30 protein-coding genes and 1 pseudogene are annotated in these 43,268 nt (G+C 68.3%); 17 read left to right on the top strand and 14 right to left on the bottom strand.

What is annotated here, in order from left to right:
• The 5 genes from ACWCQK_RS36735 to ACWCQK_RS36715 form a co-directional block, all read left to right on the top strand.
• Positions 1-553: Mu transposase C-terminal domain-containing protein (locus ACWCQK_RS36735; protein ID WP_451162713.1), on the top strand; the 553-nt coding region annotated here is incomplete at its 5' end.
• Positions 550-1,662 (top strand): AAA family ATPase, encoded by a 1,113-nt coding sequence (locus ACWCQK_RS36730; RefSeq protein ID WP_451162711.1) that lies wholly within the window; start codon positions 550-552, stop codon positions 1,660-1,662. The genes ACWCQK_RS36735 and ACWCQK_RS36730, both read left to right, overlap by 4 nt.
• Entirely contained in the window at positions 1,659-2,465 is an 807-nt protein-coding gene (locus ACWCQK_RS36725) for an AAA family ATPase (RefSeq protein ID WP_451162709.1), read from the top strand. Before ACWCQK_RS36730 ends, ACWCQK_RS36725 begins: the two co-directional genes overlap by 4 nt.
• Complete coding sequence (locus ACWCQK_RS36720) at positions 2,419-3,570, top strand: hypothetical protein (RefSeq protein WP_451162707.1); 1,152 nt, start codon at positions 2,419-2,421, stop codon at positions 3,568-3,570. The genes ACWCQK_RS36725 and ACWCQK_RS36720 overlap by 47 nt, the downstream gene beginning before the upstream one ends.
• Before the next feature lie 459 nt (positions 3,571-4,029).
• Positions 4,030-4,785, top strand: coding sequence for a DUF5131 family protein (locus tag ACWCQK_RS36715; RefSeq protein ID WP_451162705.1), 756 nt, complete (start codon positions 4,030-4,032; stop codon positions 4,783-4,785).
• On the opposite strand, the gene ACWCQK_RS36710 is transcribed toward ACWCQK_RS36715, so the two are convergent.
• From ACWCQK_RS36710 to ACWCQK_RS36700, 3 genes and pseudogenes are all read right to left on the bottom strand, one after another.
• Positions 4,757-5,920: a three-Cys-motif partner protein TcmP gene (locus ACWCQK_RS36710; RefSeq protein WP_451162703.1), complete on the bottom strand. Its 1,164-nt coding sequence runs from the start codon at positions 5,918-5,920 to the stop codon at positions 4,757-4,759. The two genes, ACWCQK_RS36715 and ACWCQK_RS36710, sit on opposite strands and share 29 nt — an antisense overlap.
• A 172-nt stretch (positions 5,921-6,092) precedes the next feature.
• Positions 6,093-6,206: pseudogene (locus tag ACWCQK_RS36705) on the bottom strand (nucleotidyl transferase AbiEii/AbiGii toxin family protein); the annotation flags it as partial.
• Positions 6,203-6,568, bottom strand: a complete 366-nt coding sequence (locus tag ACWCQK_RS36700) for a hypothetical protein (RefSeq protein ID WP_451162701.1) — start codon at positions 6,566-6,568, stop codon at positions 6,203-6,205. The gene ACWCQK_RS36700 and the pseudogene ACWCQK_RS36705, both read right to left, overlap by 4 nt.
• A gap of 382 nt (positions 6,569-6,950) precedes the next feature.
• Between ACWCQK_RS36700 and ACWCQK_RS36695 the strand changes: the two genes are divergently transcribed.
• The 3 genes from ACWCQK_RS36695 to ACWCQK_RS36685 are packed head-to-tail and all read left to right on the top strand — an operon-like array spanning position 6,951 to position 10,413.
• Positions 6,951-7,547 carry a DNA-binding protein gene (locus ACWCQK_RS36695; protein WP_451162699.1) on the top strand — a complete coding sequence of 199 codons (597 nt, stop codon included), beginning with the start codon at positions 6,951-6,953 and terminating at the stop codon, positions 7,545-7,547.
• A gap of 23 nt (positions 7,548-7,570) precedes the next feature.
• Positions 7,571-9,691 (top strand): hypothetical protein, encoded by a 2,121-nt coding sequence (locus tag ACWCQK_RS36690; protein WP_451162697.1) that lies wholly within the window; start codon positions 7,571-7,573, stop codon positions 9,689-9,691.
• Positions 9,691-10,413 carry a helix-turn-helix domain containing protein gene (locus tag ACWCQK_RS36685; RefSeq protein ID WP_451162695.1) on the top strand — a complete coding sequence of 241 codons (723 nt, stop codon included), beginning with the start codon at positions 9,691-9,693 and terminating at the stop codon, positions 10,411-10,413. Before ACWCQK_RS36690 ends, ACWCQK_RS36685 begins: the two co-directional genes overlap by 1 nt.
• A gap of 626 nt (positions 10,414-11,039) precedes the next feature.
• Here ACWCQK_RS36685 and ACWCQK_RS36680 read toward each other — a convergent pair.
• The 6 genes from ACWCQK_RS36680 to ACWCQK_RS36655 all read right to left on the bottom strand — a co-directional run bounded on the left by ACWCQK_RS36680 (position 11,040) and on the right by ACWCQK_RS36655 (position 21,412).
• Positions 11,040-11,216, bottom strand: a complete 177-nt coding sequence (locus tag ACWCQK_RS36680; RefSeq protein WP_451162693.1) for a hypothetical protein — start codon at positions 11,214-11,216, stop codon at positions 11,040-11,042.
• Between the two features lie 1,061 nt (positions 11,217-12,277).
• Positions 12,278-15,208 carry a helix-turn-helix domain-containing protein gene (locus ACWCQK_RS36675; RefSeq protein WP_451162691.1) on the bottom strand — a complete coding sequence of 977 codons (2,931 nt, stop codon included), beginning with the start codon at positions 15,206-15,208 and terminating at the stop codon, positions 12,278-12,280.
• 17 nt (positions 15,209-15,225) lie between these two features.
• Positions 15,226-15,444 carry a hypothetical protein gene (locus ACWCQK_RS36670; protein ID WP_451162689.1) on the bottom strand — a complete coding sequence of 73 codons (219 nt, stop codon included), beginning with the start codon at positions 15,442-15,444 and terminating at the stop codon, positions 15,226-15,228.
• A gap of 841 nt (positions 15,445-16,285) precedes the next feature.
• Complete coding sequence (locus tag ACWCQK_RS36665; protein ID WP_451162687.1) at positions 16,286-16,900, bottom strand: aminoglycoside phosphotransferase family protein; 615 nt, start codon at positions 16,898-16,900, stop codon at positions 16,286-16,288.
• A 40-nt stretch (positions 16,901-16,940) separates the two neighbouring features.
• Positions 16,941-20,123: an AAA family ATPase gene (locus tag ACWCQK_RS36660; RefSeq protein ID WP_451162685.1), complete on the bottom strand. Its 3,183-nt coding sequence runs from the start codon at positions 20,121-20,123 to the stop codon at positions 16,941-16,943.
• The gene (locus tag ACWCQK_RS36655) at positions 20,120-21,412 is read right to left on the bottom strand and encodes a metallophosphoesterase family protein (protein ID WP_451162683.1); all 1,293 of its coding nucleotides are present in this window, start codon (positions 21,410-21,412) and stop codon (positions 20,120-20,122) included. The genes ACWCQK_RS36660 and ACWCQK_RS36655 overlap by 4 nt, the downstream gene beginning before the upstream one ends.
• 133 nt (positions 21,413-21,545) lie before the next feature.
• Between ACWCQK_RS36655 and ACWCQK_RS36650 the strand changes: the two genes are divergently transcribed.
• The 9 genes from ACWCQK_RS36650 (at position 21,546) to ACWCQK_RS36610 (ending at position 38,385) form a co-directional block, all read left to right on the top strand.
• Complete coding sequence (locus ACWCQK_RS36650) at positions 21,546-22,406, top strand: hypothetical protein (protein ID WP_451162681.1); 861 nt, start codon at positions 21,546-21,548, stop codon at positions 22,404-22,406.
• 32 nt (positions 22,407-22,438) lie between these two features.
• Entirely contained in the window at positions 22,439-23,572 is a 1,134-nt protein-coding gene (locus ACWCQK_RS36645; RefSeq protein ID WP_451162679.1) for a hypothetical protein, read from the top strand.
• Positions 23,569-25,083, top strand: a complete 1,515-nt coding sequence (locus ACWCQK_RS36640; protein ID WP_451162677.1) for a hypothetical protein — start codon at positions 23,569-23,571, stop codon at positions 25,081-25,083. The genes ACWCQK_RS36645 and ACWCQK_RS36640 overlap by 4 nt, the downstream gene beginning before the upstream one ends.
• Positions 25,080-26,411, top strand: coding sequence for an AAA domain-containing protein (locus tag ACWCQK_RS36635; protein WP_451162675.1), 1,332 nt, complete (start codon positions 25,080-25,082; stop codon positions 26,409-26,411). Before ACWCQK_RS36640 ends, ACWCQK_RS36635 begins: the two co-directional genes overlap by 4 nt.
• A 32-nt stretch (positions 26,412-26,443) precedes the next feature.
• On the top strand, positions 26,444-28,687 hold the full coding sequence (locus ACWCQK_RS36630; protein WP_451162673.1) for a Helicase associated domain protein: 2,244 nt from the start codon (positions 26,444-26,446) through the stop codon (positions 28,685-28,687).
• A gap of 572 nt (positions 28,688-29,259) precedes the next feature.
• Complete coding sequence (locus tag ACWCQK_RS36625; protein ID WP_451162671.1) at positions 29,260-30,810, top strand: DUF2397 family protein; 1,551 nt, start codon at positions 29,260-29,262, stop codon at positions 30,808-30,810.
• Entirely contained in the window at positions 30,807-32,141 is a 1,335-nt protein-coding gene (locus tag ACWCQK_RS36620; RefSeq protein WP_451162669.1) for a DUF2398 family protein, read from the top strand. Before ACWCQK_RS36625 ends, ACWCQK_RS36620 begins: the two co-directional genes overlap by 4 nt.
• A complete protein-coding gene (locus ACWCQK_RS36615) occupies positions 32,138-37,138 on the top strand; it encodes an SbcC/MukB-like Walker B domain-containing protein (RefSeq protein ID WP_451162667.1) in 5,001 nt (1,666 codons plus the stop codon). Before ACWCQK_RS36620 ends, ACWCQK_RS36615 begins: the two co-directional genes overlap by 4 nt.
• Positions 37,135-38,385, top strand: coding sequence for a DUF2399 domain-containing protein (locus ACWCQK_RS36610; protein WP_451162665.1), 1,251 nt, complete (start codon positions 37,135-37,137; stop codon positions 38,383-38,385). Before ACWCQK_RS36615 ends, ACWCQK_RS36610 begins: the two co-directional genes overlap by 4 nt.
• 557 nt (positions 38,386-38,942) lie before the next feature.
• On the opposite strand, the gene ACWCQK_RS36605 is transcribed toward ACWCQK_RS36610, so the two are convergent.
• From ACWCQK_RS36605 to ACWCQK_RS36585, 5 genes are all read right to left on the bottom strand, one after another.
• Complete coding sequence (locus tag ACWCQK_RS36605; RefSeq protein ID WP_451162663.1) at positions 38,943-39,602, bottom strand: DUF2290 domain-containing protein; 660 nt, start codon at positions 39,600-39,602, stop codon at positions 38,943-38,945.
• Positions 39,589-41,739, bottom strand: a complete 2,151-nt coding sequence (locus ACWCQK_RS36600) for a DEAD/DEAH box helicase (protein WP_451162661.1) — start codon at positions 41,737-41,739, stop codon at positions 39,589-39,591. Before ACWCQK_RS36600 ends, ACWCQK_RS36605 begins: the two co-directional genes overlap by 14 nt.
• Before the next feature lie 111 nt (positions 41,740-41,850).
• Positions 41,851-42,063, bottom strand: coding sequence for a hypothetical protein (locus tag ACWCQK_RS36595; RefSeq protein WP_451162659.1), 213 nt, complete (start codon positions 42,061-42,063; stop codon positions 41,851-41,853).
• A gap of 19 nt (positions 42,064-42,082) precedes the next feature.
• Positions 42,083-42,349 carry a hypothetical protein gene (locus tag ACWCQK_RS36590; RefSeq protein ID WP_451162657.1) on the bottom strand — a complete coding sequence of 89 codons (267 nt, stop codon included), beginning with the start codon at positions 42,347-42,349 and terminating at the stop codon, positions 42,083-42,085.
• A gap of 133 nt (positions 42,350-42,482) precedes the next feature.
• Positions 42,483-42,692 (bottom strand): hypothetical protein, encoded by a 210-nt coding sequence (locus ACWCQK_RS36585; RefSeq protein WP_451162655.1) that lies wholly within the window; start codon positions 42,690-42,692, stop codon positions 42,483-42,485.
• Positions 42,693-43,268 lie beyond the last annotated feature (576 nt).

Genomic DNA, 43,268 nt, shown 5'->3' with positions numbered 1-43,268 from the left:
AAGACCCGATAAGTCCGACGCGCTCGAAGCCACCCCAACCACCCCCGGGACCCACTGCCAACCAGCCTACGCCCACTACAAAAGCAACGGCATTGGCTTTAAGGGACGTGACTACATGGCCGGCTGGATGACCGGCCGCTCCGGCACCCGCGTCCACGTTCGCTTCCAGCCCCACCACCTCGAGCAGATCGAGGTCTTCGACGCCGACAACCGCCATCACCTGGGCACGGCCTACCTCGCCGACCAGGCCACCGACGAGCAGATCGAGCAGGTCTACCAGGCCCGCACCGAACGCGCCCGCCGCCTGCGCCGCGACCTGCGTCGGGCCGAGGCCCTGCGCCGCCGACGCTTCAAGCCGCACACCACCGCGGGCCCGGCCCGCACAGACGCAGCCATGACCCGCCAGCAGGTCGTGAAAGAACTGCGCACCCTGCGCTCCAACCGGCCCGCCGATGACCTGCCCGCCGACTACATGCCCCGCCGGATCACCCCCTCCAGCCGCTGGGCCGTCCCCAGCACCCCCGAACCCACCGAACCCGAGGAACGCACGTGACCACCCCGCTCACTGCCCCCGACCCGCCCTCCCACCGGGCCACCCGGATCATCCGCGGCCAGCAGGTGCGCTGGCGAGGCCGCCCCTACACAGCCACCTGGATGACCGCCCACGCCCAGTGCACCGTCCGTATCCGACCCCGCGGTCCCGACACCGTCGACGTGTACGACGCCGCCACCGGCCAGCCGCTCGGCACCGCTCACGCCCAGCCCACCCACCCCGCACCTGACGACACCCACACCGCCCCGATGACCACGAAGGACACAGACGTGACCGACACCGACACCACGCAGACGACACCCCGCCCCGACCAGGACGAGGTCGTCGGCGAACCCGACTTCTACCTCAACCTCGCCGACGCCCGCATCGTCGCCACCGAAGCCCTCCTCGAAGCCAGTGAGAACATCGCCGATACCATCGAAGCCCGGGCGATGTCCTGCATCTACGGAGACGCCGGCCTCGGCAAAACCTTCTCCGTCCTGGCCGCCCTGAAGGAAGTCTCCGCCGAACGCGTCCTGCTCCTGCAGTTCCGCTCCCGCCCCACCCCCCGCGACATCCGCCAGGAACTGTTCACCGAACTCCGCCTCGAAGGCGAACCCCCCTCCCACCCCAGCGAGTTCGACCGTCTGCTCAAGCGAACCCTCGCCCGCAAGCCCTACGTTCTCGTCTGCGACGAAGCCCAGCAGTTCAGCCGCGAATGCTTCGAGTTCGTCCGCCACCTGTGGGACACCGGCAAGAACAAGAACCGCCCCGCTGTCCTCTTCGTCGGCGGCGAAGAGGCCTACAAAACCCTCTACAGCGAACCCGCCCTCGCCTCCCGCATCTACATCTGGCAGGAATTCGCCCCCATGGAAGCCGACGAGGTCCAGCGCAACATCCCCCTCTTCCACCCCGTCTGGGCCGACGCCTCACCCGAACTCATCGACTACGTCTACGAAGAAGGCGCCGGCGGAACCTTCCGCGTCTGGTCCAAGATCACCTACCACGTCCTCGAAGGCATGAAGCGCCGCGGCCTCGAAAAGGTCGACGAAACCATCGCCCGCTGGGCCATCCGCCGCGCCCTGCCCCACCGCCGCCGCTCCCGCCGCCCCCAGCAGGACGCCGGATGACCAGCCCCGACAGCGCCCCACCACCCCACTACCTGAGCCTGCCCGGCGCCCGCACCGTCACCACCCAAGCCGTGCGGGCCGCCGGCCACGCCCTCGACGACGCACTGCATCAACAGAGCATGATCTGCCTGACCGCCGACCCCGGCGTTGGCAAGACCTTTGCCCTGCACGTCCTATGCGAGCAGCGCCCCACCCTGCCCACGCTACGGCTGCTGCAGCGCCCCCAGGCACGCCCCGACGACCTGCGCCACAACCTCCACCACGCCCTCAACCTGCCCGGCGACGCACCCCACGACGCCGGCATCTGCGACGACTACCTGCGCCACGCCCTGGCACACACACCCCGCCTCCTCGCCGTCGACGAAGCCCACCAGTTGTCCGCCTCCTGCATCGAATACCTGCGCTACCTCCACGACGACCCCGCCCCGCAGGTCACCATCCTGCTGCTTGCCAGCCGACCCCGCCTCAGAGCCCTGCGCTCACAGCCCACCCTGCTCAGCCGCGTCACCACCTGGCACCACATGGAACCCCTCGACGCGGACGAGGTCCTCACCGTTCTGCCCGCCTTCCACCCGCTGTGGCACAACATCCCCAGCCACGTCCTCGCCCGCTTGGACGACATGTGGGCGCACGGCAACATGCGGCGCTGGGCCGCCCTGACCCACCAGCTCCAAGCCCACCAGCGCCGCCACCCCGACCACCCGCCCGAGCCGGCCACCCTCCTGCGCCGCCTGGACCCCCGTCTGGCCCTCACACATGATCTCAACGCATTCCAGTACCGCACCGGACGAGACCTTCCATAAATGGACCCCCGCATGGTCCCCAGACCACACCGATCCCAGCCTGCCGCCCATCACCCTAATCACCGACGCCCACGACCAGCCCGCCTACACCGCCACCGCACTCGCAGCCCACCAGCCCGAGCACGGCCGCATCGCCGTCCACCCCACACCCCTGGCCACCGCACCCGCCTACCTCGCCCACGACCTCATCCGCGCGCTCGGCAAGCACCTTCCAGCCCCCCACATCGACCCGCCCTGGTGGACCAGCAACGCCGACGAGTCCTGGCGTGTAGCAGTGGCTTGGACCCAAGCTCTCAACATCAGCCACTACGTCATCTGCCGCGCCCACCGCATCACCGGCCGCCACCTCGAGCACCTCATGGCCCTGCGTGAACGCACCCGCATCCGTCTCACGCTCGTCGTCAGTGGCCCAGCACCCGCCGCCCTGTCCACCATCCTCAACACTGTCGCCCACCACCAGATCGACAGCATCGAAGACAGCCGCCAGCACCTGAACGCAGACCAAGCCCCCACACCGCGCACTCTCGCCAGTTACGCCTGGTGGCAGGGCGCCCCGTTTCCCGGTCCGCACGACGAGTCCCGGTACGAGCTGCCCCCACGCCCCCGGCGCCCCGCCGGGAAACCCGACGAAGTCACCTCCAGCAGCCGCGGTACTCCCACCCGGCTTTCTTCCACCGACAGTCAGCCGCCCGCCATCGCTCTGCCAACGTTCACGCGCGCCGACACCTCCAGCGCGCACCTCGAAACCGTGGCTCAGCGCATCCACACCCGCGTCGCCCACCCCGTACTACATGCCGCAGCCGTCGCTCTCCGGGCCCTGACCGGCTACGGAACCGACCAACTGGCCCAACTCACCATTCCCACCCCCCACCGCCCACGAGCCGACCTCCCCACTGATCTACCTGACTGGGCTCGCCTACTTCGGGACGCCGCCCGCATTCACACCGACCTGCAGGGATACATTCGCCACGATCTGACGGACCGTTTGTCGGGCGAGGACATGCCGTTCCGGCTGTCCGCCTGGGACAAAAGCGATGTCGCTCACGCCACCGAGACCTGCCACCTTGTCGCGGCCCGCGTTCGCCGTGCACGCCAACGGCCCTGAAAGAGAGGCGCGATGAGTACCCCCCGGTCATCGGCGCTTTACCTCAACAAGCCCCCGTCTGTCTTGCGCGGGAAGCTGGCCAGCCAGGACGGCGACGGAGTCAGAGGCTGGCTCCACAGCTCTGCCGGATCCGCCGGGGGCGGGAATTCACGGGCGGCCGCCTCTCCCGTCCCCGCGGCATCAGTGTCGAGCAGCTCCCTCAGCAGGGCATGTTCACGGCGGCATGCCCTGACCGCCGCCCTGCACAAGGGTGGCCTTGCCGAAGGCGAATAGGTCGTTCGTGGCACGCGCACCTCGCGAAATTAGTGCGCATGTTCTATTTTTGAGAACCTGTGACACCCTGCAGCGACGGATGGTTGGATGCCAATGTCTGGCGGCCTGATCGCTCGTTGAACACGCCACAGGCTGCACACCGGGCCTGCGGGCGGCCGTGACCGCAGGAGGATGGGGAGCCGACGCGTGAGTGACCGCAGTCCGATCGAGTGGACCGAAGCCACGTGGAACCCCACGACCGGCTGCGACCGGGTCTCGGACGGCTGCGACAACTGCTACGCGCTGACGCTGGCGAAGCGGCTCAAGGCCATGGGATCGGCGAAGTACCAGAACGACGGTGACCCCCGCACCTCCGGCCCCGGCTTCGGCCTGACCGTGCACCCGGACGCGCTGCGGGTCCCATTAGGCTGGAAGGCGCCGCGCACAGTGTTTGTGAACTCGATGTCGGATCTCTTCCACGCCCGCGTACCGCTGGACTACGTCCGGCAGGTCTTCGAGGTCATCGAGCAGACTCCTCAACACACCTATCAAGTGCTCACGAAACGAGCACGCCGGCTGCGGCAGGTCGCCGACCGACTACAGTGGCCGGCCAACCTGTGGATGGGTGTTTCCGTAGAGAGCGCCAAGGAACTGCCCCGTGTCGACGACCTGCGGCAGGTCCCGGCCAAGGTGCGGTTCCTATCGTGCGAGCCGTTGCTCGGTCCTCTGGACGGACTGGACCTGGCGGGCATTCACTGGGTTATCGCCGGAGGCGAGTCAGGTCCCCGATTCCGGCCCATGGAACAGGAATGGGTCACAGGAATCCGGGACGCCTGCCTCCAAGCCGATGTGGCCTTCTTCTTCAAACAGTGGGGAGGCCGGACCCCCAAGGCGTCTGGTCGGCACCTTCAGGGGCGGACCTGGGACCAGATGCCTACGCTCGAACCTGCGCCTGCAGGCTGATCCGGCTCTTGGTCGTGAGCTTGCCCGGCGACTGGACGGCAACCACGCCGTCCTGCCGCATCTGCCGAGCCGCCTGCAACGCATGCTTCGGCATCCAGCGGGCGGTCTCCGCCAGCAGCCACTCGCCGATGGCCTCCACCGTTGCGGCCCCGGCATTCAACCGCTGGGCAACCAGTTCGGCCAGCTCGTCGTCGATCAGACCTGCGGCCTGGAACAGGTCGAGCTGCCCGTCCGCCTTGGCGCCTCGGGTGCGTGGGTCGCGGAAGCTTTCGCCATCAAGCTCGTCGACCTTCCACATAGCGTCCTTCATCGCCCTCAGGCCTGCGGTGCTGCCGGTGCCGAAGACGAGATAGAGGGGCTGCCCAGTACGCGGGACGAGTTCGAACTGCAGCTGGTAACCGAAGCCGGCCCGACGTAGCGCATCCCGGAAGGTGCGCAACCACACGCGCCACTTCTCGTCGGGGCCCAGTTCGTCGGCGGCCGGGGTCCAGAAGCCGCGGCCGCCGAAGACCGCGTCGAGGATGTCGGCGTTGAGCTCCTCACGGCGGCTGAACCAGTTGGGCCCGAAAGTGGTGATGACTTCGCTGGAGCGGTTGCCGGCGATGCGGGACATCACGTGCAGCGGCACGTTGACGTTGCCCCAGCTGTCGAAGATCCCCAGGATTGGGTGGCCCCAGGCTCCGAGCTCGTCGAGGAGCGTGAGGCTGTCGTGGCCCGCGTCGCCGCGCCGGACCTCCACCCGGACCGGCAGATCCTTGAGCGGCCCGAAGCGCGAGACGAGTTCCGCCACCAGGTGCTCATGGCGCGCCCGGTCCTTCTCGATGAATATCAAATGCACCCGCCGGGGGCTGAGGTGCATGCGGTCGGCCGCATCATGATGCAACAGGCGGTCCAGGATGAACACTGGCGAGCCCGGCTCGCCGTTCTCGTAGCGGCCCGGCCCGGCGAACGCGTCCAGGAGCGTGACCCGGGGCCGGGAGTAGCCGGTGCTCTGAGAGGTCTGCAGCAGGATCGGCCACCAGGCGTCCAGGTACCGCTGGTACAACCGATGCTTGGCCGCGGTCGCCGGCTCCAGCTTCCACAAGACGCCCATCCGTGCCCCCTGTTCAGGATCGCCACGGTCGGCGGCTGGCACGTGCCAGCCGCACCCCCTGATAACAGATGGTGTGCGCAACAACGTTCAACGTAAAGACCGCGTATCAGCCGCCGAGGAAGCAAGCTTTCCAGCGGAGCAGCAGGTGAGAAGGGGGCGCTGCCGTTGGTGAGTGACCGAGGTGTTCCGGGGCGGGTGAGGCTTGCCTCTGCCCGTCGACGAGCCCGTGCGCCTGGAGGGCATAGCCACCGGTGATCACCAGCGGGTGCGAGGTGCCGATCACGAGGATGTTGGCCAGGAGCTGGCGATGGAGCTTTGTGCTCTTCAGGCAGTGTTTGACATCCGGCGCGCAAGCTCGGGGAACGCGGCCTCCCACACCTCACGGACATGCCTGCTGATCATGGTCCTCATCAAGGGCCACTGCGCGAGCAGAAGATCCCGGTTCAGGAAGCGGATGATGTCCTCGCGCTGCCCTTCGGCCAGCACCGTCCGGTAGAGGCCCATGCACTGCCGGGGCCGGTCGAGGTCGTAGACGCGCAGTCCAGACCAGACGATGTGAAGCGGCAGCTCGAGCACCCCGTGCTCCGGCCCAGCGAGGTCCTTCAGTGTGTCGGGAAGACGCCCCGCGTACCGCTCGTGCAACACGTCCGCGGCGGAGGGCATGGCATCAGAAGATGACTGCTGAACCATGGTGCCCATTAAACCGTGCGCGCCAGGCGAACAGCAGGACGGCCGCGCCCCTACCCGGCTCCCGGTGCGGACTTCGGCCCGACAAGAACGAGTGGGTTCGGCATGGAGAAAGGGGCAGCGGCCGTTGCCGGACGGCGAGTGCCCCTTCAAGCCTCCATCGTACGCACCACGTGATCGTTGCCCTGCGCGTGCCGCGAACCCCTCAGCTGACCGGTAGAAGCGGGGAGACGGCCGGACCGGCTGGCCAATCCTGCTGTGGGCCGACGGCAGGGAGCAGAACGAGCGTGCGGGCGGGATTCGGACGGCCTTTGACGGGCCCTTCAGGATCCCGCTAACGTTGGTCCCAAATCAGATATCAGAGTCGGGATGGAAGGCAGATGTGATGCTGCTGACGACCGGGCAGGCAGCCCAGGAACTCGGCTGCGCGGTCACCACCTTCCGCCGTCTCGTATACGCCGGACTGCTGCCGGGCCTGTCCCGCCGCGGCGTGCGCGTCATGGTCCCGCTCGATGTCGTCCAGACACTCGGCCGACGCCAGCACGCCCCGCTGGACCGCCTGGACACCAAGGAGATCGCCGTCCTGCGGGTCGACGTGGCCAAGCCCGTGCAGGAACCGGACCGGGACTGGATCGGCTTCGCCGCCTCCCTCACCCCCGGCGACCTCCTCGCGGCGCTGCGCGGCTGGTGGCGGTGCGACCCGGCAGGTATCGCCGCCGGGGGAGTGCTGCCCGTCACCCTGTCCGGCTACGTCGTCGCCGTCCTGACCGGCCTGGACCGATGGCAACGCAACCACGAAGGCCGCCACGCCTTCCCCGACGCACGTCTGGCCGGCTACGTCACCGACCTCGCCGCACCCCAAACCACCATCACCGCTCAAACGGACGACGACCGCCACCTCGCCGAACTCCTCCTGGGCACGCGGCTCGCCTCCCACTCCGGCGGCGCGATCGCCTACGTCCCCACCCACACCGCTGACTGAACCGCCCGGACAAGGAAGCCCCGATGGACGCACACAGCTACAACGCCGCTCTCACCGAGCTGCGCACCGTGCGGGACGAGATCAAAAAGGCCCGGGCCGCGCTGACGAAGCTGGAAGCCGACCGCGATCAGCGCATCGCCCAGCTGGCCGCCTACGGCAAGGCCAAGGTGGAGCGCATCGCCCCGGCAGCCGGGCTCAGCGTGGCCGACATCGTCGCCCTGGCTCCGGCTCTGGCCCCCGAGAGCCTCACCGCAGCCGAGACCGCCCCACCCTCACCCGCGCCTGCCGCCCCCGCCGCGGACGGCAGTGCGGCCGAGGCCGCACCCGAGCCTGCCCCGCAGACCGGAGCCGCAGCACCCGCAACGGCAGACAGACAGCCCTCGCCCGCGGTGCCCTCGGCTCAGGCCGGCGGCCCCGCAGACCCCGGTCAGGGCCGGGCCGCAGCCCTGGACACGCCGCGCGAACTACCCTCGATCCCTGAAGGCCCTGCAGGGGACAGCTGGTTCGCGCACACCCCGAAGCTCGTCTCCCAGTCCCCGAACTTCACCCAGCAGGCACGCTCCACCGTCTTCCTGGACACCGACACCGGCGTGCTGGTGTACCGCGACCAGACCCACCGCCTCGACCTGGGCGACGCCTCGGTCGCCACCATCCTGACCGCCGTCTTCCACGTCCTGCCCGAGGGCGTAGAGCGCATCTACATCACCGCCGGTGACCCCTGGCACCGCGATGCCGACCGCTACCCCTACCTGCGCGACGCGGTCGCCGCCTGGCTGAACGCCCCCACGCCAGGCTGGCGCACCGACACCGGACGCGGCCGTGACCGGATGGCCGGACACTTCGTCCACGCCCGCAATCCCGTCGGCCGCTACCAGCGCGAAGGCGGCGAGCAGCACGTGGAGATCCGCTCGGTGGGGGAGTGGTTCGACGTCGACGGCGCCGACCCCGCGACCGTCCGCGACGCCTTCGTCCTGCTGTGGCAGGCCCTGCGCCGCCACTGGAACGACGCCGTCATCATGGGCTCCCCCTCCCAGACCGGCCGCGACCTGTGGACCCGCACCATCCCCACCCGCGGCCAGCACGCCGACGGCTTCCCCGTCCTGTCCGAAGAACTGCGCGGCCTGCTCCACGCCACCGCGGGCCAGGGCCGCAACGAACTCCTCACCCCGCCCCGCGTCCCTGAGCAGCTGCCCCAACTGGTCGAGTACGACCGCACCTTCGCCTACGCCAAACACACCTGGAAGTCCCCGGTCGGCACCCCCCGCCGCATCACCGCCCACACTTTCGCCGCCTGGTCGGAGAAGGAGCAGCAGCGTGCCCTGTACGGAAGCGGCCACTGGCAGGTCCGGGCCACCGTCCCCGACACCTGGAACCACGTCGGCCTCCTGCCCGCACCCGCACCCGGCGACCGTGCCTGGCACTACCCCGCCGCCCCCAACGCCACCTTCACCACCTGGGCCGGCGGCCCCGAAATCCACACCGCCCTCACCAACCCCATCCAGCCCTGGAAGATCGAAATCCTCGACGGCATCCTCTGGGACGACGGCAAACCCCTCGACGACTGGGCCAAGAAACTCAAAGAGACCTGGACCAACCTCGCCGCCCAGGCCCACTTCCAGGGCAACCCCCAACAGGCCCGCGCCGCCCACCTCGCCTCACGCGCCGTACGCTCCATCCTGCTCTACGGCATCGGCGCCTTCGCCCAGCGCCCCCGCATGGTCACCGGCACCACCCCCCGCACCATGGAACGCGACGTCCCTCCGGACGCGGAGATCATCGGCTTCGACGACGAACTGATCACCTGGCAGAAACCCACCGGCTTCAGCCGCGACCCCAACGCCCACCCTGAATGGGCCGCGGCCATCTGGTCCGGCGCCCGCGCCGCCCTGCTCACCCAGCGCCACCGCGACGACAACACCTACGCCGGCGCCCTGCACACCCCGCCCGGCACCGTCGTCGCCTTCCGCACCGACGCCCTCTACCTCACCGCACCCCAACACTGGCCACACCACCACCAGCCCGGCGACTACCTCCTCAAAGGCCACCTCACCCACTCGGTCACAGCCCCCACCACCGAAGAGGGACTCCTCACCCTGCGCGACGCCGGACGCGCCGCCCTCATCCAGCACGGGGGACAAGCCTGATGCCGCCACGCCCCCGCCGCAACGAGCCCACAGCGCAAGGCCAGTTGAACGAGGCCGCTCAACTCGCCGACCAGCTCCAGGCCGCCGGCTACACCAAACGCGACATCGCCCGCATCATCAACCGTGACCCCTCCCTAGTCTCCCAGTTCTACACAAAACACAAAGGCGCAGCCTTCGTCCCCGCCCTCCAGCAGGTCCTGGCCGCCGTCCAGACCGGAGGCATCGCCGACCTGCCCGAACTCGCCGCGATCGCCGCTCGCCACACCCACCGCCGCACCACATCCAGCGGCGCCCGCGCCCGCGTCCGCAGCAAAGCCGTCCTGATCACCCCCACCGGCTCCGGAACCGGCCGTGTCGGCGCCCAGGCCATCGCCTCCGGCTCCTCCCGCCTGCGCCCCCTCATCGCCGAAGCCGCCCGCCGAGGCCTGCGGCTCGCCTTCACTGTCCGCCTTGCCAAAACTGGCTACCTGCACCCCTCCGGCAGCCGCACCGACTCACCCGGCATCCGTCGTGACGTCATCCAACGCGCCGACCACACCGAAGAACGCTCCTACGGCTCCGCGCAGACCGGTGGCCACGACGCAGCCGACTTCGCCCGCCGCGTCGACGCCACGGGTGGAGACGTCACCGCCGCCGTCCACCAATGGCTCGTCGAGACTGGACGCATTCGCGCTGACGCCCACATCCTTCACCTGGAGGTGCGGACCTGGCGTCCGCGCTGATGCTGCTTGCGTGCAGCCCGGTCACCGCTGAGAAGCTAGCGGCCGATGGTGCTCCAGTCGGCGGAGGCAGACGGCACTGTACGGCCCTCGGGTGTTCGTGGAGGCTCCGGCTCCGTTCCGACAGATTGTAGGAGGGAAGCGGTGGACCATCCGCTGGAAGCCATCCCGCTATGCGTTCCGTATCCCCTTCGAGAGCTGCCTGACTCCGACCAATAACTGACGCTTCAACAACCGGGTTCAGCCGTTAAAGTGACACACCCGCGGCCGGCGGTGGCAGGATCGCAGGCGATCACGCGCAGGGACTCTTTGGCTCGCAACAGGTCGACGATTACGATCGACTCGTCGTCCAGCAAGACCGTGCCGGTCTCCCGCTTCTCTGGGACCCAAGCCGGAAAGTGGAGCCGAACCAGGGCGTTAAGCCAGCAGCCGCATGGATCGATCGCCAGGAGCATGCCACGCATGGGTATCGCTGCACCTCACGCACTGCTCTCAGTTAGAGCTGCCCCAGATTGAGGCTTGCGTCGTTATCTTTTCGTGACCTAATGTTGGTGGCGCCTTCGGTGTGCCCAGAAGTAGTTATATGAGGGGTCTCGCCGCATCTCACCTGCGGCGAGACCCTTTGACACCTATGCCGCCACGAGTAGTGCGGGTAGCGCCGCCCCGAGGAAGACCAGCAAGGCCGCGTACTGGCGCTCGCTGAGGTACTCAGCGGTCGCAAGCACTACGAGGACGATGACGATGACCGCCCCGTACTTCCTTGGCCAGCGCATGCGGGGATTCTGAGGTTTTTCGAGTCGGTACATGCTGAATCATCAGCCTCCAAACGCGGAGCACGGCAGTGGACTTGATGCAGCAGGTCGGCCGACCGCTTCACTATTTTCTCGCGAGGTTCGCCGTTTCTGAAATGGTGGACGTGAGTCGAGTCGGTTATAGGACGAACGGCGTGTCCTCGGCACTACAACTACACCATCTGTCCAGCGGCGCCGGCCAAACCGATGGAATAGCCCTCCCGGGTGTCCATCAGCGACGGAAGCTGATGGAACAGGCCGTAACCGGCAGTTGACACTAGGGCGCCCGCTGTTCCTTGTGTCACTCAGGCATCTTCGGTAACTGGCTGTGGGGGTGTTCTACTTGCTCCCCCATTACTGATTCGGATCATCAGAGGGTCAGAGCACTACATGTCGAGGGCAAGTCTCGAAATGTCATCGCCCGCTAAATTGGGCGCAGCGCCGCCGCTGTGAGCAAGATTGCAGCCAAGAGGACTCACGTTCAGAGAGGGCGCCCGAGTTGTCGCGGCCACCGAGGCACGACGAGCCGATGCTGCCGCACGGCGCGAGCTACTCGCCGACGAGTCCCTCGACGGCGCCTGCGCCAGGATGAGCGCGTCGGTGGGCCGCGATTCCGCGATCGGGCCGGCCAACGTCTGTTCATCCTCGAACAAGGCGCTGCCGCACAGGCGGAGGGGATCTTGCACAGCCTCGCAGCCGCCTTGGCCGAGCGAGCAGGCCGCGACCCCCAAGCTCCGATATCGGTCACCCTCGACCTGGAGTCATGGCCCCGCCGCCGCTGGAGCGGGCGGCTCCCGGCCTCCAGAAGAGCCGTTCTCGGAAACCTCGGCCGCGACCGGGGTGGATCATCGGCAGGTCGGTGAGCGTCGCCCCGACCCTCGTCCGGGTCGAGAAGGGCGTCGACGAGAGCACGCAGGAACCGGAGCCACACACGGCCCAGCGCGCCGTACCGTTGTGCAAAGCCAGCTGAGACGGTGTACGAGTGAGGCAACAGCCAGGGTCTGCCCCACCGGGCACAGCGCTAGCCCTGAGCTCATGCAGCCGAATCCTGTCTGGCCCGCCTCGGGGCCGAGATGTTAATCAAGGTCATCCCAACTCCACGGTGAAGCAGGACTGCCGTCAGGTTCACGCCCGAACCGGAACTGCTCAGAGGGATACGAGCCGTGCTTGGCGGCCGGGGGAGCGAAAGGCACAGAAGGCTGAGGCTGCGCAGACCACGGCCGACGGCGTTCCTCCGGTCGGGATACAGGACTCACCGTTGGAAGCTGCGCTGCCCCCGCACTGTGCGCGTAGCGGGTTGCCAGGACGGAGGCTTGTTCTTCGGCGCCCGTGGTGTGTAGGGCGTTGAGGAGGTCGGCGGCTGCGGCCGGGTTGTCCAGGCTGACGTGTGCGGCGGGGTTGCGGGCCAGGAGCTGTGCCGTCTGGTCGTGCGCGCCTGTCTGGTGCAGGCTGTCCAGCAGGTTCGCGACACCCTCCGGATCATCCAGGGGAGCGAAGGCGGCAATGCGGGTTGCCAGGACGGAGGCTTGTTCTTCGGCGCCCGTGGTGTGTAGGGCGTTGAGGAGGTCGGCGGCTGCGGCCGGGTTGTCCAGGCTGACGTGTGCGGCGGGGTTGCGGGCCAGGAGCTGTGCCGTCTGGTCGTGCGCGCCTGTCTGGTGCAGGCTGTCCAGCAGGTTCGCGACACCCTCCGGATCATCCAGCGACGCATGAGCAGTCCCCCATTGAGCAGCACGCTTGTCGCTGGGATCAAGTGTGGTGATCAGACGGATGAGCTGGGCGGACGCGTATGAGCTGCCAGCAGCTGAGCCCTTGCGGTAGAGCTGTGCGGCGTCGCGGTGCAGACCGAGACTCCACGCGGCGTCCGCCAGCCTTGCCAGATCGGTGTTGTGGGCGTGGGCGGCTGCCGCGGTCCAGAAATCGATAGGGGGCACCAGGTCCGCACGCTCTTCACGGCCCAGGTACTCCAGGTAGTCGGCCAGCTGGAACATCGGGCCCGCGTTCTGACGCAGAGTTTGCACCGATGAGCGGTCATTGCCTACCGGCATTTGCGCAGTCCGCGGATGGGGCCGTACGGGCATCAGCATGCCGGGCAGCCCGTTGCAGGGTTGCGTCGCGTAAGCCAACGACTGTGGGAGCCAATCGGCAGTGAGGGCGTCCCATTCGAAGTCGGTGAGGTAACCAGGGGCGCAGTCGGCCAGCCAGGACAGAGGCAGCCGAGGATCGGCGCCCAACCGGATGGCGTCCATCGCCGCGCTAACGAGGGCTCTGGCGGCGGGCGGCGCGTCCGCGTAGCGGTTCAGCAGAACGGGAACTCCTGCCAGGTACTGGGTGACCCTGCCATCCTGTGCGCGGTTGGCAGCATCCCGCAGCCTCTCGTCCAGTTCGACGCTGGCGGCCAACCGCTCCCGGTCGGCTGGGGCGAAGCCGTCGGGGACGCTGACTCTTGGCTGCTCCGTCAGCAAGGCCCGGGCCTGCGCATGCCTGTCAGGATCACGGCGAGTGGTCAGCTCTTCCCAGTGCTCCGGCCACAGCGTTGCCAGCACCAGAACGGGGGCACGCCGCGGAGTGTTCAACACCGTGCGCAGTGCTGCAGCCAGTCGTTCACCCCCCTCACCGTCACCCAGGTAGTGATGCGCCTCGTTGAGCCACACGACTGTTCTGGGCTCAATTGAGTCGATTTCGGCGAGGGCTGCTTCCTGCCGGGTGGGGTCGATGGGATGCCAGATTTTCCATCCATCCGGCAGTATCCGGGTCGCTTCCCACGAGGCCCTGGTCTTGCCGCTGCTGGCAGAACCGACCAGGGTGACCATGCTGCTGCGCCCTGCTGCGGCGCGGGCCGCAATGCGATTCAGTTCGATGTCGAAATCCCGCATGACATACGGCGGCAGTGTTTCGGCGTACTTGGTACGCGCACCCGGCCACGAGGCCGGGTGGACTTCCAGGGCGAGAGGATCTGCCTCCTCGACGGGCAGACCCGGCGAGGGGGGTGCCAAGCGTGCTGCCACCCATAGGTCGCCCACCCGTGCCTCTGTTGCGACAGGGTCCCAAGCGGCGCGCCGGGCCAGCGTCACTGCCACGGCGAGAGCATCCGCCTGCAGGCGCGGCAGCTCCGGTGCACTCAGCACACGGTGAATAGTGTCCCTGGACGGAGCCCCTGCCAGAGTGTCATCGTTGGCGATGTCCCCGGCGATGTCCGATAGCGTCGGGGCTCCGGCTGCCAGATACACCTGGTACAAGAGGTCCTTCAGCTCCCGCAGCGGGCCCGGCGCTACCGACGGCGCGGAAATCTGGCGCCGGGAGCCGGCCACGAGCCGCTTGTGACCCGTGCTGACAGCGTGATGCGGGATCGTGAAAGGCAGTGACCCTGCAGGGAGGAGACCTGGAGGATCCGGAGGGCCATCGCTGCGGCGGCCTCCTTCGCCACCCGTTGCGCGCCGCCAGGCGCCGGTCCACGCATCAGTCGAATAATGCGCATATGCCCCCTCGTCCGCGTCGGCTGCGCACACGGCGACATAGCCGAGCAGAAGATCGCATGACGGCAGACGCGCTCCGCGCAGGACATCATTCAGAGTGCTGCGCACCAACGACGCCTCACTGCCTACCCGGGCCGCCGAGCGCCGGCAAAGATCTCGCAGCGAAGGGTAACCGCAGCCCATCCAGAGGTAGTGCATGGTCTCGATGAGTTGCGCCAGTTGGTCGATCCCGTCAGGGGCCGTCCACCGGGGGATCCTCCCGCCCGGATGCGGGAAGGCAGCCCGCCAGAGGCGGTTGAGCTCACGCATGTGATGCTCATCGGCGGCGCAAGCCTGCACGTAAGCCACTGCGACGTCCCACCGAGGAACGGACCGGCCCTGATCGGCCCGGGCCAGAGTGGGTGCTGAGAAGCTGCATTGCTCCGCCATATCCTCGTAGGGGGGCGAACCGGCGAGTTCGCGCAGCAACCGGAGACGTTGCGCGAACTCGACGACTGGCCCGTCCCCGCTGAGGGGCGACTTGGGACGGCCCACGGTGTGCCTGCCAGCCCCTAGAGGTTGCGTCGCCGTCGGCTGGCTTTAACGAGGCGTCGCACTACATCGACACCTACCAGCCCACTCAGCGTCAGGACCGTGAAAATAGCCTCAATGCTCATTCCCAGCACGGTCATCGCCACTGCAAGAACCATGACGGTAATCACGAGAACGACCACGGCGGTGGGCACCTCTGCCGCCGTACGGTCACGATCTTCGTCTGTCTGTTCGCTCATGTTGCTCCCACTCAACACCCACAACATTTAGAGGAGTTGCAGCTCCCCGGGCCGGTAAAGCCCTCTTGCAGCGTAGCGGCTACCTCCCATCTCCACCCTCGCGGACAAAAGGGGCAAAAGGGAATAAGTGCTGGTAGTCCCGCTTGGTGGCGGTGAAAAATCAGAGTGTCCGATCATTGGCAGGCGAGCAGCCCGTTTTCTCGAATCTGCGCGGACAATCTGACAGAACATGCCACCGGAAAGCGTTAGGTCGCCGTGAGCTGTATTATTTCAAACTGTCCACGGCATGCATCGCATCTCGGAGACTCCACGCCAGCCCGGCGAGCATCTAAGCAGCGACCGACTCGCCCGCGGCCGCTCCTACTCAACACCCTGGGCCTAGCCGACCTGTTGCAGCAGACCGGCGCGCGCCGAATAACACGTCACCGTGTTTCGGCATCATCAAAAGCGCTCGCCCTCGCCGGGTGAGCGCTTTTGCATCAACGCCACCATAAACACGGACTACTGGCGCCGCGCATGACCGCTGCCCCAACTGTCGGTAGCCGTCCCTGGCTGGACCTGCGCAACCTCGAAATACACTACGGTCCGGAAGCAGGGTAATGGCGTGACGACTGCCCTGGCCCGCCCCGATGGCGCTCAAGTGGTGCCCTGCGGAGGAGCTTTGCGCCACCAAGGCAAAGCCGGTGCGGTACAGATCTCACTAGAGAGATCAGCCGAGGGCTGCGGCAAATGCATCGAAGTGGGCCACCACATAGGCGTGTTCCCGCTCGGACCAGCGGATGCGCTTCGCGATCTCGGACGCTCCTGCGAGGGATGCCCCTGGTTGCACGAGGCGCTTCTGTCACCACCGGGCGTTGCGGGCCTGCCGCTCGAGCAGGGCGTTGGGCAGCCGGGATCGGCCGACGCCGTCGACCCCGTAAGCATCTGCCAAGACCCGCACCTGTGCTGCCTGGTCGACGCAGGGCGGCGCACCAGGCCTGGAGGAGATGCACCAAGTCCATGCCATGTAGCCAAGGTCCTCGAGCGGGTGGCCGGGAGCTGCCATGTCGAAGTCGATGAACGCGGCCGGCACACCACCGGAGAAGACTGTGTTGTTCGGGCCGGGATCGTGATGACAGACCACCGGATACCGACCGGCGAGACGACTGCCGAAGGTCGCCTCGTGCAGCGCTCGCAGCAGTCGTCCGGCAGCGTCGACCTGGTCGTCGCTCCACCGCTGGAAGCGTGTGGGCACCCAACCGGGGAGGTAGCCGAGGACATCACGCCCGGCATCGTCGGAGCCCAGATAGCGTGGCGCGCCGGTGAACCCCTGATCGCGGAGGTGACGCAGGAGCTCCGCAACGAAGGGTGAAGAGGGGGAAGCCGGTCGTCTGACCGCGTTGCCGATTCTGACGACACCTGGGGTGAGGCGGCCGCCAGCCAACACAGTTTCCTTTTCCGCAACCCCATCGTGCACGGTCCCACCCGGTATGTCACCCGGTCAGTCTGGGACGTGTTCATGCCGGGTCCGTGAGATTGTGCAGGTCATCGCGGACGAGACTGTCGCGTTCGGCCGCACTGAGCCAGCGGGCCTGTGAGCCGCGGTGGTCCTTTTCTACCCACAGCACGTCGTGCACCGTCTCGGCGACCGGCCGCAGGTGGCTGATGACGGCCAGCAGCGTATCGGTGCCGACATGCGTGCGCAGGACCTGCAGGGCGCTGTCGAGGGAAGCAGCGTCCAGGGTGCCGAAGCCCTCGTCGAGGAAGAGGCTCTCCATGCGGGTACCGCTGCGCCCGTGCATCTCTACCAGGGCGAGGGAGAGAGCGAGAGAAGCTTGGAAGGTTTCCCCGCCGGAGAGGGTGCGTGAGCTTCGCCGGGTGTGGCTGGAAAGGCTGACGATGTCGAAGTCCTCGGCGAATCCCAGTCGTCCTCCGGAGAGCTGCTGCAGCAGTTCGCTGCCGTGCGCGAGGAGAGCGCGGGTGCGCAGGTCGGTGAGATGACCGAGGAATTTTCCGTCCGTCATATGGGTGCTCACCCCCTGCCACGTGGCCAGTTGGCGTTCACCTGCGATGAGCGCGGCCGCCAGCTGCTCCTTGTAGGGAATCTGGGACAGGGCCTTCTCCGCGTCCTTCAGCGCGTGCGCCGCTTCACTGCCCAGCATGCCGGCCTGAGTGCTCAGACCGTCCAGGAAAGTGGAGTCCAGCGGATCCGTCTCATCGCTCACCCGCGGCATCGTGGTGCCGGGGTAGGCGGCAGACACCTCGCAGGCATGAACGGAAAGCTGCGCGGTCAGCTCCGCCCTGGCCGCGTTCGCCCTGGTCTCGTGTTCTTCCAGGGCCGTCAGGAGCAGGGTGGTGGAGGCTTCCAGGGACGCGGCGTACTCCTTCGCAGCAGCAGGATCGTCCACCGTGGCAGGCGAAGGCAGCACAGGGCGTTCGGACTCCTCGACCAGCGCTGCTGCACTGCAAGCGCTGTCCGCCCAGCGCTGCAGCCGTGCATCGAGGCCATGCAGAGGACCGGTGATCTCGCGGTGTCGCCGTTCGGCCAGTGCGTTCCGCTCGGCCTGGAGCGACTGCACGCGCTTACGCAGCTGCTCCTGCCGCTCGGACAGTTCCTGCTGACGTCCCTGCTCCGTCCGCACAGCCTCGGCCGCGGCTTCCAGATCACCGGCTGTGGGGAGCTGCGGAGACGCTGGCAGCGCGGCCCGCACGGGCTCGGGGACCGCCGACAGGCTCGACAGCAGGCTGCGCTGCTCCGCCTGCAGATTCTCGCCCCTCTCGACCGCCTGCTCGCGCGCTTTGCGCGAGGACTGAGTGGCCGTTTCCAGCAAGGCACGCTCCGCGCCCAGCTCTGCCTCGGCGCGCACCAGCTCGTTCTTGCCGGCAGTGGCTGCCTCCTGCAGATGAACGACGCGACCACGGGCGCCCTCCAGCAGGCCAGCTGTCAGGCCCTCCCGCTCGGCGGCCGTCGGCGGCGCAGCGTCGGCCATGCGTGCAAGGGCAGAGGCGACCGTGCTCTCCAGCTCCTTGGCGTACACCGCAGGTTGGCGGTGGGCAGTACGCGAGGCGAGTTCCAGTGCCTGTTCGCGCACCGGGGGCAAGGACGACTCCAGCCGGGCGGCCGCCTCTTCGACCTGCTGCTCATGTTCTGCCAGGGCCCGCTGAAGCATTTCAATCCCGTGCGCGTGCCGGGTGTGTTCCTGCTCTGCGCTGTTCAGCACAGCGGAGGCCTTCTCCACCGCGGTCTGGGCCTGCGCGAGGGCGTCGGCATCCTGCGGCTGCGGTGGCTGGTAGTCCTCGGGTAGCGGCCGGTCACAGACGGTACAGTCCTCTCCTGCGCCCAGACCGGCACCCGCCGAGTGGGCTGCCTCCCGCCGTCGGATGTCCTCCAGTGCCTCCTGCGCGACGGTCACGGCAGCCCGTGCCGCTTCCAGGTCACTGCCAGGAGGCGTCTGGACCAGCAGGCTGAGCTTGTTGCCGGTGGCCGCGTGGTCGGCACGCTGCTGCGCCAGTCCGCCGGCCGCTTCACCGGCGTGCCGGATGGCGGCGGTCAGTTTCTGCAGCACCTCGGAGGCAGCGGCCGCTTCCTCGCTGGCGTCCTGCGCCTTCCCGCGCAGCTCGGCGATGCGCTCCTCCGCGTCCTGCAGCCCGCTGGCACGCTCAGCCAGGGCTTCTTCCTCGCTTGCGAGCTCGGCCAAGGCCTGCCTGTGTGCTGCTTGCCCCTCGGTGAGGGTGCTGAGTCTGCCGGGCGTGTCCTTGAGGACCTGGGCTGCTGCTGCCAGCGCGTCCAAGGTCAGGCCCGCCGTGTCAGAGGCCTCCTTCTCGGCGGTGAAGGCCCGAAGACCGTCCTGGGCATCGGTCTCGGCCGTGGCGTTGTCGTCCTGCAGCTGCTGCAGTTCGTCCTGTGCCTGCTGCATGGCGGCGATGATGCGGCCGTAGTCGCTCACGCGCCGCTGGGCCAGTTCGGCCGCGGCGTTCGCACTGAGGCGGGCATGCTGCACTGCCTGTGCAGTTCCGGTCTGCAGCGAGCGCAGTGTGGCCAGCCGGGCGGTGAGGTTTGCGGCACCGAGGGCGGCTCGCTCGTGCCGTTCCCGGGCTTCCTGGGCCTGGGCGTGGGGGTCGGCGAGCAGTCGGGCATCTTCTTGTCGTGCCTGGTGGATGAGGTCCTTGATACGGCCGATGGCCTCGTCGGCGAGCTGGCGTACCCGCTGCAGTTCATCGACGCCGAAGAGCGACTTCAGGATGCGGGCGCGCTCGGCATCGCGCGCGTTGAGGAGGTCACCGAAGCGTCCCTGTGGCACGAGGACGGATGATTTGAAGGTGATGTAGTCGATTCCCAGGAGCGTGCGGACGGCCGCATCGACGGCGCGTGCGCCGTCGGTGTGCTTGTTGTCCGGATCCGTCAGCCGTGCCTGGGTACCGCGTGTGGCGTGGAAGACACGGTGCACCTGCCATTCCCTGCCGTCCACGCTGAACACGAGGTTGATGGTCATCGTCTGGCAGTCGTCGGAGCGCAGCTGGGACGCCTGGTCGGTGAAGGAGCACCTGCCGTACAGAGCGACGGTGATGGCCTCCAGGATGCTGGTCTTGCCCGCGCCGGTGTCGCCGAGGATGCCGACGAGGCTCTTGCCGGTGAAGTCGATCTCACAGGTGCCGGGGTAGCTGCGGACTCCCGAGAAGGTCAGGCGGAGGATCTTCATGAGGCGGTCTCCGTTCCGTCGGATGCGGCGCTGGTCCAGGGGGCGGCGATAGCGTCGGCGAGCAGGTGTTCGGCGGGGGAGCGGGGCAGCACGGTGTCCGGCGTATTCAGCAGGTCGGCGAAGGCGGCCACGACCTCGTCGGCGCTCTGGCCGGGGGTCCCGGCATCGGCGAGGTAGGCGCTGAACGCAGCGGTGACGTCGAGCTGGCCGTCGTCGGCAGCGTCGGCGCCGGTCAGGACGGTGGCCCGGGTGGCCGCGCACTCTTCCTCGACCTCCACCAGGATGGCGTCCGGCACGAGTTCGGAAACCCGCTCGCCGAGCCGGGGGACGGGCTCGTCGCTGTGGACGACAGCCTTGAGGTAGACGCCGCGGTATTGGGTGGCGGAGGCAGCGAGTTGCTCAAGGGTGCCGTCGAAGCGTGCCAGGCGCCGTCCGGAGTGCAGCGTGTGCGGGGTGACGAGCGTGCGCCTGCCAGGTGCTGCGTCGACGACGGTGACGCTCTTGGTCTCCTCGCTCTCGCCGAAGTCCATCTGCAGGGGGCTGCCGGCGTAGCGGGCAGGCAGCCGGCCGCTGCCGACGGGCTGGGGTTTGTGGATATGCCCCAGGGCGCAGTAGGCGACCTGGGGAAGGGCGTCCGCAGCGGTGGCGTAGGGCTCGCGTGCCTCCCACATCCGCTCGCTGTAGGAGGGCACGGAACTGGCCACGTACTGGTGGGCGGTGAACAGCAGTACATCGCGGCCGGGGTCGTAGCCGTCGAGCAGGCGGGCGAGCAACCCGTCCTGCAGTTCGCGCAGACCGGCCGCGTAGGCGCCCTCGGTGGTTCCGAAGCCGGGGAACAGGTGCAGGTAGCGGTTGGGATGCACGTACGGCAGGGCGGCCAGGCGGATGCGTTCGCGGCCGTCGCGGCTGTTGAAGTCGAGGACCGTGCCCGGATCTGCGTCGCCGCGGCCGTGCACGAATTGCAGACGGTTCCGATCGGCGTCCGGCCGCAGAGCGGTGGACATGTAGTTGAGCAGGTTGAACAGTTCGGGGGAGTCGTGGTTTCCGCCCAGAACCACGGTGGGTGCGATGCGTGCAAGGCCGTTGAGGCAGTGCATCGCGCGATGAACGTCCTTGTGGGCGGGCCGGTAGGTGTCGAACAGGTCGCCGCTGTGCACGATCAGATCCGGCTGGGCCGTGTCCGCTATGGCGGTGATCTCAGCCAGGACAGCGTCGAATTCCTCGTCCCGGGAGCGACGCTGCAGCAGCGTGCGGCCCAGATGCCAGTCGGATGTGTGCAGGGCTTTCATGAACGGTTCTCCTCAGTGCGGCAGAACTGCCGGCGCCTACTGCAGCAAAGGCAGTTGACGAAGTGCCAGAGACTCTACAACAACAATCACAGGAGAAGTCTGGAAAACCTTGGAATGCGGTAGGGTAGGTATCATGCACGAGCATCTGGACGCACTCGAACAACGCATGCATCAGCTGCAGCAGGCCATGCGGCGCGCCCAACTGGCCCGTGACAGCGATCAGGTCAAGCAACTCCGTGACGAGCTGCGGCGCGCCCAGCGCGCCTGGGACGCCCTCTTCGCACAGACTGAAGAGGGCGACGAGGACAACGCTCTCGACACCGGTGAGAGCGGCGCTGCGCGGTCTGCCGCTCCTGCGGAGCCGCAAACCTTGCTGCCCGCACGCGAACAGGTCCACCAGGTCCTGACCCTGCTCGCCGTGCCTGCCGCCCCCAAGCTCATCAGCACGGTCCATGAAGCTTTCTTCGCGGGCGCTCTGGCACCCTCCCGGCTGACCAGCCTGCGCCGCGACGAAGAGCGCTCCTACCGCAGCGCCCCCGGCGCCCGCCCCTACTACCTGTGCCCGGCACTCACCTTCGACCTGCTCTCACCCGCCCGCGGCCTGCTCACCGTCAGCACCTGGTCCCTGGAACAGCGCATCGTCGGCCCCCTCAGTGCCCGGGTCCACTTCCTCACCAGTGCCCTCAACATCGCGGCCGCCGCCGAACGCCTCGACGCGGACACTCTGCCGCTGCCCGCCCGCCAGCTCCTCGCGCGCTACGCCCAGAACATCCCCGGCGCCCAACCCCCCATACAGCAGTCCAGCCCAGCCGACGCACCTCTCGACCTCGCACTGCTGCGCCGCGCCGCTGAGGACGAACTCACCCTGCACACCGAAAGCGACACCACCAGCCGCAACCAGGCCGCCGCCCGGGCACGCAGCCAACTCGACGACGTGGCACTGCTGTTCGGAGGGTCCTTTCAGTCCGCCCGCCGCCTGCGCTCCGTTCCCTGACCGCCTGCGCCCCGTCCCTGCAAGGAAACATCGTGAGTCTGCTCGACGACCGGCTTGCCGCACTGCGCGGTCCCGTCTCCGCCAAAGGGCACGATGCCCGCACTCTCGCGGCCCTGACCACCAACCCCGGCTGCAACCGCCGGGCACTGCTGGACGCTGCCGGGGTCGACAAGGATGCCATCGCCGTCCACCTCGGCAAACCTCGCCCGCTCGCCAAATCCTCCATCGCCATGCGAAACGGAGCCACCTTCGAACAGCAGGTCAAGGCAGACGGCTGCGCCGAACTGCTGCGCCTGCTGCGTGACGTCCTGAAACTGCCGCTGCCCGAAGCCGCTCACACCGACCTCGCAGTCGTCGGCACCCAGGACGCCTCCCATCAGATCCGCTACACCCACACCCGCAACGCCGTTCTGGAAGCAGCCCGTTCCACCAGCCCCGCCCGCACGCTGCTGGACCACCCCATCCTGCAGCTGACCATCGCCGGCCACCCCGTCTACCTCGAGCCCGACGTCGTCGCCTTCCAGATCGACGGCGTCTTCCACATCATCGAGATCAAGTCCTTCGCCATCGTCGACGACCAGGCCAGCCCGGTGAAAGTGGCCGCCGCCGTCACCCAGGCCGCCGTCTACATCCTCGCCCTGCGCGAACTCCTGGAAAAGGAAGGCTTCGACCGCGACAAGGTCTCCCACAACGTCATCCTTGTCACGCCCCGCAACTTCACGCGCCAGCCCACCGCCAAGATCGTCGACGCCCGCAAGAAAATCGCTGCCCTCACCCGCCAGTTCAACCGGCTCACCCGCATCGAGCCGCTCCTCGATGCACTGCCTGCCCGCACCACCTTCGATCTCGCCCTCGACCAGGACGAGCGGCCCACCCGCGATCCCAAGGAACTCACCGCAGCCCTGCAGGCCACCACCACCCGCTATACCCCCGCCTGCCGCTACTTCTGCGACCTGGCCTATGTCTGCCGCGGCGAAGCCCGCGACGACGGCCTGATCGACGTCCTGGGCAGCGACATCTGCGATGACCTCGGCGGCGTCGACCACATCGGCACGGCCCTGCGCCTCGCCGACGGCACCCGTGAGCCCGCCGCAGACCAGACCGACCTGGCCGCCGCCCTCCAGCACGCGCACACCGTCCGTGCCCAACTGCGGGAGTCCGCATGAGCCGACTGTCCACCCTGCTGCGCCTCGAAGCTGCCGAGACAGGAACAGCGCAGGACGCCAGCATGGTCAGCCACTTCCACCTCACCGAGCAGCCGCTGATCTTCCTGCCGCTCAACCGCTCCGGCACCGAAGCTAACCCTCTGGCCGTCATGTTCGGTGACGATCCGGCCAGCCCTCACCTCCTCGTCGCACCGCCCAGCGGGCGGCCCACCGCATTTCGGGAAGAGCTGGCCGACCGGATCCTCACCTACATCGACAGCTTCCAGAACACCGAACACCTGCCCGTGAAAGGCAAGAAGCCCTCTCGTGAACGTCACACCCACGCCCCTCAACTCCTAGTCGCCAACCGCAAGTCGATCCCCTACATCCAGCGGCTGGGCCGTGCCCTGCGCTTCACCGACTCACCCGACGGCGCCGACCTGGACCGCAGCGTCGGCCGCTTCGGCCAGTGGCTCACCTTCTTCGCCGACCACGCCGAACACCCTGGCTCCGCGTTTCTGCTGCCCCTGACTGACCTGCTCACCACCCGCTGGATTACCGGCCAGAGCCGCATGGAGGACGAACACCTGGCAGCCCTCCTCGCCTGGATCGACCCTCCCCCCGGCACCACAGGCCTGGACGCCGCCCTTGATGCCGAAAACCCCCAACTGCCCGGCCCCGACGGCCAGCTGCACCGACCCGCTGGCCCCGCCACCGACCCGTCCTTCGACAGCTTCGAACTCGACCCCCTGCTGACGGCCTACGACGACGCCGCCAAAGAGGGCAACACCGCCGCGATGCTCCGGCTCACCGACCGGCTGCACACCCTCCTCCACGACTACCTCAAGCCCACTTGGGACGACACCTGGCACGCTCTTGGCCTGCTGCGCAGCCTGCCCCAGACCCAGGACGCCCAGCGCCGCTGGGCCTCCGACCGTGACCGCTTTACCGCCTACAGCACCTACCTCGCCGAGGACGGACGCCCGCAGCCCATCAAGGACGACGCCGTCTCCGCGGCTCGCCGGCTCGCCCGCATGGAACTGGCCCAGGGCGCCTTCGACGCCCACCGCGCCCTGGAAGACCCCTTCTTCATGGCCGAACGGCGCACCACCGGAGAAGCCCTCACCGGCACCGTCACCGACGTCGATGCCCACCACACCATCCCCGGCGCCAGAAGCCCCAAGCTCCGCCCGCGCCTGACCCTGCACACCACCGACCCGGTACGCCTGGACACCGGACACCTCCTCGCCGGACCCCACAATCCCCGCGTCCACCTCGCCGTCCGCGCCATCACGCCCCGCGGCCGGGGAACGGACCTCCTCCTGGAGGTCACCACCCTCACCGGCACCGTCAACAAACCCAGAACCGACTCCGTCCCCGCCGTCGGCGACACGCTCGAGCTCACCTTCGCCCCCGAGTTCTTCAGCCGGCCCCCGTTCCCCAGCCGCGAGAACACCCCCTGGACCCACGGCGGGCCCCAGCACAACCACCCTGCCGCCGCCCTGGAGCAGACTGAGGAGCCCCAGCCGTGACCCAGACCTCGAATCCACCCGCGGAACTGGCCAACGCCGCCGTCAACAGCATCCTCACCGCACTCACCGTCGGCGCCGACCAGCCCCTGGTCGTCGACTCGCCCCCGGGCGCAGGGAAGTCAACCCTCGTCGTACGCGCCGCCCGTACCCTCGCCGCCGCCGGTGAACGATGCATCATCGTCGCCCAGACCAACCACCAGGTCGACGATCTCCTGATCAGCCTCGCCGACCCCGAAGCCCCCCGGCTGCGCGTGGGACGTCTCACCGGAGGCACCTACGAGGCGCCCGAAGAAATCCTGTCCCTGACCGACACCATCATCAGCAAGGACATCAAAGACGTCCTCCCCTGCGACGTGATCATCGCAACCGCCATGAAATGGGCCTACATCGACGGACCCCGATGGCAGTGGGCCATCATCGACGAGGCCTACCAGATGCGCTCCGACGCCCTCCTGCTGATCGCCAAGCTCTTCGACCGCGCCCTCCTTGTGGGCGACCCCGGACAGCTCGACCCGTTCTCCATCGTCAGCACCCCCCGGTGGACCGGGCTGCCCCACGACCCCCTGAACAACGCCGTCACCGTCCTGACGAACCACAACGACGCCACCATCCACACCCTGCCCGTCTCCTGGCGCCTTCCCCCCTCGGCAGCCGGCCTCGTCTCCCGAGCCTTCTACCCCTTCACCCCCTTCCACCCCGGCACAGCCCCCGCCACCCGCACCCTCACCCTTACCACCCCAGGACTGCACGACCCCTGCGACGCCACCGTCGAGGAAGCCGCCCGCACCGGCTGGGCCCTGCACGAACTCCCACCCCGGCACACCGCACCCATCGACGCCGAGGCCGCCCACGCCACCGTCGCCCTAGCCTCACGCCTCCTGACCCGCGGAGCCGACGCCGTCTGCGAGAAGCATCCCGACGGCCGCCGCCTTCAGCCAGCCGACATCGCCATCGGCACCGCACACCGCGAACAGGCCCGCCACATCCAGCAACTCCTCAACCGCACCCCCCACACCCGAGGAGTACGCGCCGACACCGCCAACCGCCTGCAGGGCCGCGAATTCGCCGTCACCATCGTCCTGCATCCCCTCTCCGGCCGCCGCGACGCCTCCGCCTTCCACCTCGAAGCCGGCCGCCTGTGCGTACTGGCCTCCCGTCACCGCCACGCCTGCATCGTGGTAGCCCGCGCCGGCATCATCGACCTCCTCGACCGCCACCCCTCCAACGACCCCGTTCCTCTTGGCGTCCCTGCCAAGTTCCCCGACGGCTGGGAAGCCCACCAGCACGTCCTCGAACACCTCTCGGAGCACCGCATCCCCGCCGCCTGACCACCCCCCTTTCTGGAAGCCGCCCACTGCCCATGGCACCCACCGAGCTGACACTGCGCCCTCACCAAAGGGACGCGGTCGCCGCAGTCACCCGGAACTTGACCCAGCACCCCCGCACGAGCGTGATCGCCGCCTGCGGCACCGGAAAGACCCTGATCGCCGCCCGTACCGCCGCACGCATCGCTCCACGCGGCCGTGTCCTCGTGCTGCTGCCAACGCTGGACCTGCTGTCGCAGACGATCCGCTCTTGGCGCCAGGCCGGACGCAAAGGCACCGCCATCGCGGTCTGCTCCGCCCGCCAGGCACTCGACCACGAACCGCTTGGCGCCGACGTGCCCCTCACCACTGACCCTGCAGACCTGGCCGCTCTCACTACATCCCAGCCCGGCACGGTCACGGCCTACGCCACCTACGCCTCCCTGCCCGCCGTGATTGCCGCCCACCGCGACCACCACCTGCCCGCCTGGGACCTGATCGTCGTCGACGAGGCCCACCGCACCGCCGGCCGCCTCGGCAAGGCCTGGGCCGCCGTCCACCACGACGACCAGGTCCCCGCCACACGCCGCCTCTACCTGACGGCCACCCCCCGAGTCTGGGACCCCGGCGATAGCCAGGGCGAAGACACCGACGCGGTGGCCTCCATGGACGACGAGACCCTCTTCGGCCCTGTCGCCTACCGGCTCACACTGTCCGACGCCATCGACCTCGGTCTGCTCGCCGACTACCAGATCCTCGTGCCCGTCGTCAGCGACGCAGACCTGCGCGACTGGCTCGCCACCGGCCCCGGCGCCGGCGTCGACGGACTGCGCCTGGCCGGCCGCCAAGTCGCCGCCCTACGAGCCATCCACGATCACCAGCTGCGCCGCATCCTCACCTTCCACCACCGCGTCGCAGAAGCCCGCGCTTTCGCCACCACCCTGGCCGATACCGCCGCCACCCTGCCCACCGGCCTGCGCCCGCAAGGACTGTGGGCGGACTGGATCAGCGGAAGCCATACCCCCCAGGTCCGCCGCCGACTGCTGCTGGAGTTCGCCTCCCACACCGACCCCCACACCCCAGCCGTGCTGTCCAACGCCCGCGTGCTGGGAGAAGGCATTGACGTGCCCTCCATCGATGCCGTCGTCTTCGCCGACCCCAAGAACAGCCCGGTCGACACCGTCCAGGCGGTCGGCCGAGCCTTGCGCCAGCAACCAGGCGCCAGCAAGAAGGCAACCCTGGTCGTCCCCGTCTACCTCACCCCCGGCGAAGACCCCGACGACCTCCTCGGCGCCGACGCCTACACCCCCCTCTGGCACACCATCCAGGCCCTACGCGCCCACGACGACCGGCTCGAAGCACGCCTGGCCGACCCCCGAACCCACCGTCCCACCACGCCCGCGCAGGACCCCGAGGCGTGGCTGCACTTTGACCGCCCCACCCAGGCCGAGGAGGTTGCTCTCGCTCTCTCCCTGCGAGTGCTAGCTCCCAAGAGCGCCGAATGGCGCCGCGGTCTTGCCGCCGCCCGCCACTACCACCGCGACCACCACCACCTCGACATCCCCCAGGCCTACGAAGACGCCACCGGCTACCCCCTGGGCCGCTGGCTCACCTGGCAGCGCCACCTCCACACCACCAGTGCCCTCGATGAAGCCCGCACCCGCGCCCTGGAACGCATCAACATCATCTGGGACCCCCGGAAGCAGGCCTTCGACCGCGGTCTGGCCCACGCCGCGGCGTACACCGCCCGGCACGGCCATCTCGCAGTGCCGGTCGAGTACGTCCATGACGGCTTCCCCCTGGGCCGCTGGCTGGCCACTCAGCGCACCCGCGCCGCAGGCCTCGCTGAAGAACGCGCCGCCGCCCTCACCGCCTTGGACCCGTGGTGGAACCCGCCCTGGCCCCTGGCCTGGCAACGGACCTATCACGCCGCGCGCATAGGGTCGGACAACGTCGGGACGGCGGACGCGGGAGAGTGGTTCAAGGCTCAGTGGGCCCGCGCCGATGGCCTACACCCCGGGCAGCTCACTCTCCTGTCTCAAGTAGGAGATGCCCCGAAGCCGGCGCCTGGCTCCCCAGCGAGCGCCCGACTGCCTGCGCGGGAACGCGCCTTCCGGCGCGGGGTGGCCGCCGCACGGTCCTTCCTCGAGCGGGAAGGCCATCTCGACGTGCCCCAACGCCATATCGAGAACGTGAATGACGAACCTGTGAGGCTGGGGCAGTGGCTGAGCAACCTGCGCCGACGCCGCTCCAGCCTTGATGCGCATCGCCAGGCGCTGCTCGCCGAACTCGGCCTGTAAGCACTTGGCATCCGCCTCGTGGGCCGTGAGCCCGGCAGACTCGGGCACGTCACAGGCGGCGGGTGCGACGCTCTCGGCAACCTCCGCCAATACGTCACCAGCCTCTGACTGAACGACGCCTTCCACGTCACATCGAACAAATCCTCGAATGTGAATCAGGGTGTACATGTTCGAATTTCTGTGAGTGCAGGGAGAGGGGCGGGGCTCGACGAGAGTGACTTGTTTCGTTCCTGCTCCGGGTGGTTGCTCTGGGTGGCCCACTGTCGGGTGGTGGTCGTCAACAGCGCGGTCGAGCCGCAGTGCCGCAGCCATTTTGCCAGCGCAGAGCGTCAATTCCGTGATCATTAGAGGAATCGAAAACCTGCTGCGGTGCAAATTTCTGAGAAGTCTCACTGATCTCTGGAGAGACGTTTTCCAGTCATTCCAACCGGTGCTTACGTCTAAGTTCGACAGTTCCCTGGACGGATTGTCAGAGGCGGCATCTAGCTTTTCAGGAGATGTAATGCGGCTCCCTGAGGGTGCTGCATTCGCATGTCCTGATGTCTTCGAGGGGGTTGGCATTGCGTTCACGGTTGTGGTGGAAGGAGGTCGTACCGGACGACTGGTACGTGTTCGGGACGCCCGATGGCCTCGTGAAGGAGCGGTACCTGGCGCTGCTGGCGGCCCTAGAGGAGCTGTCCACCCGGGGGCCGATGGCGACGCTGTCGGACATCACCACTCGGCTGAAGACAGTCGGGTACCACGATCCTCTGTCCGAGAGCGAGCTGCGCGAGCGTCTCGACCAGTTGAAGCATTGGGGGTTCGCCGAGCCGTTCCGCGACTACGCGGCACCCCTACGTACCCTGCAAGGCCTGTCCGCACGTGAGGAGACCTGGGCGCTGACGCGACGCGGGCGGGGTATCGTCGCCGCAGTCCGCAGCGCCGTCGTCGACGTGGTGCGCGCCCTGCAACTGCCCAGCCGTCTTCTGGACCAGGTGACGGACACGCTGCGCGAGATCCTCGACCACCTGAAGAACGATCACGGGCGCCTGCCCGGTGATCTGGAAGACGTACGTACGCGCATCGACGAACTGCAGCGGGTGACAGCCGACTTCTACGCGGCTCTCGCGAAAATGGTGCAGTCCGATGTGACCGACGACGACGTGTTCGGCGAGAACCGCGACCGCGTCGTTGAGGCGCTACGCCAGTTCCCCCGCGAGTACGGGCGCGGCCTGCCGCGAGTCGAAGCGGCGCTCGCCGAGCTTCGCACTGCCGGACTCGCCTCCACGGTGGAAGCCGCCGCTGAGCATGCCGGACTACTGAACGCCGCCGACCAGCAACACTGGATCGACGAGCGGATCCGCCGCCTCACCGACCTGGAGGCCTGGTTCAAGTCCGATGGCACCGTTCACCGGCTGATTGACTCGGCCAGCGGCGCCGTGCACACCCTGCTCGTCGCCATCGACCGCCGCTACATGGCCCGTCGCCGCGGCAGCGACCTCGGCGTCGACTTCCGTGGCCTGGCGCACAGCCTGCACCGGCAGCCCGACGACGCCGAGGCCCGCCGGGTATACGCGGCCGCGTTCGGCGACTGGCCTTCCTGGCACGCGGTCACCGGCACGGCAGAGGAGGACGTCGCCCACGGCACTCCCGCTCGGGCAGGCGCCAGCCGCTACCAGGCCGAGGTCACCCTCAGGGAGCACGAGCGGCACGGGGCCTCTACCGGACGGCCCCGCAAAGTGCCCGACACCACTGCCGACCGAGCGGCCGCGTACGCGGATGCACAGGCGGCCGCCCAGCGCCGCCGACGCTTCGCCGCCCTGCTCGCCACCGACGGTGAAGTCGGCCTCGACTACCTTGCCCGACTGCCGTTCGACGCGGCGCTCATCCTGCTCAACGCTATCGAGGTCGCGCTCAGCCAGTACCGCCCCGAGGACGGAAGCGGATGCGCCGCCGTCGACGAGGCCGGCCTCGAAGTCATCGTCAGGCCCGGCGAATCCCACGCCACCGTCACCGTCCACCTTGCCGAAGGACGCCTCTCAGGCCCCGACCTCCGGCTGACCGTCACAGCGCAGAGCGCCACGCCCGCAGCACTCAGGTCCGCCCCCGTCCACCCAACCGATCCCGATCGGAGCGTGGCATGAACGACCCCTTGCTGCTCGACCCCGATCTACGGGAGAGCGCCCGTCTGCTCGCCGCGACCGGGCGTCTGGCGATCGAGAAGGACGCCGAGCACTACCGGACGGCCGTGCAGCACCGCCATGCCCTGGCCGAGTACTTCCGCAGCGAACTGGGCTGGACGGTGGAGTTCCACGAAGTCGCCGGTCTGGTTCGCCTGCACAAGCGGCGAACCGATGTCCCCTGCGACCGCGGCCCGCGACTTGCACGGGACCGGCAACCGCTCGCCGGCACCCTGGTCATGATCCTCGTCTGCCTTGCCTGCGAACAGCTATGGCGCCGCCCCCGGATGAGCGTGCGCGAGCTCCTGCAAGCCATCGCCCAGGTCTGCGCCACCGACAGCACGGACGGACACCTGCCGCCCTTTCCCGTTGTCGCCACCGGCAACGTCAGCAAGCAAGAAGCACTCCACAACCGCTACAGCCTGGGCGACGCCCTCAAAATCCTCGTCGCCGAAGGCACTGTCACTGTCGACGCCGACCTTGACCGAGCACTGGCCGACGACAACGGCGACCTCGTCGTCACCGCCTCCCGCGACCGTCTTGCCGCCAAGTTCTCCTCACTACCCCCCACCCTCCTCGAACTCGACAGCCTGCCGGCCAGCCAGCACGCCGCAGCCCTGTCCACGGAATCCCTCCTCGACCACACCACCCGCACCCCGGACAGCGCCCCCACCCTGGAACAGCGACGTCTGAACGCCCTGCGGCGACTCGTCGACGACCCCGCCACCGACCCCCTCGGCGACACTGGCGACACCACCCCCTACCTGCACACTCTGACCGGACGCGAACGCGCCCTCAACGTCGTCGCTGCCCTTGGACTGTCCGCGACCGTGCGCCGCGACTGGTGGCAGATCACCGACCCCAGCGGCCAAGCCACCGGACTCGACTTCCCCAACGGCCGCCGCACCGAACGCCAGGCTGCCCTCGCCCTCCTGGCCACCCTCCCCGACCGTGACGACCCCAGCGCCCCGCTGACCCTCACCGACATCACAGAACTGTTCACCGAGTTACGCGCCCGACAGCCCCGCTGGGCCGCTTCCTACGCACGCATGCCCGCACTGGCCCAGGCTGCCACCGCCGAACTCACCCGCGTCGGACTGCTCATCCCGCGGCCGGACGTCCCGGACACGTGGCTGCCCACACCCGGAGTGCATCTGTGGCGCGTCCGCGTGCGCCAGCCCACCCCGCCGCCCGACACCGCCTCACCGGGATCCGACACCGCCGCCCCCCGGGCGACCGGAACCGCTCCCACCCTCGACACCGTGCAGCAGGCCAGCCAAGGAGACGACCGATGAGGCCCGTCGAGCAGACCGCCCCGGACCCAGTTCTGACAGGCGCCAGCATTCCAGACATCGGCACCCCCGGCGCCGAAGGCCGCTGGCAGCCCACACGCGCCGGCATCGTCAACTCCTGGGCCTGGGCAAGCGAAGAGCTGTACTTCTCCGACGGCTGGCTCGCCCTCGTCGGCCCCAACGGATCCGGTAAATCCCTCACCGCCTCCATGCTGATCACCGTCCTGCTGGACGCTGACACCTCCCAGACCGCCCTGTCGGTATCCGGCAAAGCCGCAGGCACCCTCACCAGCCGGCACACCGACTTCAACGACCGTGAGGACCGCACCGGCATCTGGTGGCTCGAGTACGGCCTGCACGATCCCACCAGTGACACCACCCGGCACATGACAACAGGTCTGTGGCTGCGCGCCACCGCAGGCAACCTGCATCGCGCGTTTTTCCTCACCCCCGGCAGAGTCGGCACCGACCTGATGCTGGAACACGACCGCGAACCCGTCCGCCTGGACGCCCTCGCCGGCCAACTCGCCGCCTGTCACGGTGAGATCTTCACCGACTCCCGAACACTGCGCGGCTCCCTCAACCAACTCGCCCCACAGGACGAGAGCGCCTACCGCCAAGCCGTCCGCACCCGACTGTTCGCCCCGCTCAACGAGGTCCAGTACGAGGCGCTGCTCGCCGTCCTGCGATCCTTGCGCAGCGTCCGTACTGCCGAGAACATCACCCTCGCCCGCATGAGGCAAGTCCTCACCGATGCCCTCCCCGCGCTCGACACCGACAACCTCACCCAGGTCGCCGAGGCTATGGAACGCATCTCCGAACTCGAGACCAAACTCGACCGTACCCACCAGGAAGCCAAACTCCTGGAAGGAACCGACCGCAGCTACCGCCGCTACCTGCGCACCGTTGCTCAGGTGGAAGCCGCCGCCCTCACCGCTGCCAACACCGAGTTCGACGATCTTGCCCGCGACCTCAAGAAGGCCAACGACCAACTCGACACCGCCCGCGAAGAATCCCGGGAAGCAGCCGGCGAGTACACCCGCGCTCAGAGCGACATCGCCCGCGCCCGGGGACAACTGTCAGCAGACGACACCCTGCTGACAGAACACGCCGGCGCCGAACTACCCCACCGCGAGGAACGCGCTCGCGACCTCGCCGCTCAGGCCGAAGCCGCACAGGAACGCGCCCAGACATCTGAGACCGACGTCGAGGAGGCACTCGGAAAAGCCACCAGCAGCCGCAAGGACGTCGAAGCGTCGCAGGCCCAGCTCCGCCGGATCTGCGACGACCTCCGCGCCAGTGCCAGCGCCGTGGGAGCCCACAGCGCCTGCGAACGCCTCCTGACAGCCTCCGACACCCTTGCCGCAGCCGACCACGACACCGCACCCGTCCTGGACACCGGATCCCTGTGCAGCCGCCCACTCGCGTGGGCGGAAGACCATCTACGCCAGATCCAGACCGTCGACAGAGCCCTCAGCGCCTATCAGAGCGCACAGAACAACCAGCGCACCGCCGCAGACGAACAACGTGCCGCCACCGACGCGGAGCACACCCGCCGAGAGGAAGCCGACCAAACCACGAGCCGACGCCGACACACCGAGAACGAACTCTTCGCCCAGCTCCACACCTGGCAGGACAGCGCGCCATACCTCGGCCCGCTCCCCGAGGAGCTGGCCGATCCGGCCCTCAGCGACGAGCGCACCGACACCGGCCAGCTCCTCACCTGGCTCTCAGCCACCGCCACCCGCGCCCGCGCGCACATCGACCTGGCCAGCCACCAGGAGAGGGCGACCGCCGACGCCGCCCTCGCCCGCGCCGCAACCGCCACCGCAGAGCAGGCCCGCCATCGGCACACCACAGCCCAGACCACCGCCGACAAGGCAGCCGCCGCACACCAGGCCGCCCTCCGGCAGGCACAGACCGATACACAGGCCGACGAAGCGCGCCAGACCCAGGCCCACCATGACCATCACGAAACCCGCAGCCGCGCCCAGGCCGCGCTCGATGCAGCCGAGCAGGCCCTTGCCGAAGCCGACACGACCGTCCTCCGGGCGATCCATGACTGGCTGGGCCTCGTCCACACCTGGCGCGCCGGCCTCGTCCACCTCGCCCCCGACGACCTCACCGTGCCCGACACCACTGCAACCGCAGCCGACCTGAGCGCTGTGCGCCCCACCGACCTCACCCTGGCAGCGGTGCGCGCCCACGCCCACGCCGCAACACGTCTCCAGGGCCACGCCGAAACCGCCGCTCGACAGGTCCACACCGCCACCGCCACCGTCACCGAGCTGACCGACAAACTGCATCTGGCCCAGCAGACAGCCCCCCTGCCTCCGTCACCCTCCTGGCGCACCCGCACACCCGAGGACGGCGTCCCCCTCTGCGAACTCGTCGACTTCGCCCCCGGCCTTTGCGCCGCCGACGCAGACCGCCTCGAAGGAGCACTTCTGGTGGCCGGCCTCCTCGACGCCCTGGTCACCCCCGACGGTCAGGTGCGCGACGGTGACCTCACTCTTACCCCTGCCACCCCGGCCGCGGGCCGCACCCTGGCTGACCTGCTGGTCGTCGACGACCACCCGGCCATCGAGGCCACTCGGATCCGGGAGATCCTCGCCGCCATCCCCGTCGACACGCCCGGCAGCGACCCTGTTGCCGGCCGACTGGCCCACGGTGTCCTCACCGCCAGCGCCCCCACCGGGTACCAGTCCGCCTTCATCGGCCGCACCACCCGCGAGAAGATCCGCCGCCAGAGGGTCAAACGCATCGAAGACGACCTGGCCGCCGCACGTCTCACCCTCCAAACGGCCGAGGAACACCTGGCACGCTGCCACCAGGACATCACCGACGCCGCCGAGGAACGCGACACTCTCCCGCCCGCCACACGAGTTGACGAAGCCCGCTCCCACGCTGCCGACCAGCGCACCACTGTGCAAACACTCCAGCAGCGCACCGCGACGGCCCTGGCCCAAGCCGACCAGGCCCTGGAGCGTGTGCTCGCCGAACTCGGTGCCGCAGCAGCCACCCGCGCCGCCACCGTCGCCACTGCCGTACTCACCCACGACCACGCCCGCAGCAACGCACAGCAGGCCGCAGATGACGCCCAAGCCGCCGCAGAGACAGCGGCTGAACAAGCCGCCACCGCCCAATCCAGTGCCGATGCCCGCACCCGCGCCGCCGACGCACAACAGGCGGCCGACACGGAACAGACAGCCTTTCCCCTTCAGGAGATCGAGGCCGTCGACGCAGCCCACAGTGCCGAGGACACAGCCGAACAACACCTCAATCAAGCTCGCGCCGACGCTGTAAAAGCCACCACCCGTCACGAAGACGCGGGCAAGGCCGTCACCCAGGCCCTGCGCGCACTCAACCGCGCCGCAACGCTGCCCGGAGGCGACCTGCTGCGCACCGAAACGAAATACCTCGACGACCGCAGAGAAGCAGTCGCCCGACTCGTCGGCCATGTCCAGGTTTGGGCACCGGCCTCCCATCGAGTGAGCGACCTGCTCAAAAGGGCGGACAGCGACCGTCAGGCGCTCGACGAACGCCACACCCGCCACACCCGAGCTGAGCAAGAAGCCTCCCGGCTCCGGCGACGCGCCGAGGAAGAAGCCGCCCATGTCGCTGAAATGCGGACCCTATACGGCGCGCAGTACGAAGAACTGCGCGCCCGCCGGGACACTACTGCCGACCAACTTCACCGGGCCGAAGAACACGCAGAGCGGTGTCTCACCCGCCGGCAAGAAGCAGAAAAGCAGGCCAGCTCCGCCCAGACCGCCCGGGAAATGGTGGCTCCACGCAGGGAGGCCGCCGAACGCAACCGGGACGTGTGCCTGGCCCGCCTCGGACGTCTGGCCGACGAACACCTCGCCGTTCTTCCCGACGGCCTGCCCACCGACAACGGCCGCCCGGCCAACCTCACCGCAGGCCTGGCCTGGGCTCGACACCTGCTCACCGACACGTCCGTCGGCACCGACCGACACCAGGCCCTGGAACGGCAGCGCGACCGCGACCTGAACGCACTGGAAGCCGCCGCCCGCAAGGCCAGCGCCGGTCTGACAGGATTTGACCGCCAAGTCACCGTGGTGGGCATCGGCGACACCCCATGGCGACGCGCCGTCGTCGCCGATCCTGCAGCCGTGCGCGGCGAAGACGTCTCCACCACCGTCCACGACCTCAAAGCCACCGCCGCGCAACTCGAGAACGACCTGCGCGCTGACGTCAAGCAAGTCCTCAAGACCAGCCTGTTCACCCGGCTCCAACGCGACATCCAAACGCGCCGCGAGGCAGCCGTCGAACTCGTCAACAAGATTCGCCACACTCTCAAGGACGTCCGCACCGGCGTCGCCCAAGTCGGCGTCCAGGTCGAATGGGACGTCCGGCCCAACGATCCCGAAGCCCAGCACATGGTGGAACTCATCGCCCGTCCGCCCGCCGACGACACCTTCGAAGCCATGTACGAAGCACTGCGCCAGCGCATGAAGGAAAAGACCGGCGAACCCTGGGCCGAACGCGTTGCCCACACCTTCGACTACCGCACCTGGTACGAGTGGACAATCTCCGTTACCCACTCCTCCTTCGAGGCCGCCGGCAAAGAAAAATTCCGCGAGATCTCCGTGCGCTCCAACCCCCTCGAAGGCCTCTCCACCGGCGAGCGACGTCTGGCCACCATGCTGCCCCTCCTGGCAGCCGCATGGTCGATGTACTCCACCAGCGGCTACACGGGCCCCCGCCTGCTCTCCATCGACGAAATCGACGCCGCCTTCGACGAAGCCAACCTGCGCAAGGTCTTGGCCCTGCTGCGCTCCTGGAACTTCGACGTCCTGGCCACCGCCCCAGACATGACCCCCTTGATCAAACGCGAAACCGAGCGCGCCATGATCCACCAGGTCCTCACCAGCGGACGCCGCCGCATCACCGTGCCCTGGCTGTGGCACGGCCACGGCGAACCTCAGCCTCTCACCCTCGACCTCACCCCGGCCCAGCCCGAGGAGGCGCCGTGACCGCCGACCTCGCACTCCTCGCTGCCGACCCCGAACTCGCCCCGCTGTGGCAAGCCATCCACAACCGCCTCAGCGCCGGCACCGAGCCCACACGCATCGTTGCCGTCACCGTGCCCGGCCTCACCCCCGGTGCCGTGGCCGCCCTGCGATCCTGGCTCGACACCTCCGAACAGCGCCGCCGCGGACGCACCAGTGCACCCCACACCGACCGCGGCACCAAAGTCCCCCTGCAGCCCCTCCTCCAAGCCCTCGGCCTGCCCACCGACGACCTGCAGGCTTTGGTCGAAAACGCAGTCGGCCGCCCCGTCGTCAACCGCAAGCAAGGCCGCCGTGACGTCGACACACTGCGCCAAGACCTCGACCACTATGCGGCCACCCACCTGCCCCACCTGCCCCGGCTGCGAGCCAGACTCCTCATCGGAACAGACCAGACCACCGAGCCTGAGACACGCCGCCTCATCGACGCCCTCGCCTCCCTCACACGCCACCTGCCCCACACCCCGCCCCGAGCCCTGGCCAAACTCGCCCACGACCACGCCGGCGACCCGCACTACTTCGACCCCGCCACCCTGCCCGGGCAACGCCTCATCTCCGCCGTTGCCGAACTGACCGGCCGACCCGAACCCACCCGCCCCGACCACATCCGCGCCCTGCTCGCCGACCACGGCATCCTCGCCGACAGACTCTCCGCGACCGTTCTGCTCCACCACGTTCGAGCTCTCGGCGACGGACCCATCGACCGGCGGCTCAACGAGGCCACCACCCCCGTTGCCCTCAACCTCCTCGACCTCACCAACACCCCGCCCCGGCTAGCCCCACAGACCCTCACTGTCGTCGAGAACCCCTCCGTCCTGGAAGCGGCGATGGAACACACCAGTACGCGGCCGATCGCCTGCACCAGCGGCCAGCTCCGCGCCGTCGACCACGCCCTCCTCCAACTTGCAGCAGACCAGGGACTGCAACTCCGCTACGCAGGCGACCTGGACGGCGCCGGCCTGCACATTGCCGCGACGGTGCAGCAGATCTACGGAGCAGAACTCGTCGCTATGGATGCCACCCTGGTCAGGGAGGCAGGCAGCCTGCCATCCAGCGTCCCTCTCGGACTCCTGCCGAGCAGTTGTGCCCCTGCGCTGGCCGCCCAACTGCGTGCGTCAGGACGCGTCCTCTATCAAGAACACGACACTGTGCTCACGTACCTCCTTGACCTGGTGCCCCCGGAATCGGGCACGCCACGCTCACCTTCGTAGCGGGGTGGGGGGGGGTGTCCGGATGACCGGGACGGTCGGCAGTGTGACCCGGCAGCACTACGACGGCTGGTCAGGCCGGGGCGGGACTGGGTCGAGACGATGAGTGGCGTCCAGTGGCAGCTCCGGGACGCCGGTCTGGAGGTCGAGCTGATGCGCTCCTACGGGGGCGCGAACCCGTCGGGAGACCGGTGGCCGGCGTGCCCAGGCGCGGAGCTTGCACAACCAAGGGTTCGTGCTGACGGAGGCAGGCAGGCTGACGGAGGCCGCCGACCTGTACGAGAGGGCTGCCGCTCTCTTCCAGGATGTGGGGGACTTCGGAGGACAGATTTACGCTCTGGAGGGCAAACGAAATGCCGAGCCGTCGCGCCCGCTTCCGTTGCAGCGCCCCGAACACGGCTGGCTCGGCGGCGCCGTTCAACCACTGGAGCCAGTGAACGTCCGGCCGCGAGGCTGCGCCGGGCTCTTGGAGGACCGTGCGCCAGGTGCGGGCGCGGGGCACGAGTTGGAGGTCGTCGTCGACCTCCAACTCGGACTGCGCGCTGTTACAGAGGCAGTCCCTAGTGCCACATCAGGTGGGGACTCGTGCGGTCGTCGTCGGTGAGGGTCCGCTCACCCACATGACGTGTGGCGCCTCCGGTGAAGTAGCCGCGGTGGGCGGCCCACAGGTCGGCGTAGAAGTGCCGGAAGACGAAGTCGGCGAAGCGTCCGACATGCATGGGGGCGGCGCACGCGATCCGGCAGTGCGCCGAGTTGATGGTCAGATGGGAGGCGGGGTGCCCCGGTCTGGCGGAGTCGGGGTCGTAGTCGAAGCGGATGGCCGAGTGCAGGATTATGCTGGTGGGGGTGTCTGCCACGTAAATATCGACGACGTCCAGCAGAGGCTCGACGCGGACCAGGTCCGGATCCATGCGGTAAGGCGCCGGTATGTAGGCGAGCCGGTGGCCGGTGATCTCTCCTCCTTCCACGTCGTAGGTGAGCTGCAGGAGCGCCCCGTCGAAGAGGTAGGCGGAGAACGCGCCGGCAGTCACCCACCGGCGGTAGTCCTCCAGTCCGGGATCCCCGCGGTGGGTGAGGAAGGGCACGCTGGGATCCAGCGAGTGCCAAGAGACTCTGGTGCCGTCGACGGACACCGTGTTGATGTAGACGGCGATCTCTGCCGCGAGCAGGTAGTCGAGCAGGTTGTTGATGTCGTCGCGGACGGCTCTAGGCGTCGTCACCCGGCAGCTCTTCCCTCAGCTTGGTGATCAGACGCGTACGGAGGGCAGGGGGGATGTCCTCGAGTTCGATCTCTTCCGCCTCGTAGGCCTCCATGAACATCTGCAGGCCTTCGGTGGCTCGCCTTACCGAGCGGCGATTCTCGGCGGAGTGCTCGCGGTTGACCCGGCGCATCCGGTCCAGTGCGGGGCGGCTGGGGATCGTGAACTCCAGCTCGAAGTCCTTTTCCCGGACCCTGGCGATCTCGTTTGAGATCACGTCCATGTCACTGCCGTAGCCGACGATGCGCACCCAGGCTCGGCTGCGGGTGATGGCGGTGAAGAGAGTGTTGCGGCGGGTGACGGCGTTGTAGTCGCGGGCCGCGTACTGGGCGTCGATGACGTAGACCATCGGCGCCTCGTTGCCCTTGGCGCGGAAGATATGGGCCAGGGCGACGGAGTCCTTGACGAAGACCGTGTCCGCGCTGGTGCTGACACCCACCAGATGCGAGGGAATACCGTGCTCGCGCAGAGTCCGCATCAGCCGGGGCGCGCGGGATTTGGCGCGGTAGACGTCGGGCAGGACGATCAGGATGTCGTCGTGCTCCAGCTCGTCCGCGGCGAGGTTCTGCTGGATCTGCTGGGCCACCCAGATGTCCTGCGCTTCCTGGCTGTCGAATCCCTGCATGACGACGGCGTCGTCGATCGTCAGCTGCTCGCGGAAGTACGCGGGTGCGCTGTCGTGCTTGCGCCTGAGGGCGACATGGGAGCCGAGGGCCAGTTCACCGCGCACCGTCTCGTAGCCGATGTCGGCCCACAGGTCCGGGTCGGCGAAGTGCTGCAGAAGGCCGCCCTCTCGGTAGACACCGATGCCCAGGGCATGTGCGGTGGCCAGAGCCCACGGGGTGTTGCGGTAGCAGACCGGCAGGACGACGTCCTTTCTCGGTTCCTTGTCCCGGTTGGCGATGCTGACCAGGCTTTCCCCCTCGGGGCCGGTGCCGAAGAGCTCGTCCGTGCTGGGCATCGCCGATTCGGACAGTTTCTGTAGCTCGTCGTAGCCCCACACGATCCGTTTGGGGCCCTTGGTGAAGTGATAGATGAGCTGGAAGAACTCGGGGGGCAGGTCCTGGGCCTCGTCGATGAGGACGACGTCGAAGATGGGGTCGGGACGGGTTTCCTTGACGATCGTCAGCAGTTCGCGGCAGACCCCCTGGAAGGCGTCGTCCATCCCGTACGTGGCGCGTGCGTAGTTCCAGTCGCGGGCTGTGGTCCCGGCAGCGCGAGCCATTTCGCTGTAGAGGCCGGCCCGTGAGGCGGAGCCCCACGAGTGCATGATCTGCAGGTAGTCCTCGTCAGGACGGTCGTTGCTGAACTCGAACGCGAACCGGGTCACGAGGTTGTAGATCTGCTCGTGCAGCGCCCTGGAGTAGTACGTGAACGCGATGCGCCAATCTGGGTGCTGGGTGTGCAGGTAGGCGGCCTTCAGCGCCAGGACCACGGTCTTGCCCGACCCGGCCAGACCGCGGATGCGCTGCGGTCCTTCCGGCGTCTCGATGGCAGCCTGCTTCTGCCATTGATCCAGGTTCGCTATCCCCGCCTCAATGACCTTTAGGACGGCGCCGCGCGAGGCATCGTCCTGCACCGCGGCGCGCTTCTTGACCGGTTTCATGGTCGTCACACGCTGCAGCGCCGCCTGCACCGCCCGCTCCAGGGATTCATCCAGCCCCGGCAGCTGCTCGATCTGGGCGGCCACATCCTGCAGGTCGCAGTAGATGCTGCCCTCGGCGTCGGACGCCGGAGCCTCCACCGGCCCGGGAAATACAGTCACCGTGGTGATGTCCACCGCGAGTGAACGGCGTCGGCGCAGTGTGCCGTGTTTGCTGAGAGTGCTGTCCAGCACGTCGTAGAGCCGGTCCTGACGCGCTTGCGCCTCTTCCCACTCCGCCGCATCCTGGGGGATCGACTCCGGCAGCAAGAACGCGACCAAGCCGTGAGCCCGGCTGATCATCAGGGCATCCACCTCGACGGTCTCGTCCGCTGTGGCCAGCACCGGATAGCCGAGATACACCGTCCCCTCGTCCGCCACTTCCCGCAGCTGGTCCGCCAGCGACGAGGCACGGATGCGATCCCGGCTCTCGCCGTACACCACCTGCAGAGACATACGCGACGCAACTTCCTCGATGTCGGAGTGAGGTCCTGCCCGGCCCCCGGGCTGCGGACCCCTCATCCTAGTGACAGACATGACGGTACAAACACGCCGCTCCGGCCGCAGTCAACCGTCCTGCGCACAGCCGGGGATCGCGGCCAGGTAGGCTCGGCCGGCCGGGGTGAGGCGGTACTGCCAGGCACTGGCGTCCTCGATGTAGCCGTGCCCGGCCGAGCTCAGCCGAATGGCCGCCACACGGCCAATCGCGATCTTGGCAAGCGTCTGATCCGGGGCGGCGGCGACCGCCTCAAGGGCCACATGAAGCCACACCGGCAGCATCGAGGGACCGGTGGCCTGCTCAGGCGGTGCCGGACACAGCCCCCGCGGCCCGCCCGCTGCGGGTGAGCCGGACCTGGGTGTGCCAGACCAGGCTGCCGGGGGAGTCCTGCGCCACCCGCCGCAGCTCGATCAACCCGCGGCGCTGCAGGGCGGCCAGTGTGGCACCGGCGCCCGCGTCCAGGACATGGCGCTGCCCCAACTGCTGCTGGACCGCAGTGGCTTCGGCCGCCGGGTGGTCGACGCCGTAGGTGATCCACCGCCACTGCTCGGCCGGCTGGCGTGCCACCTGCGGTTCTGCGCAATCTCGTTGTCCTGGTCGATCGTGAACAACATCTCCAGATAGATCCGTTGGCGCCCGTTCAAGCCTGGCGAACCACCGCCCGCACTACCCGACTGCTCGCCGTGCGGCGTGGGCGGCGTCACGAGGATTCCAGCTGATGGGAGGGCAGCAGCGCGCTGCCGAGCTTGTAGGCCAGGGCCTCCACCCAAGACCGGCTCCGGCAGATCAGCCCGCCGCGCACACCGCCATCCCAAGCAGCGTCACGCGCCAGCTCCCGCCGCACGGCACGATGACGCGTCACGACACCCTTCAGCCGGGAGCGCGTTCCCAGAGCCACCTTCACCGTCATAGAAACCAAACCCTCATCAGCCATAACCCCAGACTCCCAGAAAGCTGCACCCCGGCACACCGCAACCCTCCGAGGCACCAACCACGCAAGAACCTGGTACGCCGTCAGGCGTCCAACCCGCCACACGCACACAAACCCACACAACGACAGAGACAACCCCCAAGCCACCACGAGAAACAGACACTTACTCAACCCGGCGCCAGCCGGGCACCCACTCCCGCGCTCCCCGGCAGGGGAGCTGCAGAACGCAAATAACTGTGCAACCACCCCGTTATGACATCACTGGCGCCGACAGGCGCCAGCACCTCAACCCCAGGCTTCAAACTTCCTCCTTCCTCCCCGCCAGGGGAGGGGCCGTCACTTACCCCGTCCTGCCGCCAGGCAGGACACCATCCTCGCTTAGCGGGCCGCCAGGCCCGCCAACACCCACAGAAACCAACCAAGTTGGCCCGCCAGGGCCAACCCTCGCACCGTACCCACAGTCGTGCCGTCAGGCACGACGACAGCACTTAACGGGCCGTCAGGCCCGTAGTTGGCCGCCAGGCCAACTTAAGAGCCATTAGGCTCTCCGCCCCC

Source organism: Streptomyces sp. NPDC002306 (genome assembly GCF_053593435.1).
The sequence above is the reverse complement of the archived record's forward strand: the minus strand, read 5'-3'. Positions and strand labels throughout refer to the sequence as shown.

Bases quoted from the DNA above. Each gene is read 5' to 3' on its own strand.
- ACWCQK_RS36725 (WP_451162709.1), top strand. From the start codon at position 1,659: ATGACCAGCCCCGACAGCGCCCCACCACCCCACTACCTGAGCCTGCCC.
- ACWCQK_RS36720 (WP_451162707.1), top strand. From the start codon at position 2,419: ATGATCTCAACGCATTCCAGTACCGCACCGGACGAGACCTTCCATAAA.
- ACWCQK_RS36700 (WP_451162701.1), bottom strand. From the start codon at position 6,568: ATGGTTCAGCAGTCATCTTCTGATGCCATGCCCTCCGCCGCGGACGTG.
- ACWCQK_RS36695 (WP_451162699.1), top strand. From the start codon at position 6,951: ATGCTGCTGACGACCGGGCAGGCAGCCCAGGAACTCGGCTGCGCGGTC.
- ACWCQK_RS36690 (WP_451162697.1), top strand. From the start codon at position 7,571: ATGGACGCACACAGCTACAACGCCGCTCTCACCGAGCTGCGCACCGTG.
- ACWCQK_RS36685 (WP_451162695.1), top strand. From the start codon at position 9,691: ATGCCGCCACGCCCCCGCCGCAACGAGCCCACAGCGCAAGGCCAGTTG.
- ACWCQK_RS36680 (WP_451162693.1), bottom strand. From the start codon at position 11,216: ATGTACCGACTCGAAAAACCTCAGAATCCCCGCATGCGCTGGCCAAGG.
- ACWCQK_RS36670 (WP_451162689.1), bottom strand. From the start codon at position 15,444: ATGAGCGAACAGACAGACGAAGATCGTGACCGTACGGCGGCAGAGGTG.
- ACWCQK_RS36660 (WP_451162685.1), bottom strand. From the start codon at position 20,123: ATGAAGATCCTCCGCCTGACCTTCTCGGGAGTCCGCAGCTACCCCGGC.
- ACWCQK_RS36655 (WP_451162683.1), bottom strand. From the start codon at position 21,412: ATGAAAGCCCTGCACACATCCGACTGGCATCTGGGCCGCACGCTGCTG.
- ACWCQK_RS36650 (WP_451162681.1), top strand. From the start codon at position 21,546: ATGCACGAGCATCTGGACGCACTCGAACAACGCATGCATCAGCTGCAG.
- ACWCQK_RS36640 (WP_451162677.1), top strand. From the start codon at position 23,569: ATGAGCCGACTGTCCACCCTGCTGCGCCTCGAAGCTGCCGAGACAGGA.
- ACWCQK_RS36630 (WP_451162673.1), top strand. From the start codon at position 26,444: ATGGCACCCACCGAGCTGACACTGCGCCCTCACCAAAGGGACGCGGTC.
- ACWCQK_RS36620 (WP_451162669.1), top strand. From the start codon at position 30,807: ATGAACGACCCCTTGCTGCTCGACCCCGATCTACGGGAGAGCGCCCGT.
- ACWCQK_RS36615 (WP_451162667.1), top strand. From the start codon at position 32,138: ATGAGGCCCGTCGAGCAGACCGCCCCGGACCCAGTTCTGACAGGCGCC.
- ACWCQK_RS36600 (WP_451162661.1), bottom strand. From the start codon at position 41,739: ATGTCTCTGCAGGTGGTGTACGGCGAGAGCCGGGATCGCATCCGTGCC.
- ACWCQK_RS36595 (WP_451162659.1), bottom strand. From the start codon at position 42,063: ATGCTGCCGGTGTGGCTTCATGTGGCCCTTGAGGCGGTCGCCGCCGCC.
- ACWCQK_RS36585 (WP_451162655.1), bottom strand. From the start codon at position 42,692: ATGACGGTGAAGGTGGCTCTGGGAACGCGCTCCCGGCTGAAGGGTGTC.